The following is a 57671-nucleotide window of genomic DNA, read 5'->3' on the forward strand; positions in this document are numbered from 1 at the left end:
GGGGGTTGGGGCATCGTCGTGCAGAATAGAGCAGGCTAACTGCCATCGCTTTTAGTGCAACTCATTGATTTGATAAACATCCCTCACAAAGCCGCGTTGGCCTGATCCCTGCAACTTTCCCACCACACACATGGCGGGATAGCCAAGGGGGACGCATGACCCCGACAAATCGCAACAAATTGGTGGTCGCACACTCGACGCGCGAAGGTGCGCCATTGCATGAGGTTGAAACCAACCGCGCATTGGCCCGCTGGCTGGCGCAGATATTGGGGCTCAAGTTCGGTGGCAGTTACGACCCCCAGATGCACGCCGGTCGCGAGCTGTACCTGCTACCCACGCAAACTCTGGTCGGTCCCGCCCTGGCGTTGAAGCTTGACGTCAGAGGGCCGGAAGATTTGTGGGGGGGCTATGTCGATCACGATTTCATTTGTACCAAAGCGATCAGCCACGGCCTGTTGAGCCCTGAAGCAAAGGCACCTGAAGGTTGGTCGCCGATCTTCTGCGAGCGCGTACGCGACGTTGTGTTGGATGGCTTGAGTGTGTTCGCCCTGGAAGACGCCAAGCCCGCCGCCGCGCGCTTGCTCTATAGTGGCCCGATCCGTATGAAACCGGTGCACGCCTGTGCTGGACGGGGCCAGGAAGTTATCCACAGTCTCGATGAGTTCGACGCGATAGTGGCGCGTCCTGACGCCGCAAAGTTGTTCAGCGCCGGCGTGGTGCTGGAACAAGACCTGCACGACGTGGTTACCCACAGCGTGGGCCAGAGCTTTATCGGTGAGCACGTATTCAGCTATTGCGGCGAGCAATACCTGACCCGGGACGGGCAGGGCGAGGAGGTCTACGGCGGATCCAACCTGCTGGTCGTGCCCGGCTACTATGAAGACTTGCTGCAATTGGCCCTGCCTGACGATGTGCGGCAAGCCATCGAGCACGCCCGGGTTTTCGATAATGCTGCCGACGAAGCCTACCCGGGGTTCTACGCCTCGCGGCGCAATTACGACATCGCCCAGGGCCTGGACAGTAACGGCCAGCGCCGTAGCGGCGTGCTCGAACAGTCCTGGCGCATGGGCGGGGCCAGCAGCGCGGAAGTCGCGGCGCTGCAGAGTTTCATCAACAACCCGAGCCTCAAGGCCATCCGCGTGTCCTCGGTGGAAACCTACGTGGATCAAGCGCTGCCGGCGGATGCCATTGAGGTGTACCGAGGCCCGGCCGAAAACAGCGACTTTCTTCTCAAGTATGTGACGGTTCAATCTTATGACGGCTAGAAGCGAGAGCATCAGTATCGATGTAGATGATGAACAGATGAGTGGGACATTCCTCAGCCCCAAGTCCAAAGTGCCCGGCGTATTGTTTGTGCACGGTTGGGGCGGCAGCCAGGAGCGCGACCTGGAACGCGCCAAAGGCATCGCGGGGCTGGGTTGTGTATGCCTGACCTTCGACCTGCGGGGGCACGCCGGCACCGGCATTCCCTTATCGCGCGTCACCCGCGAAGACAATCTGCGCGACCTGCTGGCCGCCTACGACCGGCTGCTGTCCCACCCGGCCATCGACACCTCGGCAGTGGCGGTGGTGGGCACCAGCTATGGCGGATACCTGGCGGCAATTCTCACTTCGTTGCGCCCCGTGCGTTGGCTGGCGCTGCGGGTGCCCGCGCTGTACCGCGACCAGGAATGGCTCAAGCCCAAGCGTGAGCTGGATAAAGCCGACCTGATGGATTACCGCGGCACGTTGGTACGTGCCGAAACCAACCGTGCCCTGCACGCCTGCGCGCAATTTACCGGTGATGTGCTGATTGTGGAATCGGAAACCGACGACCATGTGCCCCATGCCACCATCATGAGTTATCGCGCGGCGTGCCAGCAGACTCACTCCCTGACCCACCGCATCATCGACGGCGCGGACCATGCCTTGAGCGACCCGGTGTCGCAACAGGCCTATACCTCGATCCTGGTGGACTGGATTACCGAAATGGTAGTGGGTGAGCGGTTGAGCATTATCCAATCCCGATAGACGTTAAGCGGGTGTCTTCTTCACCCGCAACGCCTTGGCCTTGGCCTCCACCCCCAGGTACATCACCAACGCAATCAGCAATGGGCAAATAAAGTAGATTGCCCGATACGCGATCAACCCGGCCAGCAGACTCCCGCGCGACGCCTCATGCTGCAACAACCCGATAAACACTGCCTCCAACACCCCAAGCCCGGCGGGTATATGGGTGACCACACCGGCAATCGCGCTGATCAGCAATACGCCCAATACCAGCGGGTAATCGAGTTTGGCGGGCAGCAAGGTAAAAATAACCGCTGCCATGAGTGACCAGTTCAAGGCGCCCAGGGCCAGTTGCAGGCAGGCCATGCGCAGCGACGGCAAATTGATCTCGATGCCGCGGATCGACCACGCACGTTTTTTCGAAAACCGGCACGCCGCCAGGTAACCCAGGCTCGCGATCACCAGCAACACGCCCACACCTTGCAGAGCGCCGGTGCTGAGCTTCCAACCCGGTGGCAAGGTGACCAGCCCGCTGCTGAACACTACCCCGGCCAAGGCCATATAGCCGAACCAATTGGTGGCCAGGCTCAGGCCGAGGATCTTGGCGATATTGCTGGTGCTTACCCCCAATCGCGAATACAGCCGGTAACGCATGGCGATGCCGCCGACCCAGGCGCTCAGATTGAGGTTGAACGCATAACTGATAATGCCCACCGGCAGGATCTGCTTCCAGCGCAGAGGCTGGCGAATGTAGGTCCGGCCGATCAGATCGAAGCAGGCGTACACGATAAAACTGCACAGCGTCAGGGCGCCGGCGATCAGCAATGTGCTGACTTTGAAGTCGCTCAACGTCTGCAGCACTTCGCTCCAGTCGATGCGCCGGGCAAGCAGGGTGAAGAGCACGATCAGCAGCAGGAAGAACGCAATGGTCAGGGGCTTCTTCCAGCGCTGGAACCGTGAGCCGTTTTTCTCAGACGTCATGGGCCGGACTCTCAATGGGTTTCAAGCGCGGCTTGTGTGCCGGCAACCAACTCGCCAGCGCGGGAAAGTGGCGCATGACATGGAACACCAGAAACCCCACGGTCAGGCGCCACAACCACAGGCGCGGCTTGCGCTTGGCCGGCATGGTCTGGCAATGGTCTCGTGCCAGGGCTTCCAGGCTCTGGTACAGCTGCTGGTTGAAGGCGCGGTCACGAATCAGCACGTTGGCTTCCAGGTTCAGCGCCAGGCTCAGCGGGTCGAGATTGCTTGAGCCCACGGTGCTCCATTCGTCGTCCACCAGCGCCACTTTGCCGTGCAACGGGCGTTGGCAGTACTCGTGAATCACCACGCCATCCTTGAGCAGATAGTCGTAGAGCATGCGCGCCGCCAGCTTGGCCAGCAGCACGTCGGGCTGGCCTTGCATGATCAACTGCACCTGCACGCCCCGGCGCGCTGCGTTACGAATCTCGCGCAGCAAGCGATAGCCGGGGAAGAAATAGGCATTGGCAATTACCACCCGCTGCCGGGCCTGGCTCAAGGCGTGGATATAGGCTTCTTCGATGTCGTCGCGATGCTGGATATTGTCGCGATAAATCAGGCGCACCATCCCGTCGCCGTGCTCGTCTGCCCATGGCGAAGGCCGTTGCTGGCGTCGGCGCCAACCTCTACGGGCGCGCACCTGGCGGCCACTTTGGGCGAGGGCGAAATGGTGCAAGTCGGCCACTGCCGGGCCGATGATCTGTACCGCGTAATCCTGCTTGGCTTCGGGGCCGAAGTCCCCCAGGTGATCAGCGGAAAAATTGATCCCGCCGATAAACGCCACGCTAGCGTCCACCACCACGATCTTGCGGTGCAGGCGACGAAACCAGTTGGTGCGAATGCCGAGGGTTTTGGATGCCGGGTCAAACATCTGCACGATCACGCCGGCTTCAGCCAGTGCGCGCAGAAAGGCCGGGCTCAGTTCGCCGCAGCCGAAACCGTCAAGGCTGACCACTACCTTGACCCCGCGTTGCGCCGCTTCGATGAGAATGCCTTGCAGCTCATGACCGACCTTGTCTTCAAAGAGGATGAAGGTCTCCAGCAGGATTTCCCGCTGGGCGTCGCGCATGGCCTCGAACACCGCGGGAAAATAGGCCTCGCCATTTTCCAGCAATTGCACACGATTGCCGCTCTGCCAGCCGTAGTCCAGGTCGCGGGCCTTGCTGTCATCCGGCGGCTGGTCGGTGGCGATATGTTCTACCGCAATGCTCATAACTCAATCTCCACCGACAGGGGCACATGGTCTGACAGGTGCGACCACGGCCGCGTAGTGAGCACGCGCGGGTTGTGGATGGTCAGGTTGCGCACATAGATGCGATCCAGCGGCAGTAACGGCAGGCGTGCCGGGAACGTACGCGCAGGCTTGCCGTGGGCGTGGATGAACACCTCCTGCAGGCCGCTTTGACTCAGGTCGGCCTTTTGCCGCCAGTCATTGAAATCGCCGGCGACCACCAGGGGCGCATCCGCCGGGATCTGGCCAATACGCTGCTCAAGCAAGCGCAGTTGCTGTTGGCGATGTACCTCGCGCAAGCCCAGGTGGATGCAGATGGCATGCACCTCGCGTTCGCCGCCCGGCAGGCGCAGTACGCAATGCAGCAGGCCGCGGTTCTCATGGCCGCTTTGGGAGATGTCGAGGTTGTCGTAACGAATGATCTGGAATTTTGACAGCAGCGCGTTGCCATGGTCGCCATGGGGGTAGACCGCATTGCGACCATAGGCAAACTGCGGCCAGATGCTGTCGGCGAGAAATTCGTACTGCGGCATCTTCGGCCAGTCGCTATAGCGCTGGGGATGGCGCTCGTGGGTGCCGTGGATCTCTTGCAGGAACACCATATCGGCACCGACGCTGCGCACCGCTTCGCGCAGTTCGGGCAGGATGAAGCGTCGATTCAGGGCGGTGAAGCCTTTATGGATATTCACCGTCAGCACGGTAAAACGCGTGATGGCGGTGGTGGGGGGCACGGGGATCAGCTCGGGGTGAGTCATGGCAACACTCCCGGTTCCGGCAACTGCCCGGGTGCCGTGAGCAGGTGCTTGTCCAGCCCGAAGCGCTGTAACAAATGGCGCGCATCGAAAGGCGCGCGCACCTTGATGTCATTGTCGAAAAAGCAGAACACGTCACGCTGTTTACGCACGCGGGGTTTGCGTTGCGGGGCGACAAGGTGCGCATCCGCCGGTTGTTTGCCGTGCGCCCAGCGCTCGATACGGTCACCCCAGCGTTTGAGCGCTTCATCGGTATAGCCACTGGCGTAGAGCTGCTTGTCGCCGTGTAATCGTAGGTACATGAAGTTGGCGGTGACGTCTTCGATATAGGGCCACTTGCCGGCGGTGTCAGCCACTACGAGGGCAACACCGTACTTGTCCAGCAGCTGCACAAACTCCGGTACCGCAAAGCTCATGTGGCGAATTTCCACGGCATGGCGCAAGGGTTTTTTGCCATAGGCTTTCATGCTTGCCTTGCCGTTCAGGCGCGGCTCGTGCTGGCGGGCGAGGGCGGCGGCCTGTTGGGTGTTGGTGGGTAAATCGGCCAGGAAGGCTTCGAACAGTGCGACGTCGAATTTGAAGCTGGGCGGGAACTGCCAAAGGATGGGGCCGAGTTTTTCTTTGAGCTCCAGTACCCCGGAGGCGAAGAAATTGGCCATGGGCTTGTGCACCTCGCGCAAGCGCAGGATATGCGTGACATAGCGTGGCGCCTTGACGCTGAACATGAATCCCTCAGGCGTATCGGCGTACCACTGCGCATAGCGCTTGGGGGTTTGCAGCGCATAGAAAGAACCGTTGATTTCAATGCTGCTCACGGCGCGTGACGCAAACTGCAACTCGCGTTTCTGGGTCAGCCCGTCGGGGTAGAAGTCCCCGCGCCAGGGCGTGTAGCGCCAGCCGGAAATGCCGATATGAATCGCCGCCATGGTTGCTCCTGTGGAGGTGGGGTGCGTTATGGGATGACTGCGATATTTGGCTGAAAGTTTCCACGTTCCTACAGACGGTACGGGGTGCGAAATGTGGGAGGGGACTTGCCCCCGATAGCGGTGCATCAGTCATGAAGTTGTTGACTGACAGCCTGCTATCGGGAGCAAGCCCCCTCCCGCAATTTGAATCACATGCCCGCAAACACAGGGAACGATCAAGGCTCAAACCCGTCAGTTCCTTACAGACCCTTCTGAAGGAGCCCGCTGTTTTGCTGAATTTAAAGACTGCATTACTGCTAGGGGCGCTGCTGTTCTGCGGCAGCGGCGCATTGCAAGCTGCTGCCACCGCGCCTGAGTCCGACGCGGCGGCCAAGCCCGAGTTGCTGGTGGAGGGCGGCCTGCTCGGGGCCATCAGTTCCAGCATTGATGATGTGCAGCAGAAGCTCGATCTGAACCAGAACTTTATCGACGAGTGGCGCCTGCGGGCCGACCGGGCCGCGAATGAAGTCGGGCGGCTGGTCGACCAGACCGCCGCACGCTCGCCGTGGAGTGTGGCCGGGGATTTCCTGCTGTTATCCGCCGTTTGGGTGGGTGCTTTTGCGCTGCTGACGTTACTGGGGCGCTTTATCGTGCGGCGCTTGAGCCTGCGCGCCTTTTTTCGCCGGCGGGCACGCTTGCTGGGCGTGCTGGGGTATGTGGTGCCTTACACCATCCCTGCGGTTATCTGCCTGCCATTGACGCTGTATGTCAGCCATTTTCTCGCCTCTTCCGTAGGACGGGCACTGGCGCTGTGTTTTGCCTACGCCACCAGTAGCGGCATCTTTTCCACCTCCATGCTGCTGTGCGTGATCGTCATGTTCAATGTCGGTCACAAGCGCCCGGCGGTGCAGATCATTCGCGACTATTGCCCCAAACCGCTGTTCCTGATCGGCTTTCTTGCCGCCCTCAGCGACGCGCTCACCAGCCCGCAGATCGCCCGGCAGCTGGGCGGCAACATCACCAGCAGCGTTGCGGTGTTTACCGGGCTGTTCGCGACAGTGATCTTCGGTGTGCTGGTGGTTCGCCTGCGTCGCCCGGTGGCGCATTTGATTCGTAACCGGCCGTTGGCGCAGCGCCTTAAGCATCCGGCGTTGCAGCAATCGCTGCGGGTATTTTCCGGGCTGTGGTATTGGCCGATCCTGTTGATGGTACTGGTCTCGGCGATCAACTTGATCGGTGCCGGCGACGATAATCAAAAGGCCCTGCGCTGCGCCTTGTTGACCACCATCCTGCTGATCGGCACGGTATTTCTCAGCACGGTGCTGCAACACTTGTTCAAGTCGCGCAGCCAAGTGGCGATACAGCGCAGCAGTGCCTACAAGGAGCGCTTTCTCAGCCTGTTGCACGCGATATTGCGCATTGTGATGGCCATCGCTTTTATCGAGATACTGGGGCGTATCTGGGGCGTGTCGCTGTTTGAGTTCGCCCAACGCAACTCAGTGGGCCGGGCGATCAGCGATTCGCTCAGCAGTATCGGCCTGATCCTGCTGATGACGTGGCTGTTCTGGGTGGTGCTCGATACGGCGATTCAGGAAGCGCTCAAGCCCCCGGTGAACAAACGCTCCAGCCGCCAGCCCAGTACGCGGGTCAAAACCATCCTGCCGCTGCTGCGTAATGCGGTGAAAATCATTCTGGTGGTTATCTGTGCGATCACCACCATGGCCAATCTGGGTATCAACGTCGCGCCGTTACTCGCGGGTGCGGGGGTGGTCGGCCTGGCGATTGGTTTTGGCTCCCAGCAGTTGGTGCAGGACGTGATCACCGGCCTGTTCATCATCATCGAAGACACGCTCTCCATCGGCGACTGGGTGGTGCTCGATTCCGGCCACGCCGGTACCGTCGAGGGCCTGACCATCCGCACCCTGCGCCTGCGCGACGGCAAGGGCTTTGTGCATTCGGTACCGTTCGGGCAGATCAAGGCGGTCACCAACCAGTCGCGCCAATTCGCCTATGCGTTCTTCTCGGTGCAGTTCACCTACGACACCGACGTGGACAAGGCCGTGGAGCTGATCCGTGAAGCAGGCCAGTCGATTCGTGACGACGTGTTCCTCAAGTACAACCTGCAAGGGCCGCTGGAAGTGTTCGGCGTGGACAAGATAGACCTCAATGGCGTGGTGCTCACGGCGCAATTCCGAACGGTATCGGGTGGGCAATATGCGGTGAGCCGGGCATTCAATCAGCGCTTGAAGAAGCTTGTGGATAACTGTGATGAGGTGCACTTCGCGCAGACTTATCCACAGCAGGTGTTGTTGCCCAAGCGTGTGGCGCAGGAGGATGAGCCAGAGGCCGAGCAAGCCAGGCCGCAATGATGAGAGTGGCTGTTCCGGCCCCATCGGGAGCAAGCCCCCTCCCACATTTGAATGTGTTCACACATCAAAATGTGGGAGGGGGCTTGCTCCCGATGAGGGCCTAAAGGTCAGCGCCTGATCAACTTCTCCTGCACTGCCTGCTGATCCATCTCCAGCAACACCTGCTGCTTGCCGGCGACCATCACCGCCGCCGGCAGCCCATCGCGATATACAATCCGATTACCGCTCACCGCCGGCACTTTGGCCCCCGGTAGCAGCGTGCCCACAAGGTTCAATGGATCCGCCCCGCACACCGCGATCAAGCTCCCGTCATGTGCCCGCCGCCGCACCTCGCGCAGCAAGGGTATCGCCTCCGGCAACGCAAACTGTTCGCCCGCCAACCCACTGACAAACCGCCCGCCACGAATCTCCCCGCGTGCCTCCAGCCGATGGAAGGTGCGCAGCAATTCACGCCAGCTCGGCAACCAATCCGCCTCGCGCTCCAGCAAGCGCCAGAACACCACGCCGTAACGGCGCAGCAGGGTCATCGCCACATGCTCCAGGGTTTCGGCCGAATGCGCGCCGGCGGCGGTCGAGGAACGGCGGACCAAGGCCCAGCGACCGGCATCATCCATGCCGCCGACAAACGCCCCGCGCCCACGTCGACTGCTGCGGGCCTGGCGTTTGCTGGCGGGCGTGGTCAGGGCGCGCAGCCCGGCGAAGCTGTCGGCATTCACCAGGCCGGCGCCTACCAGTTCCTGCAAGGCTGTCTCCAGCTCGCTGCGCAGCAGGTGGGCCTCGTGCACCAGTTCATCAAAAAACAAGGCGCCGTGTTCGCGCAGGGCCGAGTGGACTTTCTGCGCCTTGGGCGACAGCGTGGTGCTGTCGGTGGGCTCGGTCAGCCCGCTCCACAACGCTACCTGGCTACGGGGGAGCAAAACCACCGGGGTGCTGCGCAACGCCATGGCGCTGGCCTTGTTGCTTAAGCGCGTCCATACCAGCTTGCCGCTGCGGCACAGGTCATCGAGCCAGGTCGATGAATAATCCTTGATGCGCGCGCTGAGCAGGTCAGTGTCCCAGGCCGACGTGGCGGCGGCATAACCTTCGAGTTGGCTGACTATCTGCGGCAATACGGCGCTGCCCTGGCCACGGGTGCTGTCGGACAGGTGCTGCCAATCGAACAGAAAGCGCATGAAATCCTGCAATGCCACCGGCTCGATCTCTCGGCGCAGGCGCTTGACCGTGTAGCGATGAATGCGTGCCAGCAAGTGACGTTCGCACCATTGTTCCTGCGTGGCACCGGGGCTGAAGTGCCCGCGCAGCACGTAGCCTTCCTGCTCCAGGCGCGACAGGGCCTGAGTGATTGCCGCCACGGGCAGCGCCAGGGGGGCAGCGATTTCGACCAGGTTCAACGGGCCAAAACCACTGAGGCGCGCACGCAGTACTTCTAACAGTGCTTCGTCAAATTCCCAGGGCTCGTCGAACCCGGGCAGCAGTGGCAAATCGTTAGGGTAGAGCGCTTGCAAGCAACTCAAGCGCTCCACGGCGACCCACATGCCGTTGTGCAACTGACAGGCTCGCCCGGCCTTGGCCAAGGCGTGCAGCCATGCGGCCCATTGCGGCGCAACTTCAGGGGCTGCGATGCACGCCAGGCTCATCAGCGCTTCATGCATTTCATCTACGCCATTGGGCGCGGGCCAGGCTTCTTCGCGAACGCCGGCGATAGCCTCGGCATCCAGTGCGCCCAGGTCATCGGTGCTCTGCGGGTCGCTCCAGCGTCGGTTGAGCACGGCCTGGGTGCGGCGCTCTTCCAGCGGGGCGTCGTCGAGAAAGGTGTAGGGCTTGGCGCTGAGAATTTCCGCAGCCATGGGCGAAGGGGCGGGCAGGTCGCGGCTGATCAATCGGACTTCCCCGCGTTCCATGCGCCGCAGCAGTGCCAGCCAGGCTTCACTGTCCATGGCTTCATGCAAGCAATCGTCGAGGGTTTGTTCCACCAGTGGGTGATGGGGGATTTCGCGCTCGCCGGCGAGGTTTTCCAGGCAGGCGATCTGGTCTGGAAAGACGCTGGCGATCAGGTCTTCGCTCTTCATGCGCTGGATCTGCGGCGCCACCTTGCGCCCACCGGTGTAGCGCGGCAACGCCAGGGCCACGCCGGCATTCCAGCGCCAGCGCACGCCGAACAGCGGCGCATCCAGCACGGCCTGGATCAGGAGGTGTTCAGCACTGTTGCTGTTGAGGTAACGCCACACCTCATCCAAGGCAAAACTGTGGCTGGTAGACAGCGACAGCACGATGGCGTTTTCGCTGGCCGCCGCTTGCAGCTCGAAGTTGAAGGTGCGGCAGAAGCGCTTGCGCAACGCCAGGCCCCAGGCGCGGTTGATGCGGCTGCCAAACGGCGTGTGGATGATCAACTGGGTGCCGCCGGACGCGTCGAAAAACCGCTCCATGATCAACGTGTCCCGGGAGGGCAGGGCGCTCAGGGCCTGGCGCGACCGGGCCAGGTAATCCAGCAGTTGTTCGGCGCTGGCGCGATGCAGGCCCAGGGTGCCGGTTAGCCAGTCGAGGGCCGGTTGCAGGTCGCCGGGCGTGGCACCCAGCAAGCTGTCGATTTGCCCTTGCAAGCGCGCCACGGCCACCGACAACTCGTTGCTGCGCCCGGGTGCTTCGCCCAGCCAGAACGGGATGGTCGGCGGTTGGCCATGGGCATCCTCGACACGCACCTTGCCCGCTTCGACCCGCAGGATGCGGTAAGAGGTATTGCCGAGTTGGAAGATGTCGCCGGCGATGCTTTCCACCGCGAAGTCTTCGTTGACGCTGCCGATGTTCAGGCTCTGAGGCTCCAGCAACACGCTGTAGTCGGCGTTGTCCGGGATGGTGCCACCGCTGGTGACGGCGGTGAGCCTGGCACCGCGGCGGCCGCGCAGGGTGTGGGTCACGGCGTCACGGTGCAGGTAGGCGCTGCGGATACCCTGGCGGCCGTTGTAGCCCTCGCTGAGCATCTGCAACAGGGCCTGGTAGTGGCGCTCATCCAGCTCGGCGTAGGGCGCAGCACGGTGGACAAGCGCCAGCAGCGCCTGTTCCGGCCATTCACGGGCGCTGACTTCGGCAATGATCTGCTGGGCCAGCACGTCCAGCGGCGCCACTGGAATATGCAAGGTATCCAGCTCGCCACGGCGTACGCAGTCGAGCAACGCGGCGCATTCGATCAAGTCGTCACGGGTGGTGGCAAACAAGCGCCCTTTGGGCGTACCGCCGACCTGGTGCCCGGAGCGGCCGACGCGTTGCAAAAAGCCATTGATCGAGCCGGGTGAGCCGATCTGGCAGACCAGATCCACCTCGCCAATATCGATGCCCAGCTCCAGGGACGCGGTGGCGATCAGCACTTGCAGTTCGCCGGCCTTGAGCCGTTGCTCGGCGTCCAGGCGCAGTTCCTTGGCCAGGCTGCCATGGTGGGCGGCCACGGCGGTCTTGCCCAGCCGCTCGCTCAGATGCCGGGCCAGGCGTTCGGCCAGGCGCCGGGTGTTGACGAAAATCAGCGTGGTGCGGTGTTCGCGGGCCAATTGCGCGAGGCGGTCGTAGACCAGGGCCCACACATCGTTGGCCATCACCGCCGAGAGCGGCACTGGCGGCACTTCGATATCCAGGTCCCGTGGGCGCGCATGGCCGATGTCGACGATGGCACACTCACGGTCGGTGCCGACTAAAAACCGCGAGACCGCTTCGATGGGTTTTTGCGTGGCTGACAGGCCGATACGGGTCAATGGCTTGGCGCACAGCGCTTGCAGGCGCTCCAGGCTCAAGGCCAGGTGGCTGCCGCGCTTGCCGGCGGCGATGGCATGGATCTCATCGACGATCACCGTACGCGTGCTGGCGAGCATGTGTCGGCCGGAATCCGAACCCAGCAGCACATACAGAGATTCGGGCGTGGTCACCAGGATATGCGGCGCGCGCTTGCGCATCTGTGCGCGGTCTTTTTGCGGGGTGTCGCCGGTGCGCACGGCGGTGCGGATCACCAGCGGCGGCAGGCCCAGGCTTTGAAGCTGCTCGGTAATGCCGGCCAGCGGGTTTTGCAGGTTGATCTGGATGTCGTTGGACAGCGCCTTGAGCGGTGACACATACACCACCAGGGTCTCGTCCGGCAGTTGCCCGCCGTTGGCCAGGCCTTGGTGGACCAAATCGTCGAGTACCGCCAAAAAGGCCGTCAAGGTCTTGCCCGAGCCGGTGGGCGCGGCGATCAGCGTTGACCGCCGCTGGCGGATCAGCGGCCACGCCTGGGCCTGGGCGTCGGTCACCGAGGGGAAGGTCCTGCAAAACCAGGCACTGACGGCGGGGTGAAAACCATCCAGTGGGCTGGTCGTTGATTCGGGAAGGTTCATGAAGTGATTGATGCCACCTGCTCCAACAAGTTGCAAACACGTACTTTATCCGTGACGGTTGCGCTACAAACCCGCAAAATGCAACGATTCTGGCAACTACCTACGGCAAGGCGCACACGCCTGTCGATAATAACCATCGTTCCAAACAGACCGGGCCTGCTCAATCTATGCGAATGCGCCTTATGTTACTGGGCGGCGGGAATGCCCTCGGGCAGGCGCTGATTCGCCTCGGTGCAGAGGAAGACATCGGTTTCCTCGCCCCCAAACCGCCCCAAGACGGCTGGGATGCCGCGAGCCTTACCCAATTGCTCGACGACACCCGTCCCGATGCATTGATCAACCTCGCCTACTATTTCGACTGGTTCCAGGCCGAAACCGTGAGCGAAACCCGCTTGGCCGCTCAGGAGTTCGCCATCGAACGCCTGGCTGAATTGTGCCAGCACCACAGCATCACGCTGCTGCAACCGTCCAGCTACCGGGTGTTCGATGGCTCGCGCGCCACCGCCTACAGCGAAAAAGACGAGCCGGTGCCCCTGGGCCTGCGCGGCCAGGCGTTGTGGCGTATCGAACAGAGCGTGCGCGCCACTTGCCCACAACATGTGCTGCTGCGATTTGGCTGGTTGCTCGATGACAGTGTCGACGGCACGCTCGGGCGGTTCCTGGCCCGGGCCGAAAAACCTGATGAGCTGTTGATGGCCGACGACCGTCGTGGCAACCCGACGCCGGTGGACGATGCCGCACGGGTGATTATCTCGGTGCTCAAGCAGCTTGATTGCGCGGCGCCGCTGTGGGGCACCTATCATTACGCCGGGCATGAGGCGACTACGCCGTTGGCCCTGGGCCAGGCGATCCTGACCGAGGCGCGCAACTTCCACGCGCTGGCCATTGAATCCCCCACTGCCCAGGCCCACGCGGCTCGGCCGGATGCGGCGGATGAACCGCAGCACGCGGTGCTGGCCTGCAAGAAGATCCTGCATACCTTTGGCATCAAGCCAAGGGCATGGCGGGCGGGGCTTCCGGCGTTGCTGGACCGGTTCTACCGCCACAGCTGACACGCTACAAAACCAAATGTGGGAGGGGCGGTGCGACGATTCGACTTGCTCCCGATAGCGATGGGTCAGTCCATGAATCTGTTGACTGACACTCTGCTATCGGGAGCAAGCCCCCTCCCACATGGGTTATGCAGTGTTGCTTAGAACTTGTAGCCAATACCCACCATGTAAACCATCGGATCAACGTCCACATTGACCTTGGCCCGAGTGCCCTGGCCCAGCGCATTGTTATCCACAGTCGCCTTGGTGCTGATGTCGATGTAGCGCGCCTGGGCGTTGATCATCCAGTTGTCGTTGATCATGTAGTCGGCGCCGATCTGTGCGGCCCAGCCCCAGGAGTTTTCGGCCTTGAAGTTGCTGAAGCCGGCTTGTTGAGCGCGACCGCCGACGTGTTCGTCGTAGATCCAGGTGTAGTTGATACCGGCGCCCACGTACGGCTGGAATGCCGACTTGTTGTCCAGCGGGTAGTACACGACGCTCAGAGTCGGCGGCAGGTGCTTGAGCGAACCGAGCTTGCCGTTGGCGGCGCCCAGTGCGGTGTTCTTGAGTTTCACGTCATGCTCGAATGGCGTGGCGGCCAGCAATTCGATACCGACGTGGTCGGTGATCATGTAGGCGAAGTTCAAGCCCAGTTGGGTGTCGCTGCTCATAGTCGCCTTGCCGCCCAGGTTGGTGCCGGCCAGCGGGCCCTGGTCAACCTTGACTTTGCCGCTGTCGGCCTCCGGGTTGACGGTGATTGCACCGGCACGCACCAGGATATCGCCCGCCTGGTGAGCGTGTGCGACCGGGGCGACGAGGGCGAGCGCGAAGAGGGACGCGCCGAGCAGAGACTTGTTCATGGGAGCTCCAAAGGACGTTTAAAAGTTGTACGTCCAATGGTAAAGATCGTTCCGTTCGGTCTTTTGACTCAGCTCAATGAAAGGGTGATCAGCGCTACTCCTGCAGCTCGTACATGTAAATCTTCTGGGCATCCATCTGGTAACCGGCGTCGGCCAGTTCACTCGTCGACGGCTTGACCTGCATCGCGCCTTCGATCCAGTACGGCTGGTACAGCTCATCGAGCTTCACGCCGACTTCGCTTTTGACATGCACGATCTGGTTCGACGGCGGTGGCGGCACATGGATGCACGCGCCGAAATACGGCACCAGCAGAAACTCGGTAGTGCGGCCTTCTTCACTGACTTCCAGTGGCACGATATACCCCGGCAGGCGGATGTGCTGGCCGTCGAGGCTCCGCACCACCGGCGCGTTGGGCAGATCCTGCTTGGCCGCCGGCGCCGCCTCGACGGACAAGGCATCGGCCATGTTCGACAGGTCGTGCAGCGGCTTCATATTAGGCACTTCCGGTGGCGCATCCGGCGGGATCATTTCCTGCCAGGACAGGTCCTTGGGCTGTTCATCCGCCCACACGGGCACGGCCGTCAGCAGCAACAGGGCAAACAGGGCACGACGCATCGAAGCCTTCCTCATACACGGATGGACAGGCCATCGGCCAAAGATTGTCGATAGGCGCGCCACGCGGGCACGCTGCCCATCAACAGCGCTGCCGCGAGGATACCCGCCAGCAGGGTCCATTCATATTCGCTCGGCCAGGACATCGGCAGGTCCAGCCCGTAGTTGGCCTGCAAGTAACCACGGGAGGCGGCGATGCAGACATACAGCAGGCCCACGCCTGCTACCACACCGGACAAGGCCAGGGCGAAGGCTTCGAAGATCAGCAGGCTCGCGATATGCCATGGGCGCGCGCCCACCGAACGCAGAATCGCCATCTCGCGGCGGCGCTCGTTGAGGCTGGTGAGGATCGCCGTGAGCATGCCGATCAAGCCGGTCAGCACCACGAACAGCGAGATCACGAACAAGGCTTTCTCGGCGGTGCTCATCATGCTCCACAGCTCTTGCAGGGCCACGCCCGGCAGGATCGCCAGCATCGGCTCGCCACGGAACTCATTGATCTGCCTTTGCAACGCGAAGGTGGAAATCTTGTTGTTCAGGCCGAGCATGAACGCGGTGATGGCTTGCGGCGTCAGGTCCATATTGCGCGCCTGGTCGGCGCTGATGCGGCCTTTGCCCTGGGCCGGCACACCGTTGTGCCAGTCGACATGGATCGCCTCCATGCCACCCAGGCTGATGTGCAACGTGCGATCTACCGGCGTACCGGTACGCTTGAGGATGCCGACCACAGTGAAGGGTTTGTCGTCGTGCTTGACCAGGCTGACCACCGCTACACCGTGGGCCAGCACCAGCTTGTCGCCGAGTTTGTAATGCAGGGCGTCGGCGACTTCGGCGCCGAGCACCACTTCAAACGGGTCGGTAGCGAAGGCGCGGCCGCTGGCCAGTTCGAGGTTTTGCTTGCGCCCGTACTGGTAATGCTCGAAGTAGGATTCGTTGGTGCCCATCACGCGGTAACCGCGATGGGAGTCGCCGAGGGAAATCGGAATGGCCCATTTCACCTGGGGGCTGGCGGCGAAATGCTCAAAGCTGTCCCAGCGGATGTTGTTGGTGGCGTTGCCGATGCGAAACACCGAATACAGCAGCAGGTTGACCGAGCCCGAACGTGCCCCGACGATCAGGTCGGTACCGCTGATGGTGCTGGCAAAACTGTTGCGCGCCTCGACACGCACGCGCTCCACCGCCAGCAACAAGCACACGGAAAGCGCGATGGCGAAGGCAGTGAGGATCGCAGTAAAGCGGCGGTTAGCCAGGCTGGCCATGGCTAGACGAAACAGATACATCTCAAACCTCTGCGGGCGTGGCGGCGCGATTGAGTTCGGCCAGTGACAGGTTGCGGTCGAACAGTGACGCCAGGCTCTGGTCATGGCTGACAAACAACAGGCTGGCGCCAGCTTCACGGCATTCAGCGAACAGCAACTGGATGAACGCTTCGCGGGCGTCATAGTCCAGGGCTGAGGTGGGCTCGTCGGCGATCACCAGTTCCGGTTGGCCGATCAACGCACGGGCGGCAGCCACCCGTTGTTGCTGGCCGATGGACAGCGAGTCGGCGCGGCGCTCCAGCAAGTCCTTGTCCTTCAAGCCCAGGTGCGCGAGCAAGGTCGCAGCCGCCTGGTCGACACTGCCGTGGCGCTGTTTGGCCCGTTGTGCGCGCAACCTGGAAAAATGGCAAGGCAACTCGACGTTTTCGCGCACCGATAGAAACGGCAGCAGGTTGAACTGCTGGAAGATGTAGCCGGTGTGGTCCACACGGAAACGATCACGGGCGCCGGCCGAGAGTTCGGTCAACTCCTGCCCAAGCAGGCGGATGCTGCCCTGGCAGGGTTTCTGCACGCCCCCCAACAGCCCCAGCAGCGTGGTCTTGCCACTGCCGCTCGGGCCCTTGAGGAACAGGGTTTCCCCGGGTTCCAGGCGGAACGCGGGGATGTCCAGCAACTGCGGGTGACCGGGCCAGTTGAAGCCCAGGTCGGACAGTTCGATTAACGCTTGAGTCATGGGAAGTCAGTGTCGCCTGGTAGTCGAAAATGGCGCCGATCCACTGTGGGAGCTGGCTTGCCTGCGATGGCATCGCTACGGTGTGCCTGCTGCACCGCGTCGCCAGTATCGCAGGCAAGCCAGCTCCCACATGGACTGTGCTTTCAAGTCAGAACTTCAGGGTGGCGGCGGTGGCCGTCGCGTCAACACCTTGCTGACCGCTCGGGCCGATCAGTTGTACCTGAATTTTCTTGGTGGCGGGGAAGGTCTTGAACACTTGGCTCAAGTCCAGGTTGCCCAAGGCCGTCGGCGTGGCGCAGGTGAATTGGTAGTGGGCGTGGATTTCGCTGTGGTCGTGATGGTGCTCGTGAGCGGCGGCGCCTTTGCCGTCGGTGGCGTGGTCATCGTCGTCATGGTCGGCTTCTGGTTTGTCACCGAACAGCGGGCTATTGAGCTCCTGGCTGCTGACCACACACCCTGCGGCCTTGGGCAGGTTGAACAGGGCCAACGGGTTCTCCAGTTGTTTACGTACACCGGCGACCTTGGCTTTATCGGCGGCGCTGGTCGCTACATGCTCGAAACCCACCAGGTTCATGGCCGGGCTGTCCAGTTCAAGCTCAAGGGCCTTGTCATCCAGCACGGCATTGAGACGGCCGACCCCATGTTCATGGGCGCCGAGGCTGCCGTGCTCGTGGTCATGCTCTTCGTGAGCGTGGGCAACAGCCAGTGGCAGCAGGGCGAACGGCAAAGCAAGCAGCAAACGGCGCATGGGAGGGCTCCAGGATGAAAGTTTTGTTATGTGATCTTATAACAATAGAGCCGAGAGTTTGACCGCCTGCTTGGTGTTGCGCAAGCTGCATGGGAGCATGACGGTCAGAAAAATGCAGGAGTACAGCGATGTTGCGAATTCGTGGAACCATCGGCGACCTGCCGGTGGACTTGACCCTGGAACTGGACGACGGCGATTGGGCGCGCTTGGGCGCACAGCTTCAGGCCGCCCCAACGCCCAGTGCGCCAACCGCGGCGCCGGTCAAACAAAACGACGACCTATGGCAGAGCGCCCAGGAGGTGCTGCGCAAGGCAGGGCAGCTCAACGGTCTGGAATTACTCGATCAACTGGAAGGGTTGGCAGGCGATGCGGGCGCGGGCAAGCGCCTGTTGGTGCGCCTGCGCCATAGCGCCAAAGTCAAGGTGAGCAGCGGCGGGGATACGCCGCTGTACCGTTGGATCGGTGATTAGTACAACGCGGCAAACAATTTGCGGCGGTACACCGTGACCAGCGGGTGCTCATTGCCCAGCAATTCGAACACCTGCAGCAACGTCTTGTGCGGCAAGCCTTCGCTGTAGCTGCGGTTGCGGGTAAACAACTTGAGCAAACCTTCCAGTGCCGCATCGTACTGCTGGCGCGCCAGCTGCTGGATCGCCAACTGATAGGCCGCCTCGTCGTCCTGCGGGTTCTGTGCCAGACGGCTCTTCAGATCGGCGGTGTCCGGCAAGTCTGCGGCCTGGCGCAGGAAGGTGATCTGCGCCTTGGCCCCGGCCAGGGCGGCCTTGTGCTCGTCGCTTTTGACTGCGTCAAGCACGGCCTGGGCTTCGCCCAATTCGCCGCGTTCGGCCAGGCAGCGTGCGTACAGGATCAACGCGGGGGCGTTAGTGTTGTCTTCGCCCAACAGCGCCACCAGCAGCCCTTCAGCTTCACTGATGCGTCCTTCGCTGAACAGCGCCTGGGCCTGTTCCAGCGGATCCGCCGCAGCCGGTGGTGGCATCTGCACATGTGGCTCCAGCATCGCCCGTACTGCCGACTCCGGCTGCGCACCGGCAAAGCCGTCCACCGGCTGGCCATCCTTGAACAACACCACCGTCGGCAGGCTTTGAATGCCGAAACGCGCGACGATGTCCTGTTCGGCCTCGCAATCGACCTTGGCCAACAGCAACTCGCCGCGATAGCTCTCGGCAATCTGCGCCAGCATCGGCATCAGCGCCTTGCATGGCGCACACCATTCGGCCCAGAAGTCCACCAGCACAGGTTTTTCAAAAGAATTCTGAATCACCGCCTGGTCGAAGTTGGCGGTGGTGACGTCGAAGATGTACGGCGTGGGCTCACTCATGGGGCGTCTCGAATAAAGCGGGAATGGGGGCAACTATAAGGGCTGGCGCCGCGAATGGTACAGACTCACCTTGCGAAACTCCCAAGGCTCGGCCAGGTCCGGCAGGGTCAACGCGTCCAGAACCTCCAGCCGTTGATAACGCGGGTGTTGGAAGTCCCGCACCCGCGAATCGGCCACCAGCGCTTCGCGGCCACGGGTGAGGAATTGATCCAGCAGCGGCAGGTTGGCGCGGTCGTAAAGCACGTCGGCCACCAGGATCAAGTCAAAACGGTCGGCTTCGGCGAAGAAGTCGGCGCAATAGCCCAGCTCCACCGCATTGAGTTCGGCGTTGGCGCGGCAAGACGCCAGGGCCAGCGGGTCCAGGTCACAAGCCACTACTTCCAGGGCCCCCGCCTTTACGGCGGCGATCCCGGCTACGCCCGAACCGGCGCCGAAATCCAGCACGCGTTTGCCGGCGACCCACTCGGGATGCGCCGCCAGGTAGCGCGCCAACGCCAGGCCGCTGGCCCAGCAAAAGCTCCAGTAGGGCGGCTCATGCAGGATGCGCCGGGTTTCTTCCTGGCTGAAGGCGCGGTCCATATTGTCGGCATCGAGCAGCCATAGCGATAATTCGGTGCCCGGTAGCGGGCAGGGCACCAATTGCGCGTCGCCGATCAACTCGCTCAAGGCGCGCTGCAGGTGCAGCGGTGGCGTCATGGCGCCTTGACGAGTTGCAGGGGGCCGGTGCTCTGGGTGATCGCTTGGGTGACGCGCACGGCGGGCAAGTGCAGGATCAACTGGCCGGACTGGCTGGCGCGGCCACGCAATTCAACGCGTGCACCGGCCGGGAAGGCTTCAGGGTTGAAGCGCAGGCGGAAGGCCAGGGGCTTGCCATTGCCGCTCAGCACGCTGCTGGCGAGCAGTTGCTGCGGGCGCGAACGGTCGTCGATCACCAGCAGAGCCATCTCGACTTCGGCGCCGGCGGGCACATTGGTCAGGCTGCCGCTGATTTCCCGTTGATAGGCGGGCAGGGGGCCGAGGTCTTCAATACCCGGGACTTTTTTCTCTTGTGCCGGTGTCGGTTGAGGCGCGGCCGGTTTGGGGGCTTCGCTGCTGCAGGCGACCAGAAAACTGAACAGCGTGAGTAGAACGAGTGGTCGTAACTGCATGTACGGCTCCAGAAAGGACAAAATCCGTGGCTTAAAAAATATCAAACATATAAGCCTGCCTATATACCGTAAAGGCTATGGCTTGTCTTGCGACGGGGATGCGCTACCATGGCCCTCCCATTTTTTGTTGCCTGCCAACCATGCACTGTCCCTTCTGCGGTGCCAACGACACCAAGGTCATTGACTCGCGTCTGGTCGCCGAGGGCGATCAAGTGCGTCGCCGGCGCGAATGCCTGGCCTGTGGTGAACGTTTCACCACCTTCGAAACCGCCGAACTGGTATTGCCCCGTCTGATCAAGTCCGACGGCAGCCGCCAGCCTTTCGACGAAGAAAAACTGCGCGCCGGTATGCAGCGCGCCCTGGAAAAACGCCCGGTGAGTGTCGAGCGCCTGGAAGCGGCGCTGGTGCATATCAAGCACAAGCTGCGGGCGACCGGCGAGCGCGAGGTCAAGAGCCTGGTGGTTGGAGAGCTGGTGATGGGCGAGCTGCAAAAGCTCGACGAAGTCGCCTATATCCGTTTCGCCTCGGTGTATCGACGCTTCCAGGACCTCAATGAGTTCCGCGAAGAAATCGACCGCCTGGCCCGTGAGCCTTCCAAACAATGACGTCTGAACAGGCAGTCCTCGACGCCCATTACATGGCGCGTGCCCTCGAATTGGCGCGCAAGGGCCTGTACACCACCCACCCCAACCCACGGGTGGGCTGCGTGATCGTGCGTGACGGGCAGATTGTCGGCGAAGGCTGGCATGAGCGCACCGGCGAGCCCCATGCCGAGCCGAATGCCCTGCGCGCCGCCGGTGAAAAGGCCCGTGGCGCGACGGTGTACGTGACGCTGGAGCCGTGCAGCCACCATGGCCGTACGCCGCCGTGCGCCGATGCACTGGTGAGCGCCGGTGTGGCGCGGGTGGTGGCAGGTATGCAGGACCCGAACCCGGAAGTGGCCGGGCGTGGCATGCAGCGTCTGGCCCAGGCGGGTATCGAGGTGCGCAGTGGTGTCCTGGAAGCTGAGGCGCGGGCGCTTAACCCGGGGTTCCTCAAGCGCATGGAGCACGGTTTGCCGTTCGTGCGGGTCAAGCTGGCCATGAGCCTGGACGGCCGCACGGCGATGGCCAGCGGCGAAAGCCAATGGATCACCGGCCCCGCTGCCCGCGCCGCCGTCCAACGTCTGCGTGCCGAGGCGAGTGTGGTGTTGACCGGTGCCGATACGGTGCTGGCCGACGGCGCCCGCTTGACTGTGCGCGCCGCTGAGTTGGGCCTGGATGAACAAACCACCGCCCTGGCCATGTCGCGCCCGCCGCTGCGCGTGTTGATCGACGGCCGCTTGCGCGTGCCGCTCAATGCACCCTTCTTCAAGGCAGGCCCGGCACTGGTCATCACCTGCGTAACCCCGGAGAACCAGTTCCCCCGTGGCCCAGAGTGCCTGGTGGTACCAGGCGTGGAGGGCCAGGTCGACCTGCGCTCGGCGCTGGTGGCATTGGCCGCCCGTGGCGTCAACGACGTGCTGGTGGAAGCGGGCCCGAGCCTGGCGGGCGCGTTTGCCCAGCAAGGCCTGGTGGATGAGTACGTCATATTCATCGCCGGCAAGTTCCTCGGCTCCGCTGCCCGGCCGTTGCTGGACTGGCCGCTTGAGAAGCTGGTCGACGCGCCCCAACTCAAGATCACTGACATGCGCGCTGTAGGCGACGACTGGCGAGTCACTGCCATTCCCGTCCCGACAGCGAGCGTATAATTCCCGGCCTGCGCTTAAGCGTCAGCCCCTCGTTTTCAGGAGAGCGAAATGTTCACCGGCATTATCGAATCCATCGGCAGCATCCGTGCAATGACCCCCAAAGGCGGCGACGTGCGCCTGCTGGTTGAAACCGGCAAGCTGGACCTCGGCGACGTCAAGCTGGGTGACAGTATCGCCGTCAGCGGCGTGTGCCTGACCGTTATTGAGCTGCCGGGCAACGGCTTTGCCGCCGACGTCAGCCGGGAAACCCTGGACTGCACCGCGATGAACGACCTCAAGGCCGGCAGCCCGGTCAACCTGGAAAAAGCCCTGACGCCGACCACGCGCCTGGGCGGTCACCTGGTCAGCGGCCATGTCGACGGTGTCGGCGAAGTGGTGGCCCGCAGTGAAAACGCACGCGCCGTGGAATTCCGCATCCGTGCGCCCAAAGAGCTGGCCAAGTACATTGCCCACAAGGGTTCGATCACCGTTGATGGCACCAGCCTGACCGTGAACGCCGTCAATGGCGCCGAATTTGAACTGACCATCATTCCCCACACCCTCAGCGAAACCATCATGGCCTCCTACCAGCCTGGGCGCCGGGTGAACCTGGAAGTGGACTTGCTTGCCCGTTACCTGGAGCGCCTGTTGCTGGGCGAAAAGGCCGCAGAGCCTGCATCAGGCAACATCACCGAAAGTTTTCTGGCCGCTAACGGCTACCTGAAATCCTGACCAAGGGGGTGCCGCGTGGCGCTCAATAGCATCGAAGAACTGGTTGAAGACATCCGCCAAGGCAAGATGGTCATCCTTATGGATGACGAAGATCGCGAGAACGAAGGCGACATCATCATGGCTGCCGAGGCGTGCAAGCCTGAGCACATCAACTTCATGGCCAAGCACGCCCGTGGTCTGATCTGCATGCCCATGAGCCGCGAACGCTGCGAGTTGCTCAAGCTGCCGTTGATGGCGCCGCGCAATGGGTCGGGTTTTGGCACCAAGTTCACGGTATCGATTGAAGCCACCACTGGCGTCACCACCGGTATCTCCGCCGCTGACCGCGCGCGTACCGTGCAAGCCGCCGCCGCCAAAGATGCCAAGGCCGAAGACATCGTCAGCCCCGGTCACATTTTCCCGCTGATGGCTCAACCGGGTGGCACCCTGGCTCGCGCCGGTCACACCGAAGCCGCCTGCGATCTGGCGCGCATGGCCGGTTTCGAGCCGAGTGGGGTGATCTGCGAAGTGATGAACGACGACGGCACCATGGCCCGTCGCACCGAACTGGAAGCCTTTGCCGCCGAACACAACCTCAAGATCGGCACCATTGCCGACCTGATCCACTACCGCATGATCCACGAACGTACCGTTCAGCGGATTGCCGAGCAGCCGCTGGACAGCGAACTGGGCCAATTCAATTTGGTGACCTACCGTGATTCAGTGGAAGGCGACGTGCATATGGCCCTGACCCTGGGCAACATTTGCGCCGAAGAGCCGACCCTGGTGCGGGTGCACAACATGGACCCTCTGCGCGACCTGTTGATGGTCAAGCAACCCGGCCGCTGGAGCCTGCGCGCCGCCATGGCCGCGGTTTCCGAGGCTGGCAGCGGTGTGGTGCTGTTGCTCGGTCACCCGCTGGACGGCGACGTATTGCTGGCGCACATCCGCGAAACCGCCGACGCCGTGCCGGTGAAAAAACCGACCACCTACAGCATCGTCGGTGCCGGTTCGCAGATCCTGCGCGACCTGGGCGTGCGCAAAATGCGCCTGATGAGCGCACCGATGAAATTTAATGCGATATCCGGATTCGACCTGGAAGTTGTAGAATACGTGCCCTCCGAATAAAGGCCGGCGATTTTTGCCCCTTGTTCGCGGTTAAATCATCACTGAGGGACGCACTTTTCGCGTCCCGGCTCTTTAAGAGATTTGTCGAATGACCCTGAAGACCATCGAAGGTACCTTCATCGCCCCCAAAGGCCGCTATGCCCTGGTGGTTGGCCGCTTCAACAGCTTCGTGGTTGAAAGCCTGGTAAGCGGTGCGGTTGACGCCCTGGTTCGCCACGGTGTGAGCGAGAGCGATATCACCCTTATCCGCGCCCCTGGCGCCTTCGAAATTCCACTGGTTGCGCAAAAAGTTGCTCAGCAGGGTGAATACGCGGCGATCATCGCCCTGGGCGCGGTCATTCGTGGCGGCACCCCGCACTTCGAATACGTAGCCGGCGAATGCACCAAGGGCCTGTCCCAGGTGTCCATGGAGTTCGGCGTGCCAGTCGCTTTCGGCGTGCTGACCGTTGATTCCATCGAGCAAGCCATCGAGCGTTCCGGCACCAAAGCCGGTAACAAGGGCGCTGAAGCTGCCTTGTCCGCGCTGGAAATGGTCAGCCTGCTGTCGCAGTTGGAGGCCAAGTGATTTCCGACGAAAGCGATCGTTTCAACCCGCGTGACGAGCGTCCAGCCGATGCCGGCAAGCCTTCGAAAAGCGAAAAGCGCCGTGCGGCCCGTCAGCTCGCCACCCAGGCGCTGTACCAGCGTCATATGGCTGGCACTTCGCTGAACGAGATCGAAGCGCAATTTCGCGTCGATAACGACTTCACCTTTGCTGACCAGAGCTACTTCCACGACATCCTGCACGGTGTTCCGGCCAACATGACCGAGATCGATGCTGCGCTGACGCCATGCCTGGACCTGACCCTCGAAGAGCTGGACCCGGTTGAGCTGGCGGTACTGCGCCTGTCCACCTGGGAGCTGCTCAAGCGCGTTGACGTACCGTACCGCGTGGTGATCAACGAAGGCATCGAACTGGCGAAGGTCTACGGTTCGACCGACGGTCACAAGTTCGTCAACGGCGTGCTCGACAAGCTGGCCCCGCGCCTGCGTGAAGCCGAAGTAAAGGAACACAAGCGCTAGTCTGCGCTTGAGTCCCGCATGGGCGAGTTCGAGCTGATCCGCAAGTACTTCGCCGCCGCGCCTTGTGCGCAAGGCGGCGATGGCATTGCCCTGGGGATCGGCGACGACTGTGCCTTGCTGGCGCTGCCCGCCGGAGAGCAACTGGCGGTCTCTACCGATACGCTGGTGGCCGGCGTGCATTTTGCCGACCCCTGTGACCCGTACCTGCTCGGCCAGCGCTCGCTGGCCGTGGCGGTGAGCGACCTGGCCGCCATGGGCGCCGACCCCCTCGCGTTTACCCTTGCCCTGACCACGCCGACCGTGGATGCCGATTGGCTGCAACGCTATGCCCAAGGCCTGAACGCCATGGCGCAACGTTGCGGCGTGGGCTTGGTGGGCGGCGATACCACCCGAGGGCCACTGAGCCTGACCCTGACCGTATTTGGCCGCGTACCGGCCGGGCAGGCGTTGACGCGCAGTGGTGCGCAGCCGGGTGACCTGCTGTGTGTGGGCGGCGAACTGGGCGATGCCGCTGGTGCTTTGCCATTGGTCTTGGGCCAACGCACGGCGGATGCGGCAGTTGCCGAGCCGCTGCTGGCACATTACTGGTCGCCGCAACCGCAGTTGGCCCTGGGGCTGACGTTGCGGGGCAAGGCGAGCGCGGCCATGGATATCTCCGACGGGCTGCTGGCCGATTGTGGGCATATCGCCAAGGCTTCGGCGGTCAGCCTGGTGATCGAACGTCACAGGTTGCCGTTATCTACCGCCTTGCTGACATTTGTCGGCGAGGATCAGGCCCGCGTCGCGGCGTTGAGCGGGGGCGATGACTACGTGCTGGCATTTACCTTGCCGATATCCGCGTTGGCACCTTTGCGAGCGGGCGGCTGGCCGATTCACGTGATCGGTCGGGTCGAAGCGGGGCAGGGCGTGACCCTGCTCGATGCCCATGGTCAGGACATTACACCGGCCGTGCGCGGCTATCAGCATTTTCGCGAGACGCCGTAGCCAGCGTCCTGCGCTACCCTTTATCTGATGATTACCACGTAGGAAGCCGTCACTATGGTCGTGCGCTGCTGGCTGCTGATCGCTCTGTGTGCCTTTACCTCTGTACTTCAGGCGGATGAGGCGTCGGTGCCCGGCAAGGTCATGCTGGCCGGCGAAGAGTGGAACGACTACACCAATAAAGATGGCAGCGGCCTGGCCTGGGACGTGGTGCGCCAGATCTTCGAGCCGGTAGGCATCACCCTGCAGACCCGCAGCGAGCCCTACACCCGCTCGGTCGGCCTGGCCCAGCGTGGCGAGGTGGATGGATGCGTCGGCACCTATCGCAATGAAGTCAGCGGGGTGTTGTACCCCCGCTGGAACTTCGACGCCGACCACGTATACGCCCTTGGGCTCGCCACTGCGCCTACGCCGACACAGGCGACGCTGGGCGACTACCGCCTGGCCTGGGTGCGTGGCTACAAGTACGAGCAATACCTGCCCAATGTGCGCCGCTTCAACCAGATCGAACGGCGCGACGGTATCCTGCCAATGCTGCAATACGGTCGCGCCGATTTCTATATCGATGCCCTCACTGAAGCCAAGTATGTACTCAGCCAGGCGCAAGACCCGGCGCTGTTCAAACTTACGCATATCGCCGAGTTGCCGCTCTACATAGCCTTTGCCGATACCGAGCGCGGCAGGGCGTTGATGGCGGTGTATGACCAGCGTTTGGCCGCCCTGGTCAAGACCGGCGAGCTCAAAGCGACTTTTGCGCGCTGGAAACAGCCGTATCCGTTCCCGGGCCCATAGAACTGACGCGAAGGCCAATCGAACCTATTGATCTTTATCAGCGATAATTCAGCTTAAGCGTCTGTAGGAACCTGCTGTTACAATGGCCGCCTCTGTGAAATCTGAAATCAGGAGCACACGGTGCCCGTCGTTTTCGTCGCCGCTTCCAAGCTGCCTACCCCTTTTGCCACGTTCACCATGAACGGCTTTCTCGAAGAAGCCACCGGGCGCGAGCACGTTGTGCTCAGCCTCGGCGACATCACGGATGGCGCGCCGGTGCTGGGGCGCGTGCATTCCGAGTGCCTGACCGGCGATGCGCTGTTCAGCCAGCGCTGTGACTGCGGCTCGCAACTGGAAGCCGCTTTGCAAGCCATCGCCCGTGAAGGCCGTGGCGTGCTGCTGTACTTGCGTCAGGAAGGCCGTGGCATTGGCTTGTTGAACAAGATCCGCGCCTACGAACTGCAAGATGGCGGCGCCGACACCGTGGAAGCCAACGAGCGCCTGGGCTTTGCCGCCGACCAGCGCGACTACGCGATCTGCCTGCCGATGCTTGAGCACCTGGGGGTCAAATCCCTGCGCCTGATGACCAACAACCCGCGCAAGGTCAAAGCCTTGACCGAGATGGGCATCACCGTGGCCGAGCGCGTGCCGCTGCACACCGGGCACAATCCGCACAACAAGCTCTACCTGGCGACCAAAGCCAGCAAGCTCGACCATATGATGGGCAACGAGCACCAGGGCGAGGTCGACCGCGCGTGACTCGCGGCCAGGTGAAACGGCGGTTATCCTTCAACTGGTGGCAGTACCTGGCTTTGGCATTGCTGCCCCTGTTTGTGATCAATCTGCTGTTTGGTCGCGCTGAACCCCTGCTGCCCGTGCTGGCCATGCCGTTCTTCATTGCCGGCGTGGCCTCGATGTTTCTCAGCCTGCGTTATTTTCACGGCTATAAACATGCGCTGATCGCCACTTCCAAAGCCCTCGATACCCCTGAAGAACCTGCTGCTTGGATCACCCTGGCGGCGCGTCGGCGCACGGCTTTGCTGGTAGCCGCGCTACCGGCCTGGATCGGTGCGCTGGCGGTGTTCGTGGGGCTGGAAGCGGTGCCACTGTTCCTGCTGGCAATGTCGACCATGGTGCTGTTTTACCTCTACCGCATTCCGCGTCAACTGGGATGAGCCGCTACTGGCTGGCACTGCTGCTCGTATTGAGTGTTCAGGCGATGGCAGCCGAACGAGTGGTCAGCCTGGCGCCGTCGCTGTCTGAAATCGTCGTTGAGCTGGGCGCAGCCGACCTGTTGGTGGGTGTGCTTGATGGTGGTGAGCGGCCAACAGCACTGGCAACGGTTGCGTCGGTCGGGCATTACGGCCAACTGGATATGGAGCGTCTGCTCAGCCTGAAGCCCGACCTGGTCCTGCTGTGGCCCGGCAGCGTCGGCCCGGCCCAGCGTGAGCAGCTTCAGCGGTTGAATATCCCGGTGTATATCGCCGAGCCCCATAGCCTTGAGCAACTGACTACTCAGGTCCAGGCCATTGCCGAGCAATTGGGCCGAGCTGAGGCAGGGCGCCAGCTCGCTGCACAACTACGCCAGCGCTTGGCCGAGTTGCGCCAGCGCTATCAGCGGGCCGAGCCGTTGCGGGTGTTTTACCAAGTGTGGAACCAACCGCTGTACACCGTGGGTGGTGGGCAGATCATCAGCGATGCGCTCAGTGTGTGCGGGGCGCGTAATGTGTTTGATGATCTGAAGTTGCCGGCGCCGCAGGTCAATATCGAGTCGGTGCTGGCGCGTGATCCCGAGGTGATCCTGGTGGGTGATCAAGCTCAGAGACAAGGGTGGAAGGCATGGCCGATGATGTCTTCGCGGGTGCGATTAGTGCCGGACAAGGGCCTGGAGCGGCCCAGCGGGCAGATGTTGGAGGCGGTGGGGCGGTTGTGTCAGGTTTTATCGCCTAACCTGTGAAACCGCTATCGCAGGCAAGCCAGCTCCCACAGGGGAATGCATTTCAATTGTGGGAGCTGGCTTGCCTGTGATGACGTCGGTGCAGGTCCCTCAGAACTCAGGCGTCCATGTCAGCCCAACCATCCACACCCGACCTTCTTCACGATAATTCTGAGCCTCGCCGAGGTAGCTGTACTTCGCCCGGGCATAGGACCTGTCCAGCACGTTATCCACCTTCAGCGACAACGACACCTCTCGGTTCAACGCCCAACTGCTGCGTAGCCCCAACAAGGCATACCCGCCCAAACGGTTGCGGTTGGCTTCATCATCGTAGCTGCTGCTGATCGCCTGCCAGCTCGCGCCAACGCCCAGCTTGTCGAACTGCCGATCCAGATCCAGGTTCAATGTACGCCGAGCGCGACGTGCCAGGGTGTGGCCGCTGTCACGGTCACGCGGGTCGATAAGCGACAGGCCCAGGTTGCCCTGCCAGCCAAACACTTCCTGCTTGAGCGCCGCTTCAAAGCCGTTGATCCGCGCCGATGCCACGTTTTGCGGCTTGCCGGCGTCAAGGATGATCGCGTCGCTCAGGTCGGTACGATACAGCGAGGCTTCCACCCGTGTGCTGTCGGTCAGTTGGCTGCGCCATTGCAGCTCGTAGCTCTTTGATGTCTCGGGCTGCAGATTGGGGTTGCTGTACTGCGTGTCGGGGTAATAGAGGTCGTTGAAGGTCGGCGCGCGGAAGCCTTCGCTGTAGCTCAAGAGTAGGTCGTTGTCAGGGTTGACCGGTACGGTCAGGGTGCCGCTCCAGCTATTTTGACCGCCGAACTGCTGGTTCTGGTCGCGACGCAGCCCAAGCTCGGTGGAAAACCACTCGCTGTGGAAGCGGTGCTGCACAAAGGCGGCGCGGTTCCAGCGGCTGTTTTCGGTAAAGGTGGTGGAGCCGTGGAAGCGGTCTTCATACCAGTCGCCACCGACGATCAGGTTGTTCTGCTCATTCAGCGTCAGGTCGTTCTGCCAGTTGACCGAGTCGCGGTAGGTATTGAACACGCTGAAATCATCACTGAGCGTATCGCGCTTGGTGTCACGGTTTTCGCTGTGGCCCAACTCCAGGCGCGACTGCCAGGTCTCATTGAGCTTGGCATCGACATAACCGCTGGCGCTGCTGACGGTGTAATCGGTGTAGGGTTTCTGGCCGACGCTCTGCCCGGTGGCGCCGTTGTAGCGGCCATAACTGTTGTCGTACTCCGACTTGCCACGGTTATCCAGCAGATTGAAACCTACCTCCAGCTCATCGCTGAACGAATGGCGGAGGTTCAGGCTGATGGACTGGTTTCGGTAGGCATCATGGTCGCCGTCACTGGGGAACGACGCGTGGCTCGCGTTGATACCTGCGGTTTCATCCAGGCTTGCGCCCAGGTTGAAGCGCGTATGTTCATCGCCGCCCGACAAGCCCAGGCTACGTTCCCACGTCTGGTTACTGCCAAACCCGAGCTTCAAGCGCGGCTGCAAGCCTTGCTCGACATTGCGCCGGGTAAACACCTGGATCACTCCGCCAATCGCGTCGCTGCCGTAAATGACCGAGCGGGAACCGCGCAGCACTTCTACACGCTCAATCTGATCGACGTTCAGATATTGCAGGCCACTATCACCGGTGGTGGTGTTGGCAATGCGCTGGCCGTCCACCAGTACCAGGCTTTGTGCGGCCTTTGTGCCTCGAATGAAGATCCCCGGCAAACTGCCACGCCCACCGGTCGGCGCAACCTGCACACCGGGCACGCGGCTGAGCAGGTCGGTGACGCTGGTGGGTTGCAGGCGGTCGATGTCGGCGCGGGTGAAGACGGTGTTGGCGGCGCTGCTGTCATTACGCGCCTGCACTTGGCGGTTGGCGCTGATGACCACATCGGAGAGCTTCAAGGCCTGGTCGCGGGTGTCGGCGAGCAGATCGGCGGCGGGTAAAAGCAGCAGGGCGAGGCACAGGCGTTTCATGGGCTGTCCATAGCGATTTTGAAGGTGATACAAGTTAAATGTGGGAGGGGCGGTGCGACGATTCGACTTGCTCCCGATTACAGTGTGTCAGTCAGAACATCTGGTACTGATACACCGCGATCGGGAGCAAGTCGAATCGTCCCACCGCCCCTCCCACATTTAGTCCCGGTTTCTACAGGGCCAGAAGCGCCAAACGCTCGCGCACCGAAGCCTCGATGCCGGCCTCGTCCAAGCCACACTCAGCCAGCATCTGCGCCGGCTTGGCGTGCTCGACGTACACATCCGGCAAGCCCAGGTGCAGCACCGATTTGAGGATGTTCTCCCGCGCCAGGAACTCGCTGACTGCCGCGCCGGCGCCGCCCATGATGGCGTTCTCTTCGACGGTCACCAACAACTCATGGCTGGCGGCGATTTCGCGTACCAGCGCCTCATCCAACGGTTTGACGAAACGCATGTCCACCACTGTGGCATCAAGCTTTTCAGCCACTTTCAGCGCTTCGGCCAGTTGTACGCCAAACACCAGGAATGCAGTTTTGCTGCCTTGGCGACGCACGACGCCTTTGCCGATTTCAATCGGCTCCAGGTCTTTCTCGATCACGGCATTCGGGCCATTGCCCCGGGGATACCGCACAGCGGCCGGGCCGTTGTACAGGTGGCCGGTGCTGAGCATCTTGCGCAGTTCGTTTTCGTCGCTGGGCGTCATCACCAGTATGCCGGGGATGCAGCGCAGGTAGGACAGGTCGAAGCTGCCAGCATGGGTCGGGCCGTCTTCGCCCACCAGGCCGGCGCGGTCGATGGCGAACAGCACGTCGAGGTTCTGCACCGCCACATCGTGAACCAACTGGTCATAACCGCGTTGCAGGAAGGTGGAGTAGATCGCCACCACCGGCTTGGCGCCTTCGCAGGCCATGCCGGCGGCGAAGGTGACAGCGTGCTGCTCGGCAATCGCCACGTCGAAGTAACGCAACGGGAAACGCTCGCTGAACGCCACCAGGTCGGAGCCTTCCTTCATCGCCGGAGTAATGCCCACCAGGCGTGGGTCGGCGGCGGCCATGTCGCACAGCCATTCGCCAAACACACCGGAATACTTCGGCCCGCTGGCCTTTTTCGGCGCAGCGGCGGGCGCGTCCAGGGGTTCGAGCTTGGTGATCGCGTGGTAACCAATCGGGTCGACTTCAGCCGGGGCGAAGCCTTTGCCCTTCTTGGTGACGATATGCAGGAACTGCGGGCCCTTGAGGTCGCGCATGTTGCGCAAGGTGGCGATCAGGGTCGGCAGATCGTGGCCATCGATAGGGCCGATGTAGTTCCAGCCCAGCTCTTCGAACAGGGTGCCGGGCACCAGCATGCCCTTGGCATATTCTTCGGTGCGACGGGCGATTTCCCACGCTCCAGGCAGACGTGACAGTACTTTCTTGCTGCCTTCGCGCATGCTGGCGTAGGTGCGGCTGGAGAGGATTTTCGCCAGGTAATTGGACAGGCCACCGACATTGCGCGAGATCGACATGTCGTTGTCGTTGAGGATCACCAACATGTTGGCATCCACTTCTGGCGCATGGTTGAGCGCTTCGAAGGCCATGCCGGCAGTCAGCGCGCCATCCCCGATCACGGCAATCGCCTTGCGATCGCTGTTTTGCAGACGGGCGGCAATCGCCATGCCCAACGCTGCACTGATGGACGTGCTGGAGTGGCCGACGCCAAAGGTGTCGTACTCGCTCTCGGAACGGCGCGGGAAGGCGGCCAGGCCGTCCTTCTGACGCAGGCTGCCCATGCGCTCGCGACGGCCGGTGAGGATTTTATGCGGATATGCCTGATGGCCCACGTCCCACACCAGCCGGTCGTCCGGGGTGTCGAACACGTAATGCAGGGCGATGGTCAGCTCGATCACGCCCAGCCCGGCGCCGAAATGCCCACCGGTCTGGCCGACCGTGTAGAGCAATTCCAGGCGCAACTCATCGGCCAGGGTTTCCAGCTCGGCTTCACCCAGTCGACGCAGGCCGTCCGGCGTGGCAGCGCGGTCGAGCAGGGGCGTGGACGGGCGTTTGCGGGGAATCTCTTGAAACGTCGTGGGCATCAGGCGAATCGTTATAGGTATAGAAGAGGCGGCAGTTTACCTCAAGCGGTGCAAACTGCCCACGCAGGGCGCCGAACTTGGCCGATATGCGGCGCAAATGGCCGGGGCTGTCAGTGGCGGCGCTCGACGATATACCGCGCCAGGTCACGCAGCGGCTCGGCCGCCGCGTCGAAAGGTCGCAGGGCATCCAGGGCCTGGTCACGCAGCTCAATGGCGTATGCCTTGGCGGCTTCCAGCCCCAGCAGAGCCGGATACGTCGGCTTGTCCCGTGCAATATCGGCGCCTTGGCGTTTGCCGAGGGTGGCGGTATCGCTTTCCACGTCGAGAATATCGTCCTGCACCTGGAAGGCCAGGCCGATCGCGCGGGAATAAGTCTGCAGGGCCGCCAGTTGCTCGGCGTCGGCGCGGCCGCTGGCCAGGGCGCCCAGGTGCACGGCGGCTTCGATCAACGCGCCGGTCTTGTGGCGATGCATGTATTCAAGGGCTTCTTGATCCAGCTTGAGGCTGACCGAACCCATGTCGATGGCTTGGCCGCCGACCATTCCGGCCGGGCCAGCAGCGTGGGCCAGAGCAGTAACCATGCGCAGGCGGATCTCGGCGTTGACGCTGCTTAGCGCCGGGTCCAGCAACGCGCTGAACGCCAGGCTCTGCAAGCCATCCCCGGCCAGGATCGCGTAAGCCTCATCGAAGGCTTTGTGGGTCGTGGGCTGGCCGCGACGCAGATCGTCGTCATCCATCGCCGGCAGGTCGTCGTGTACCAGGGAGTAAGCGTGGATCAACTCCACCGCACACGCTGCGCCATTGGCCTCGACCGCCGGCGCGCCCAGGGCTTCGCAGGCCGCATAGGCCAGCAACGGGCGCACCCGCTTGCCGCCATTCATCACGCTGTAGCGCATGGCTTCATAGAGGCGCGTCAATTCCGGGCTTGGCGCAGCAAACAAGGGCTCCAGCGCCGCATTCACCCGGGCTTGGCTACTGGCCTGATACGCGCTGATCATTCCGGCTGTTCCGCATCGAAAGGCTCTTGCGCCAACTCCCCGTCGCGCTCCAGCAGCACCTGGACCTTCTGCTCCGCCTGCGCCAACGCGCTCTGACAGTCGCGGGTCAGGCCAATGCCTTGCTCAAATGCCGTCAACGAGTCTTCCAGCGACAACTCGCCGTTCTCCAGACGCTCGACCAGGGTTTGCAGGTCGGCGAGGGATTGTTCGAAATCCAGTGCAACTTTTTTGCGGGCCATGGCGGCAATTCCGGTAGACGGTAAACCGGCGCGACACTAGCAGACATGGGGGATTGGGGCAAATGAGTGGGGCTGTTACTGCTGGGCGGGATTGATCTGATAACGCGTGCTGCGGCCGCCTCCGGGGAGGCGTGTCAGGTAGTTTTTTCCAGTAGGTCGGCCAGGTGGCGTGTTGTTGATTCATAAGGGGACGCCTGGGGGCGTGTGAGCCGAATAGAGAGAGTATTCGGCTCATTTTGTGAGCTGATTGTGCTTTGTATTCGGCTCATCGTCGAGGCGCTACTGGGCCACAGAGTGCGTTCTCAGGGGGGCGTTTGATATTCAACGGAAGCTGACGTCGATTCTGTCGACTTTTAGTTTTATGAAGCGCTCGTTACATTCAGGATGGTCGTAGTGAATGTCCTCATCGTTTAATGAGACGAAGCTGTGAAATTGTGTGTCGCGTAGGTTTCCATAAAGTAGGTAAGCATATCCGGGATTTGTCTTTTCAATCAGTGGTGTTCTCGGTTCAACCCTTTCAATCTCGTAATCGTCAGATAGATTCATTGTCAGCTCGACGTCATACGTCTTTCCGACTTCTATCTCATGTGGGGAATAGCTGACGAAGCAATTAATGATGACTCCCTCGATGAGCAGTATTACGTCCTCTTCTATATGGATACTGGTTTCTATAACTCGTGCTTTCTTTAATTTCACGTCTAGTGCCTAGAAGTAGAAAAAAACACCGGTTTTTCTATCGATAGCTAACTGGGTTAAATGGATTATTTTTTCTAATAGTTCGGGGTTTTCAGGCAAGGATTTTTTTTTTAAAATTCTTAGCATTTCGGTGAGCTCTTCGGAAGTGTTAATGTGTTCGTCCTCATAGTCATCGATGATCTTTTTTAAAGAATCATTGATCTCCTCGTATATTCCCGATTTCAAGAGTTGTTGGTGCTCTATGCTTGTGAGGACCACACGCTCCATCTGGTCGTTTGGGCACGCATTTAGGTCTAGCAAAAACATGGCTTCGCCAGTCAAGGGCGTACAAATCAATTTCATCGAGAATTTCCTTTTTTAAAATGTGTGACTTCATTGTATTCGCTTTGTGTTCTTCCCATCTGTTTGCCAGAAGAGGAGGTTTTGTTGTTGGGGATTGCTCCGGCTAAACTAAGATAACGCCTGGATCCCGGCAAGGACGGGTCGTGAATTCTAAAGTAATTACCATTAAGGTCCTCCACTATTTCAATCCCGCTCTGAGGGTTTTTGTATATTTTCTTTCCTTTATCTGTAGTTATTACTATCGGGTCAGGTCCAGCAAATTTAACGATATTTTCGTTCAGGTCAGCGGTCTGCCAATTGGCCGAGTACCGGGCTGCTCGCTGTGCTCCTCCTGCTTTTGGTAGCTCTGGTTGACCCTCATTAACTCGAACTGCCTGGGCTGATTCACGCGCTTCAATCTCGGGCTTACAGCCATCTTCACCGGGGCATGCATTTAGACCTAGTGGATCCACCCATCCCGTCGGATTGGGTACATACCGGTACCCATTGACCCCACCCGCCAACTTCACCGGATCCGGCGTCAGGTAACGACCAATATCTGGATTGTAGTAGCGATGGCGGTTGTAGTGCAGCCCGCTTTCTTGGTCGAAATACTGTCCTTGGAAACGCAGCGGATTTTCGATTTTACCCACGTCGAGGCGGGCGATCTGGCCGTAGGCGCGGTAGTGGGCGGACCAGACGATTTCGCCCTCGGGGCTGGTCAGTTCCTGCGGTGTGCCGAGGTGGTCGAGTTGGTAGTGGTAGGGTGTTGTGGCTTGTGGTCCGTAGCCTTCCAGCAGTGCCAGCGGGCGGAAGCTGTTGGGCTCGTAGATATAACTGTGATGACAGTCCCCATGGTGCTCGGCAATCAGCTTGTCGCCTTGCCAGAAAAACTCCGTGGTTATGTCATCCACGGTCTTGCTGACACGCCGGCCAAACGGGTCATAGCGATAACTAGCGGTTTCGCCGTTCGGCTTTGTGATGGTGATTAACCGATGCTGGCAGTCGTAGCGATATTCGGTGACGAGTTGATGGCCTTTGCCGCGCCGTTCGCGGATCAGGTTGCCGAAGGCGTCGTAGTCGTAATGGCGGTCGCCCTGGATCATCAGGCGGTTGCCGGCAACGATGTCCGGGCCGGGGCGGTCTTGCATCAGCAGGTTGCCCGCCGGGTCGTGGGCAAAGCGCTCCTGGACGTCTTGGGAATGATCGGCGCGGGTCAGACGATTCAGTGGGTCGTAGCGGTAAAGGTGTTCGCCTTTTCGGCTGTCGAGCAGGCGGGTGAGGGTGCCGCTTTTGTCGTAGTCGTATTGGCGTTGGTAGAGGTAGTTTTGCTGCTGCGTAACGGCGTGGGCGTGTAGGCGGTTTTGCTCGTCGTAGTGATAGTGGCTGAGCAGTTGACCTTGTTGGCGTTGGTGTTCGCGGCCGCTCTTGAATAAATGTGCAGTGAGCACCTCACCATTGAGCTCGACCGTAGCGAGATGGCCTCCCTTGTCATGGTTGAAGGTGAGGCGGTTGTTGTCGGGCAGGCGCAGTTTTTGTAGTTGGCCGCAGGCGTCGTAACCGTAGCGCAAGGTGCCCCAGCCTTGGTGTTCGGCGGTCAGGCGGTTTTGGCGGTCGTATTCGTAGGCCAACGCCCAGTGGCCGTCTTCGACGCTGAGGAGATTGCCTTGGCGGTCGTAGGCATAGTCGACAACGCTGGCATCAGGCAGGGTTTTTCGTACGAGGCGACCGGCGTGGTCGCGCTCGTAACGGGTCACTAGCTGACTGCCGTCGTCGCCGTGTTCGGTCTTTTCCAGCAGGTTGCCGTTGAGGTCGTAGACGTAGGCGGTGCGTTGGCCGTCGAAGCCGGTTTCCTGTTGGATCAGGCCGTTGGGGTGGTAGTCGAGTTGGTAGGTTTCGCCGACTTCGTTTTCGATTTCGGTCAGCAGCAGCCGAACATTGTCGTAGCGATACTTGACCTGGGTGCCGTCGGCGTTGATGCGGCGGCTGATCAGGTGCAGGCCATTGGCATATTCGTAGCGGGTGACGTGGCCGAGCTCATCGCGTTCGGCGATGATTTTTCCGTAGGGGTTGTAGCTGAACTCTCGTGTGGCGCCGCCTGGCAAGGCGAGGCGAATCAACCTACCGACGCTGTCCCATTCATAGACTGTCTGCGCGCCGTGTGCATCCTCACGGGCAATCTGTCGGCCTAAATCGTCATAGCGATAACGCTTGATCCCGCCATTGGGCAATTGCTCTTCCAGCAACTGCCCACGCTCATTCCACACCAGCCGATGGCAACTGTGATCCGGGTACCAAACTCCGGTCAGTTGCCCGTGTTTGTTGTAGCTGTAATCGGTAACCTCGCCGTCAGGATCGATCCTACGCGTAACATCGCCTTGCTCATTACGCTCGTATTTCCAGACAGCCTCGCCGCGCCTTACAACCCGTACGAAGCCGTTGTCATGTTCGTAGGAGGTCGGCTCATCATCCCCGGGAAACAACGCCACCAAGCGTCCGGCTTCGTCGTACTGATACGCCGTCACCGCGCCCAGCGGATCCTGCTCGACGGTCAGCCGCCCCTTGGCATCGTAGGATTTGAAATGCTGCGCGCCGTCCGGATCGATGCGCTTAACCAACCGCGCCCGGTCGTCGTGGACATACACTTCCTGGCTGCCGTCGGCGTTATGCACGGTGACACGGCCGTCATCCCCCCAGGCATAGCGCGTGTCCATCTGCGAAAAACTTGCCCAATGCCGGACACAGCGTGCCGCCTTGCCGGCGCCTCTCCACTCCCAAAAGAAACTCGCCCCACCGGCCAACTGCCGCTCAACAATGACGTGCTGATCGTCGTATCGATAACGCTCGCTTTCCCCGACAGCATTGGTCGCGCAAACCAGTCGTCCGTCTTCGTCATAGGCGTAGGAAACAACGTTCTGCTCGGTTTCCCAGACGTAGGGCTCACGCCCTTTGGCGCGATGCACCTGGTAGTCCACCGCCACGATTCGATCCAGCTCATAACGCAGCAGCAGCGAGCGACCAGCACCGTTATCCAGCCGCTCGATCCGCCCGGAAGGATCACGGCAAATGCGCAGGCGGTTGTCATACGCATCGCTGATCGCAGTCAGTACACCGTCGCGAAAGTGATAGAACCGCGACGCCTGGGCCAGCACTAACTCATCAGGAGCCGAGCCCAAGTAGATCGCCGCTTCCGCCAGGCTGTTGGTAATCGCAGGCCGAGCAGAAGTCGGCAAGGGCAGGGTGGTCGAGCGGTTCTCATGGTCGGTCCACACCACCGAATCGCCCGACACACAAAGCCTGTGCGCCAGCGCATGACTCCAGCCAAACCCCAACCCGCAATCCACATCCACCGCACTGGTGCGATACAGCCGCGTCCACTCAAACGGCAAGATCCCGTCCAGCGCACCATCGGTAAGAGTGAGCAATTCTTCCCCGGTGACCATCGACACTGGGCAGCCGTTGGTGACCGTCTTGTCCGCTGGCGTCGCCGCGTCTCCCTTCGGATTCGACGCCATGACCGGCACATCATCCACACGCTCTTTTTGCGTCAGCACCGCGTTCTGCCGCGCCCGCCAGCGCATCTGCATCGTGCCTTGTTTCACCCAGCCGACCACACCGCGAACCGCCACCGCTTTATAATGGTCGACCGCTTGCATGAACTTGGTGAGAATTGCCAGCACCCCCTTCACGAAGCCCACGGCAGCCTTAAGAATTTGTGCGCCATGCTTGACCAGGCGAACGCTCAAATACGCCACGCCCGCTGCCGGCAACGCGATGGTCAACACCGCGCCAATCACCAGGTCAATCAGCAACGACACCATAAAACCTGCGGCCGCTTGCGCAACTTCACGGGGCGGTAACGCGTCCAGCCAGATCATGGCGGTGCGCAGTAACAGGTACAGCGCCGCCTCGTCACTGGCGAGCAACATCGCCTGTTCCATGACCTTGGGCGCATCGGTGGCGATCTGCGCCAACTTGGCCGCCTCGCTACCCAGTTGCTCGACGTACTTCAGCGGGTCTTCAAGCATCGCCTGCACCAGCTTGATGCTGTCCCACACATCCGTGATCGCCGCCCAACTGCCCGCCAGCACGCCGCTGCCAATCGCGCTGGCAGTAGAGCGTTCCCAGTGGGGTTTGAAGTCTTTCCACTGTGACCGAAGCCACTGTTCCAAGTCCGCCGTCAGCCCTGCATAGGAGGTAAACAAGGCCTCCACTTGCTGCGCTGAAACACCGCCCTGAACCCGCACCTCATAGCGCCCGCCAGCGGCGCAGTAGTGCGAACCCTTGCCGTGTTCATCGAGCATCACCCGCGTGGAACTGCCGTCATCCAGGCCGATCACCTCAACCGGGATGTCGCCAATTGGTACGTCATACGCTGATTCGAATTTGCTCTCGATCTCCAGCACGCCACCCACCGGGCAACGGGCCACGGTGGAGAAATCTGCATCGGTAATGCTCACCGAACGCTGCGAATCCCCAACCCGCAACACTCGGTCCATGCCCAGCAACGACGGCATATCCGTTGCATGGCTTACTGAATCCAGCGCACGCGAATACCAGGCACCCATCTGCTGGCGGTACTCCACCAGGCTCTGATGGAAGCCATCCAGCTCATGTTCGATAGAGGCGATGTGGGAGGCGTGAGTCATCCATGACGTCTCGGCAGAAGGCAAGGCGTCGGAGTCTGCCGCAGCGAAAAGCGGCTGGATGAACGGTTTGGAAAATCAGATTGCCCTTACACGGGGCTCGCAAAAGTCAGCGGCAACTCATGCGTAAGGGCTACTTCAAATGGCGACACTACTGATTGACGAGCAGTGCCCTTGGGCATCTTTCAGTTGGGTTTCAAACTTAATCAAGCCCGCCTGCATCCGTTGCAACACGGTGATTTGCGCGGCCAGCGCTTGCTTCTTGTTGGTGATGGCTTGGTCCGCCCTGTCCCAGGGAAAGGCGTCACCGTCGTACCCCAGCAAAATCTCCTGCAACTCCTTGAGTTTGAACCCGAGCTGCTGGGCGCATTTGATAAAGGTCAGTCGCTCTACGCTCTGCGCCGTATAAACTCGATAGCCACCAAGGCGTTGCGGCTCGGGCATCAATCCAATCGCCTCATAGTGACGAATCGCCTTGATGGTCGTGCCGGACAACTGCGCGGTTTTGCCGATGTACATGAAAATTCCCTTTCTCAAATAATGCGCCGGCCTGTTTCAGCCACCGGGCCCGCTGCGTCAACGTAGAGCCCAGCACGGGGCCAAACAGCAGCGTCTTGCTCGGTGTGATGCCGCACAGCGCCAGCGTGGTGCGACGCATCTGGTGGATGGCCGGCATGCGGTAGACCCAGCGGTAATACCACGCCGGCGTGTCCAGGGTCACTAACAAGTGCGCGCTTCGGCCCTTGAGCAGCTTGTCAGGGAATGCCTTGCCTGCGCGGTATTTGAAGGCGAAGCCGGGTAGGAAAACTCGGTCGATAAAGCCTTTCATCAGTGCCGGGATACCACCCCACCAAACAGGGAAAACCCATGTGAGGTGCTCGGCCCAAAGGATGTCGGCTTGGGCGCTGAGCAAGTCGGGTTCCAGTGTTTGGGCCTCGGTATAACCGTGGTGAAGAATCGGGTCGAATGTGAGGTTGCCCAGGTGCAGGATGCGTACTTCGTGACCTGCCGTTTTCGCAGCGTGGATATAGGTCTGCGCCATGGCTGAACAAAAACTATCGGTGGACGGATGGCCGAGAATGACCAGGATGCGCTGACTCATGCTGAAGGCTCCTGAAATGGGCGTTCAGGGTAGGGGGTGCCGTATAGGGGAGAGTCAAGGGCCACAGCCAGTGCCAGCAGGACCTTTCTGCAGGGTACGCAGGACGCGTCCGAGAGTACTCATGAGCGCTTGTGACGGCACAGCGGGCTAACTAGCCTGCTGAAAACACAAGAGTAAAAAGGCATGAGCGAGACCTCCATCGGGTTGACGGCACCTCCAGAGGGCTACAGTGATTGGCTGACAGACCTCAAGGGCCGTATCCATAACGCACAGCAGCGTGCGTCAATCGCGGTCAATCGTGAACTGGTGCTGCTCTACTGGCAGATCGGTCGCGATATTTTGACCCGTCAGAACGATCAAGGCTGGGGTAGCAAAGTGATCGACCGCCTTGCGCAGGATCTGCGGGCGGCCTTTCCAGACATCAAGGGTTTTTCGCCGCGCAATCTGAAGTACATGCGTGCTTTTGCCGAGGCGTGGCCGGATTCGGAGTTTGTGCAAGGGGTGCTTGCACAATTACCTTGGTACCATCAAATCGCGCTATTGGACAAACTTCCCGGTCCCGAAACGCGACGTTGGTACGTCTCCCAAACGATCAAGCACAACTGGTCACGCAACACGCTGGTGATGCACATTGAAAACCGTTTGCTGGAACGCAGTGGCAAGGCCGTCAGTAACTTTGAAAGCCATCTGCCCAAAGCCCAATCCGATCTGGCGCGTGAAACCCTCAAGGACCCATATCGCTTTGATTTCCTCAGCCTGGGCCTGAACGCGCAAGAGCGTGATATTGAAAACGCCCTGATCAAGCATGTCACCGACTTCTTATTGGAATTGGGCGCAGGCTTTGCCTTCGTAGGCCGGCAAGTGCTGCTGAATGTGGGCGGTGATGAATTCTTCGTCGACCTGCTGTTCTATCACTTGAAGCTGCGTTGCTACGTGGTGATCGAACTCAAGGCTGGCAAGTTCAAGCCCGAACATCTGGGCAAACTGAGCTTCTACCTCGCAGCTGTGGATGCCGAGATAAAGCACCCACAGGATGGCCCGACGATTGGTCTGTTGTTGTGCAAAGGTAAAAATGAGGTGGTGGCTGAATATGCACTGCGCGATAACAACCGACCTATCGGCGTGGCGGAATATCAATTGGTGGAATCTTTGCCCGCAGAATTGCAAACCAGTTTGCCGAGTATTGAGCAGATCGAACGGGAGTTGGCGGGCTAGGGGCGGGCAAGCAATGGAAAAAGCCTGCTTTTCAGGGCAGGCTTATCACGCTGGGTTTGCTTATTTCTGATGAGCTGTCAGCGCCGCGTAACCGTTCATCAAGTTGCGATAGTTGGGAATCCGCTGGGACAACAGGTTACCCAGGCCTTCGATATCGTTGCGCCAGTCGCGGTGCAGCTCACACGCCACCGAGAACCAGTTCATCAACTGCGCACCGGCCTGCGTCATCCGGCTCCACGCCGCCTGCTGCACCGTGGTGTTGAACGTGCCGGACGCATCCGTCACCACAAACACCTCAAAGCCTTCCGCCAGCGCCGACAAGGTCGGGAACGCCACGCACACATCCGTCACCACACCGGCAATGATGATCTGCTTGCGCCCGGTGGCCTTGATCGCCTTGACGAAGTCTTCGTTGTCCCAGGCATTGATCTGACCAGGGCGAGCGATATACGGCGCTTCCGGGAACATTTCCTTCAACTCTGGCACCAGCGGGCCATTGGGGCCTTGCTCGAAGCTGGTGGTGAGGATGGTCGGCAGGTTGAAGAACTTGGCCAGGTCAGCTAAGGCCAACACGTTGTTCTTGAACTCGTTGGGCGAGAAGTCCTGCACCAGGGAAATCAAGCCGGTTTGGTGATCGACCAGCAGAACGATAGCGTCGTCTTTGTTCAAGCGGTTGTAGGTGGGAGCGCTCATGGTTGAATCCTTTTTTGTTTAGGTTGGTTGGGCGTTGCGTTCAACATGGGCACAGATTAATGGGTGGGTGGCGGGGGATAAATCGGGTGTGACGAGTCTTACTGTCAACTTAAAGGAGACAAAGAGCGAGCGATTGGGGGCGCCGTACTAATGCGCATAACGCGAATGAATTGCCTGATTTTGAGTAGCCAGCAGGTACGATCCCTTTCATTTGCAGGACGTTTCCGAGAGAATCCCAACCGCTTGCGCCAGTGGAATTGGGTGACTAGGCTGCTGACCGTCACTGCTAATTCAGTGATCGGGTTTAGTCGCCCGGACCTCGCTAGGCGCACGCGCCATCCCAAAGACAGGTGTCTTCTCGCCTGCACTTTATGGTGGCTGTGCGCAGGGCACCCTCGGGTGCGCCGGTGCCTAGCGGCCGGTCGACTAACCTGCGTACAGCCGCCACCTCTGCTCGTTTAGTCGCGAAAGGACGGTGGTAGTCACTTACTGCTAGGAGTTTTGCTATGGATAACGTTCGTTCAGATACGCTGTCGTCACACCCGACCAACTCATTCACGGTCAATGAAGATCTGAGCTTTGAGGATGCCTGGGTGCAGGTGGCTGAGCTGCTGCATTGTGCGCTGGCTACGTCACGGGTGATCGGCGAGTCAGTGGCTGCGCCGCAGAGGGCGGTGATGCATCTGGTGGAGATGGCGAAGATGGTGGCGGATAGGGCTGTGGAGTGTTTGCAGCCTAAATAACGCCTATTGAAGGATGGGTAGGATACCTGCCCGCCTTTGTTGACGATTCAATTGTCCAGCAGCTGCTGGAGAATTGAACTGTATTCTTACAGGCATTAAAAAGCCGGCTTGTGGTTAGCTTTTTATTGATATAGGTATTTGAAAATCAATAATTTGTCGTTTTTATGAAACCATCTTTTCCCCCCTCTGTTCCCCCACTTTTTGTTATTTTTACCTGGTTTTTTTCCGGCAAAAAGCCGGCTTTTTTGGTCGGTTTTTGCTAGTTGAATTGAGCCTTCGTCGTGTGTTGTAAAAACGGTCGAGTAGGTTCAATGGAGTGACGTATTTTCGTGCTCAACTTAAGCTTTGCGCTTCTCCTCTGACGACGCGGCAAGATCAGATTGTTGGAAATTAGGAATCAACCTGAGCTAGAGCTTTTCAATAGTGTAGGTGGATTTGCTGACCAATCGTCGAGTAGGCGGGGATTTGTGCGGCGTCAAGGCACTTTGCCTTTACCTTGCTCCTTGTGCTGGATATTGTGACATCCATCAAATTCCAAGCAGGCCGCTGTTTCCCAAGGATGGCATCTCGAGCGCACCGAGAAATCGGCAGCGCCCCTACAAAGCCTCTCTTGTTATCGCGGCCAGCTGAAGCTGAGCATCGGCATTGCCATGCCCAGAAAAAATCATTAGGCAGTTGCCCCGAAAAATTAGCGGTGATCGACGTGAACTCAGGCCCTGAATCATTGGCTATCCAACGATATGAACTTGTTCTGCAATGGATACTAGAACTGGTCCCCGCAGACGGGACGGCCGTTGGCAACAAGTCACTCAGGGACCGGATCGATCGGCGAGCTGAGCTTCAGAATTTTGCCGTCTCTGAGGAAGAGTACTGGAGCCTGCGCGACGAGCTCATTACCAAGGGACTGCTCAATAAAGGCGGCGGCCGGGGTGGGTCGGTTTATCGGTTCGATACCGAGTCCAATGGGCGTTCAAAGTCCATTGATTCAGCGTCTCTTACCGATTGGGATGACCTTGATACACCCCCAAGCGAGATACCGGAAAGCCTGGAGAAGCTGAGAAGCAGGCTTCTCGACCTCAGCGCCCGCAATCGGCTGCTGAACTTTTCACATGCGCGCTCCAAACGTTTCGTACGGATTATTGATGAGTTGCCGGATCACCTGTTCGATACCTTGGCAGATGAAAAATCCATGCGGTTTGCTGCTGTGCCTGAACCAACGGAAAGGCAGCTTCTTACCCATGGCTTTTTAAAGCTGGACGAAAAGACAGGCACAGTTGTTGAGTTAAAGAAACAGCCTACGGCAGACGTCTGGGCGCAGATCCTGGGTATGGCGACCAGCTATGAGCTACCACTGCCTCCTGCAAGCGGGCAAACCGGTAAGCATTCTGACGACGCGATTCAGACGCTCTATTACCCCGCGGAGATGGAGTCGCGGCTACAGATTTTGTATACCCAGTCACGATCGGCTCTCGAGGAAACGGGCGCGAACATTCTTTATCTTGCGCTCGGGTTCCTGGAGTGGGATGACTCGGTCGCAGGTAAAGACAGCCGCCGCCTGGCGCCGCTGATGTTGGTGCCAGTAAACCTGGAGAAAGGTAAGCTCAATCCTCAAACCGCGACATTCGAATACCGCGTACATCCTACTGGAGAAGACATTCTTACCAACCTGTCATTGCGGGAAAAGCTTCGTGTTGATTTTGGTATCGCACTTCCGCGGATCACCGACGACAGCACGCCTGAGGAATACTTCGAACGCATTGTTGAAACGGTGCTGAAGGTCAAGCCTGACTGGAAAGTTCATCGTTATGCCTCGCTTGGCTTGTTCGAGTTTGGCAAGTTGATGATGTATCTCGACCTTGATCCAGGCCGTTGGAAAGACCAATCATTGCTGGATCATGGTCTGGTTAAACGGCTTACGGGAATGGACGGTTTGCCGGCCGATTCGTCAGGAAAACAAGGCGCATTTTGTGTCGAGCATTCAATCGACGACATTGATCAGGTTCACCTGCAGTTTCCTCTAATAGATGACGCTGACAGTTCTCAGCACAGCGCATTGATAGACGTGATTCGCGGGGATGACCTTGTGATCGAGGGGCCGCCCGGTACCGGTAAGTCTCAGACCATCACCAACATGATTGCTGCGGCGCTGGCCCAAGGCAAAAAAGTGTTGTTCGTTGCGGAGAAGCGCGCAGCGCTTGAGGTGGTCAAGACTCGACTGACAAGAGCAGGTTTGGGCGATTTTTGTCTGGAGTTGCATAGCCATAAGAGTCAAAAGAGCGCTGTTATCGACAGCATCCGGCAGCGGATTCAGAACAGCGGTGGCTTTCGCTCGCCCAAGCAGCTGACGGATCTGATTGCCAACTATGAGCGATTGAAGCAGCAACTCAACAAGCACGTGCATCACTTGCATGCCCAGTTCGAAGAGTCGGGGATGAGTGTTCACGAGGTGCTAATGCAGGCAACCCGTTTGCGTGAGGCATTGTCGATTAAACCTGCCGATCTGCATCCGCAGTCGGAGGCGCGAATCGATAAAACGCATTTGCAGGAGCAGGCCGGCTTTTATGCACACATCTATCGCAAGACGGCTGAGGAAGCTGGTCACACTGGCAAACTTGAAACGCACCCGTGGTTTGGTAGCACAAAAACTCGCGTGACTGGTGCTGAGCGCTCCGCACTTCTAGAAAATCTCTCTCTGGCTCAGCAGGCGCTGAATCGTCTCGCTGCTCTTCGTCCTCAATTAGCAGAACAGCTACAGGTATCTGTTCTGGAAACCTACAGCCCAGATCAGTTGCGAGGCTTAGCAGCTTCAATTCCGGTACTTGCATTACCTAAAGGTGATGAGGACTGGGATCTGTTGGGACGACTGGATATCGAGTCCTGTGAGGCACTGAAATTGTGGCTGCAAGGTATGGACTCCTTGTTGGACGAGCAAGGCGTACTAGCTCGATCGTTGCGCGCGGATGTTATTGGCTCTGGGCAAGCGATAGCCTCTATCAAAAAAGCCTGCGCGGCCATACGTCTGCATAACGGTGATGAGGCCCTATCCCTCAACGCCTTGCTGGATGTGATCGAAGAGGCTGAGGAGTTACTGGAACTGGCCCCACGTGTTCAAGTGCTAATTCGGCTGTTAGCGGAAGGGGCTGCGGTTCAAGGCTTACGAAGCGATTTTATCGGTATTGAGCAAGTTGTGCTCTTTCTGCAAATGCTCGCGGCGATGCCTGAGGATTTGGCATCTCTTCGCCATAAACGCTTCGAAGACGAGACCTTGGACAGTTTGCTCGTAGAGTTGGACAACGACATTCCGGTCATCAGGCAGTTGCAGGAGCAGGCTGCGAACCATTTCACTCTGGATCGATTGCCTAGTCTTACGCGACTGGAAGACTTGAATCGGGTTTTGGCAGATAAATCACTTTTTCGCTGGTTCAAGGGACAATGGCGCTCTGCTAAAGCCGAGATCTTGGCTATGGCGCGACCAGGGCTCAAGCTGAACCAGCTTCTGGCGGTCTTGCCAGATGTCATAGCTTATCTGAAAAGACACAGTGAACTGAGTGAAAGCAAAGTGCTCACCGAGAAGCTGGGTGAACACTTCCAAGGGCTTGATACTCCGATCGACGCACTCAAGCGCTTGCGGGGTTGGTACAAGTTCCTGCGTACAGAATGCGGACGTGGATTCGGTGCAAAAGTATGGGTTGCGGAGTACCTGCTTAAGACAGATGGGGCGCTACTGGCCGGCATTTCGAGCGATAGCGCAGAGCTCGAGCCCTACCTATTGGATGTTCTGGAGCATCGACTGGACCTGGAAGAGCTGTTGCCCTTTGACAGTCATGATTTGCGTTCGGAAGATTTGCTCGCTCCAGAGGGTCTGTATGCTCGCCTTATCAACGACATCGGAACCGCGCTGCGCTCGTTGTTACCCGTAATCAGCGAAGAGAAGCCCACGATGGGGCAAATACTGCTGCTGATTCAGTCGGTGGAAAGCTGGCAAGCCCGTTCGGCAGCACTGCAAAGCGACTCCGTGCTACAAACCTGCTTGCTGGGTGAAGAGCTTCCTCGAATAGACAATCTTTCAGCGGCCCGACCTCGTTTGACGACCTGGCGGCATACCGTTGCCTTCGTTCAGCCCATTTTGGCGTTGCCGATTCGGGATATTCTTATTCCACAGTTGACGGCGTGCATGCCCAAAGAAGCCGAGTCGCTGATTCTCCATTGGCATCAACAAGGTGCTGTACTCGCTCTAGCTGTAGAGGCCTGGGAGCAGTCCTTGGAAGCGTTTTTCCAAGGTGCTGCGGTTATTTCCGGTCAGTGGTGGCAGTCCATTGAGAAAGCAGATTTCGAGCCCATGGCCAGCCGTCTGACCTGGGCCGCTCAGAACCCCGATCTGCTCGACCATTGGTTCGAGTACCGCCGTTTGCGTTCGCACTTGGTTGAGCTGGGGTTCGAAACTGTCGTCGAAGCAATCGAAACGCAGAACCTGGTTTCTGAACGCTGCATCGATGCCTGTCTGCTCGGGCTTCTTGACAGCTGGGCCTTGCAAATCCTTGAGCTTGATCCCGCGCTGGGGCAGTTTTCGGGCAAAGAGCAGGAGGCCATTCGCGCTCGGTTCGCTGATATCGATGAGCAGCTCAAGCATCTTCAACGTGAGCAAGTTTCTTCACGTATCAGTCAGAACAAAATTCCTGTTGGAAATAGTCATGGTGCGGTCAGAGACTTTACACAATTGGCCTTGCTGCAGCGCGAGGCTGAGAAAAAGACACGGCATGTCCCGATCCGTAGCCTGATGAACCGTGCAGCCGAAGCGCTGCAAGGCCTCAAACCCTGCTTCATGATGTCGCCAATGGCTGTCGCTCAATACTTGCCGGCAGGGCACGTCGAGTTCGATTTGGTCGTAATGGATGAAGCATCCCAAATGCGCCCGGAAGAAGCATTGGGTAGCATCGCACGGGGTAAACAGCTAGTGGTCGTGGGTGACCCGAAACAGCTGCCGCCGACGAACTTCTTTTCCCGCAATGGTGGCGATTCGGATACCGATGAAGCTGATGTTTCATTGGCCGAGGACTCGGAAAGCATTTTGGAAGCAGCCATGCCGCTGTTCAAGCTGCGACGTCTACGTTGGCACTACCGTTCCCGTCACGAGAGCCTGATTGCTTTCTCCAACAAAGCCTTCTATGAAAGCAATTTGGTGGTGTACCCATCACCGCACCGTGAATCAACCGAATTTGGCGTCAAGTTTGTCAGAGTGCCTCGCGGGCGTTTTGTCGAGCAACGCAATATCGAAGAGGCCGAGGTTGTCGCCAAAGCCATCGAGCACCACGTTATTCACCGCCCTGATGAGTCGCTAGGTGTGGTGGCCATGAACGTCAAACAGGCTGATCAAATCGAGCGGATACTTGAGCATCTGGCCAAACAAAGCCCGCAACTGCAAATCGCATTGGACCGTAATCAAAGTCAGGATGAGCCACTGTTTATCAAGAACCTGGAAAACGTCCAGGGTGATGAGCGAGATGTTATTTACATCTCCGGCACCTACGGCCCTATGGAGGTAGGCGGTACCGTCCCTCAGCGTTTTGGCCCGATTAACGGTGCCAGCGGATGGCGACGTTTGAACGTGCTGTATACCCGCTCCAAGAAGCGCATGCAGGTGTTCTCCTCGTTTAGCTCGACCGATGTAGTGGTGACCGGTACTTCCAGCAGAGGCGTGCAGGCACTGCGTGATTTTCTGCATTTCGCTGAGTCCGGCCGCATGCCGCACGTCAAAGAGTCTGAACGTGCTCCCGACAGTGATTTCGAAGTGGCTGTCATTGAGATGCTGTCTCGTCATGGCTATCAATGCGAGCCCCAGGTTGGTGTTGCTGGTTTCTTCATTGATCTGGCGGTACGTGATCCAGGGCAGCCCGGTCGCTACCTGATGGGGATTGAATGCGACGGTGCGGCATATCATTCGGCCAAGTCAGCGCGTGACCGTGATCGTCTGCGTCAAAGCGTGTTGGAGCAATTGGGCTGGAATATTCGCCGCATTTGGTCGGTGGACTGGTTCCGTAATGCCCGTGTGCAAATCGAACCCATCCTTCAGGAGCTTGCGCGGTTGCGAACCGAGCCAGCTGTAGAGGTCGAGGGGGGGAGTACGGAATCTGAAGAGGTTTCGATCCAGCAAGTGGCAGATGAGCAGAGCGAGCACGCTGAGCGTATTACCCTTGAGGGTAACTACAGCCTGCGAGAGAAGTTGGTCTGGCTTGAAGAGAATGTGATCCGGCCGAATTTGCCAGAGATTCCTGTTAACCAGCGGCTATTGAGGCCAGCGATGTTGGAAGCATTGCTTGAGTTTCTTCCTGCAGACCGTATTGAATTTCAGCAGATGATTCCTGGGTATTTGCGTAATGGTACCCATGGTGCGGAAGGGCGGTATATCGACGATGTATTGCTTGTGATTGGCGAGCAGTGAGTCAGCGCCTAACAGTGGATGTTCAAGCTGTATCAAGGAATGTTAATGGGATTCTATATTCGTAAGAGCGTCAGAGTAGGGCTGTTTCGTTTCAATCTGTCCCAGCAGGGTGTGGGCGTTTCGGTGGGATTGAAAGGCCTACGCATCGGGACCGGACCTCGAGGCAATTACGTTCATATGGGGCGGGGAGGCCTGTACTACCGGGCTACCGTACCAAGGACCAACGATAAGCCGCCTTTTTTGCCTCACATTGAAACTACGGTAATACCTGAGGGCACTCACGCCCCTTTAGTCGAGATCGAGTCCGCGGATGCTTCGCAAATCGTGGATTCATCCTCACGTGATTTGCTCGATGAAATGAATGCGAAGCAGGCAAGATGGCTGCTTTGGCCATGGGTTGGTGTCCTAGGAATCCTCGTAGTATTTCTTGGCCTGCGTAATGGTTGGTCCATTGGGACTATGTGGGGTGCGCTTATCCTCGGTTCAGTCCTAACAATTGCCTCTGCAGTACGCGATACGATGGCTAAGACGGTTGTACTGTTTTACGATTTTGACGCCGAGATGGAAGAAGCTTACGAAGCACTGCACAGCAGTGGCCAGCAGGTTTCGGCAGCAGGTGCGGCCTGGCATATCGAGGCCGAAGGCGCCGTTCATGATCGTAAGTATCACGTTGGTGCGAGCAATCTTGTACGTCGGAAAAAAACGACTATTGCTCGGTCTTCACCACCTTATGTAAAAACCAATATAGAAACCATCTCCATGGTTGTTGGGCGCCAAACGCTGCATTTCTTCCCTGATCGTGTATTGATTTATGACGAGAAAAGTGTGGGCGCGGTTAGCTATCGAGAGCTGCAGTTGCAGGTCAATGCGAAGCGGTTTATTGAGAGTGCTTCGCCTCCCAGGGATGCCATGGTAGTCGACAGGACGTGGCAATTTGAATCGCCCTCTGTTCCCCCACTTGTTCCCCCACTTACGTGTGGAACGCCTCGGATCAAAACGGAAGTCACGGGAAAGAAAATAGGCTGAAACCCTTAATCTAGCAAGGTTGTAGCGGCTTTCAGTAGATAGGAATGGTTTTCAAAAAGGCATTAAAAAGCCGGCTTGTGGCCGGCTTCTCGGGGACTGCCTCAGCTTGTTTTTGACAAACCTCACCAGCCTTCAAATCGCTCAGCCCACATGGCGTCGGGCTGAATAGTAGGGGCATCCGCGGGAACTCCTCCGCATCGCCTGACAGGGCAGATAGCTAAGCCATCCCCCTGCCAAATGTGCGGCGCATGATACCCACATTCACTTCAGTTGCCCACCTCCGGTTCCGATTTAGAGCCTTCCCAGCCCAATAGATGTTCATCCAGCGGCACGGGCGGCCGGCGGTTGTTGAGGGTGGACCACCAGAATACCCAGCCGACGATCTTGAAGCTTTGTTCGAAGCGTTCTTCGTGGTTGAGGTATTCGTCCGGGTGTTCGGCGGCGTTGTGGCTGCGCAGGCGCAACCCACCACCAGGTCGGTTGTAGAGGTATTTGATGCGCAGCATCCCGTCGTGCTCTACCGCATAAATTTCGCCGTCGATGATTTGGGTGCGGCCTCGGTCGATGGCAAGGGTGGCGCCTTGTTGGATGATGTCGGTCATGCTGTTGTCGACCATGTAAGCGCCTACCGCGCGGTCGGGATGGACGTTGAGGGTTTGCAGGCTGTGCCGGGAGACGCGGATGCGTTCGCTTGAGGTGAATGTGGGGTGGAGGGGGATCTCCACGTCGGTTGTTTCCGGACGGCAGGCGGGGCCTGTGAGGTATTTGCCGGTGTCTTCGCGGGTGGGCAGTAGTTTCCTTGTGTCGGGGCCTTCCAGCAGGTAGTTGGCGGGCGGGTGTTTGGGGCCTCGGCCGTCGCTTAACCAGCGACTTGAGACGCACAGCAGTTCTGCTATCTCGTTGAGTCGGCCCATGGGAACGCCGCGTTTGAACCAGTTGTTCACGTGTTGAGGCGTGACACCGCGGTTCTTGGCGAAGTCGGAGGCGGAAAGATTAACTTCCCGGAGTAGCGCTTTTAAACGATCACCTGATGTATTCATAAACGCAGAGTTTACTGGCGGGAAAAACCAATCAAATAAACCATGCGTTGAATTGCATATGTAGGATTTGGCTTAGTTGTGGCTCGATCTTTCAGGTGTGCAACTTAGATAAACAGCATAAAATAAACATTGAACTTGATGTTTAATTTTGCCCATAAAAAAGCCCCGAACTAACGGGGCTTTCTTATTTGCCGAAGCAATCAGGCGCGGGTATCAGCCTTTGTAGGCGGCAACCGACTTCATGATCTCGGCGCGGGCGGCTTCTGCGTTGCCCCAACCGTCGATCTTCACCCATTTGCCTTTTTCGAGGTCTTTGTAGTTCTCGAAGAAGTGCTTGATCTGTTCCAGCAGCAGTGGCGGCAGGTCGGTGTATTCCTTCACGTCCACGTACAGCTGGGACAGCTTGTCGTGTGGCACTGCGATGACTTTGGCATCGCCGCCGCCGTCGTCGGTCATGTTCAGGATGCCGACTGGACGGGCGCGGATAACCGAGCCTGGGGTAACCGGGTAAGGGGTCACGACCAGCACGTCGAGGGGGTCGCCGTCGTCAGCCAGGGTGTTGGGGATGAAACCGTAGTTGGCCGGGTAGAACATCGGGGTGGCCATGAAACGGTCAACGAACAGGCAGTCGCTGTCTTTGTCGATTTCGTATTTGATCGGCGCGTGGTTGGCCGGAATTTCGATGGCGACGTAGATGTCGTTCGGCAGGTCTTTGCCAGCCGGAATCTTGCTGTAGCTCATTGGGCGTTGCCCCCGTTAGTTGGCCATATGACATGGCCGGATTGGCCTAAAAGTGGCGGCGATTATAGGCATATTCTGACGCCGATGCCATGCGCCAAGCGTCGTACGGTCATTCGCCCTGCGGCTGATAACGTGGGTCGCCGGCTTGCAGTTGGGTCAGGCGCGCCAGTGGGTCCTGGCGGTAGAAGCGGCTGAGTTGGGCGTACACCTGTGGATAACGGTTGACCAGTAAATCCGGTGCGCTGAAAAAGTACTCGCTGGTGACGGCAAAGAATTCGGCTGGGTTTTCCGCAGCGTATGGGTCGATCTCGGTGTCGGCCTCCGGGTTGGCGTCCAGTTGGCGATTGAGGTCGTCGAAGGCGCTTTGCATCACGCTGGCCCATTCCTGCACGCGCATGTCGTGGTGCAGCGGTGGCAGGCCGTTGGCGTCGCCGTTGAGCATGTCGAGTTTGTGCGCCAGTTCATGGATGACCAGGTTGTAGCCTTCCCATTGGCCACTGGCGAGCACCCCAGGCCAGGCGAGGATCACCGGGCCTTGTTGCCAGGCTTCGCCGCTGTGTTCGCCGTCCCACTCGTGCTCCACGCCGCTGGCATCGCGATGGCGCTGCGGGCTGAGGAAGTCGTCGGGGTACAGCACGATTTCATGAAAGCCCTGATACCAGTCGAGGTCGCCCAGGTTCATCAGCGGCAATTGCGCCTGGGCGGCGAGCAGCAGGCGTTGTTCCTGGTGCAGGTCGACGCCGGGCAGGGCGGTGAGGTGTTTTTCGGCGAGGAAGATCACGCAGGCTTCGCGCAGCCACTGGTCTTGCTCGGCGCTGATGCCGTCGAGGAAGGTCAGGTGGTGGCGCACCCGTTGCCAGGTGTCATCGGCAATCGGGTGCTTGGCCAGCAGGCGCCGGCGACGCCAGGCGCTTAGGGACCACATGGGCAATCAGTGTGGGTTGGCTTCGGAGGACGTGCGGCCAAAGCGGCTGCGCACTACGCCAATGATCATCGGCACCAGCGACAACAGGATGATGAACACCACTAGCAGCGACAGGTTTTTCTTGATGAAGGGCACGTTGCCGAAGAAGTAGCCCAGGGTCACCAGGCCACCGACCCAGAGGATGGTGCCGAGTACGCTGAACCCGAAGAAGCGCGGGTAGGGCATTTTGGCCACGCCGGCGACGAACGGCGCGAAAGTGCGCAGGATCGGCAGAAAGCGCGCCAGGGTCACGGTCTTGCCACCGTGCTTGTCGTAGAAGTCGTGGGTCTTTTGCAGGTAGTCGCGGCGGAAGATCTTCGAGTTGGGGTTGCTGAACAAGCGTTCGCCAGCCGTTCGTCCTATGACGTAGTTGGTGCTGTCGCCGAGGATCGCCGCCAGCATCAGCAGGCCGGCCAGCAGCACTGGGTCCATACCGCCGCCAGCTGCTACGGCGCCAGCGATAAACAGCAACGAATCACCCGGCAGGAATGGCATGACCACCAGGCCGGTCTCGCAAAAAATCACCAGGAACAGAATGGCGTAGATCCACGGACCGTAGTTGGTTACCAGCATGTCGAGGTAAACGTCGAGATGCAGGATAAGGTCAAGCGGGTTGAAATCCATGGATGGCACCTGTGTGAATGGCCCGGCTCAGCGGGCCAGTGCGGGGACGACGGGTAATAAGGCTACAAGTGTATGTCGTGGTTCTTACAACCTTGAGAGGTCCGCATTATACGGATTGAATGGTGAAAAGCGTGTGGCTTTTGTAGCGGGGAGTGTCGTGAAAGTGTGAAGCGGTTGGCTTGGTTTTTTGTGGGAGGGGGCTTGCTCCCGATTGCGGTGGGTCAGGGACAAATTCGTTAACTGACACCCCGCCATCGGGAGCAAGCCCCCTCCCACAAGAGATCTACAGTGTTTGGGGGATTAGAGGTCAGTCTTCGTTGATCGGCAGCACGTAGTTCTTGAACTCGGTGTCTTCACGAAAGCCTATGGACTCATAGGTCTTCTGCGCCACTTCATTGTCGCTGCTGGTGGATACCCGCAATCGTACGGCCTGGGTTTCCTTGGCCATCTTCTTGGCCGTGCGCATCAGGTTGTCCGCCACCAGTTGCCGGCGGGCATCCTCGGCTACATAGATATCATTGAGGATCCACACCCGTTTCAGCGACAACGAGGAAAAGCTCGGATACAGCTGGCAAAAGCCCAGCAGCCGCTTGTCATCATCGTCGGCCAGGGCCAGGTAGATCACCGATTCCTTGCGTCGCAGGCGCTTTTCCAGGAAGGCCCGGGATGAGTCAGGGAATGGCAGGGCCCCGTAGAACTCGCGGTATTTGACGAACAACGGGGTCAACAGGTCCAGGTGTTCCAGGGTCGCTTGAGTAATCCGCATGCCAGGCCTCAACTTCCAAATGGGGTATGACCACGCGAGCGGCCGTGACTTGATGCTGCCTAATGCGGCAAAAAAGCGCAATCGTGCCGCTATCGGTCACTCGGTGGGCTGAGCAGGAAATTGCCCTTCATCAAGTCCGGGTCGTCGGATTCAAGCGTCTGAACCTGTGCCTCATCCTTGAGGTTGACCCCCGACAGTTGCCGGCGACACGCCTCGCGCATCAAGTACAACAGGCGATGGGCCGCCATGCCATAGCTCAAGCCTTCCAGCCGCACATTGGAGATGCAATTGCGATACGCATCGGTGAGGCCCACCTTGGGGTTGTAGGTGAAATACAGGCCCAGGCTGTCCGGCGAGCTGAGCCCCGGCCGTTCGCCGATCAGGATCACCACCATTTTGGCGCCGAGTAATTGCCCGATTTCATCGGCCACTGCCACGCGGCCTTGTTCCACCAGTATCACCGGTGACAAGGACCAGCCTTCGGCGTGGGTCTGTTCCTCCAGGCGCGTCAGAAACGGAGCCGTATGCTTATGCACCGCCAATGCCGACAGGCCATCGGCCACCACGATGGCCAAATCCACGCCACCCGGGTACGCCGAAGCGTAGTCGCGCAAGGTTTGGGCCGACTCATCGCTCAAGCGTCGCCCAAGGTCCGGGCGTTGCAGGTACATATGCCGGTCCGTGGCGGCGCTGCGCAGCAACAGGCTGTCGCGGCCACGTTCGGCCAATTGGCCGCTGAGCGCGGCATGGTCGAAGGGCAGGTGCACCGCATCCCGCGCCTGGGCGTGGGCAAACTGGAAGTCCAGCTGGGCACTGGTAGGAATGCTGGTGCCGGTGCGGCCCAGGGCGATGCGCGCCGGGGTCAGGCGGCGTAATTCCAGCCACGGGTTGTCAGGCAATTCTGGTTGCACGGTCGGCTCCTTCATCCCAGTTGCGCCAGAGCGTGGCGAAACGCCGGTGGCAGGCTGTTGCCGAAGTGCACTTTGCCGCCTTCTTGCGTGAAGATGCCCATTTTCGCCAGCCACTGTTCAAACTCCGGCGCCGGTTTTAAACCCAATGTTTGCCGGGCGTACAAGGCGTCGTGGAACGAGGTGGTCTGGTAGTTGAGCATGATGTCGTCGGAGCCGGGGATGCCCATGATGAAGTTGATGCCGGCAACGCCGAGCAGGGTCAACAGTGTGTCCATGTCGTCCTGGTCGGCTTCGGCGTGGTTGGTGTAGCAGATATCACAACCCATGGGTACGCCGAGCAGCTTGCCGCAGAAGTGGTCTTCCAGACCGGCGCGGATGATCTGCTTGCCGTTGTACAGGTACTCCGGGCCGATAAAACCGACCACGGTGTTGACCAGGAACGGCTTGAAGTGCCGGGCCACGGCGTAGGCACGGGTTTCACAGGTTTGCTGGTCGACCCCAAAGTGCGCATTGGCCGACAGCGCACTGCCCTGGCCGGTTTCGAAATACATCAGGTTTTGCCCCAGGGTGCCGCGCTTGAGGCTCAGGCCGGCTTCGTAACCTTCCTGCAGCACGCTCAGGCTGATGCCGAAACTGGCGTTGGCGGCCTCGGTGCCGGCGATCGACTGGAACACCAGGTCCAGCGGCACGCCACGGTTGATCGCCTCGATGGAGGTGGTGACGTGGGTGAGTACGCAGGCCTGGGTGGGGATTTCGTAGCGCTGGATGATCGCGTCGAGCATCTCCAGCATGGCGCAGATCGAGGCGATGCTGTCGGTGGCCGGGTTGATGCCGATCATGGCGTCGCCGTTGCCGTAGAGCAGGCCGTCGAGAATACTCGCGGCAATGCCTGCTGGTTCGTCGGTGGGGTGGTTAGGCTGCAAGCGCGTGGACAAGCGCCCGCGCAGGCCCATGGTGCCGCGAAACTGGGTGACCACGCGGATCTTCTGTGCCACCAGCACCAGGTCCTGTACGCGCATGATTTTGGACACGGCTGCCGCCATTTCCGGTGTCAGCCCCGGCGCCAGTGCGCGTAGGGATTGTTCATCAGCCGCGTCACTGAGCAGCCAGTCGCGCAGGCCACCGACGGTGAGATGGCTCACCGTGGCAAAGGCCTGTTTGTCGTGGGTGTCGATGATCAGCCGGGTGACTTCGTCGCTTTCATAGGGAATCAGCACTTCTTCCAGGAAGTGCTTCAGGGGTGTATTTGCCAGCGCCATCTGGGCGGCGACCCGTTCGCCATCATTTTGCGCAGCGACACCGGCCAGGAAGTCGCCGGAGCGCGCCGGGCTGGCTTTGGCCATCAGATCCTTGAGGCTGTCGAAGCGATAGGTGTGTGCACCCACCGCGTGGGAAAAACTTGCCATACAGTGTCTCCTTGACGACGCGAGCAGGCGCCCGCGCCGAGGTTTACGGCACTTAGTGCAGGGCGGCCTCTGCGGCCTGGATCGCCGCGAATTCTTCTTCGGGCGTGCCTGCTACCAAGTGATGCCGGCTGTAGAAAGCAAAGTAAGCAATTAATACTCCATAGATGACCGCCGCGCCAATCACCACGCGTGGGTCAACCAAAAAGCCTGCTACCACGGCCACGCAGGCCAGTACCAGCGCCACGCCCGAGGTGAAGATGCCGCCCGGCGTGCGGTACGGGCGCTCCATTTTAGGGCGGCGGATGCGCAGGGTGATGTGCGCAGCCATCATCAGCACGTAGGAAATCGTTGCGCCAAACACCGCCACCAATATCAGCAAATCGCCCTGGCCGCTC

General features: G+C 59.8%; 50 protein-coding genes (1 of these 50 running past the window's edge). 20 read left to right on the top strand and 30 right to left on the bottom strand.

Translation table 11 applies throughout. The features are described 5' to 3' along the window. Positions 1–155 precede the first annotated feature (155 nt). Entirely contained in the window at positions 156–1265 is a 1110-nt protein-coding gene (locus tag J1G33_RS12945; protein ID WP_223018188.1) for a DUF3182 family protein, read from the top strand. Then, positions 1255–2010 (top strand): alpha/beta fold hydrolase, encoded by a 756-nt coding sequence (locus J1G33_RS12950; protein WP_032879226.1) that lies wholly within the window; start codon positions 1255–1257, stop codon positions 2008–2010. The genes J1G33_RS12945 and J1G33_RS12950 overlap by 11 nt, the downstream gene beginning before the upstream one ends. A gap of 3 nt (positions 2011–2013) precedes the next feature. On the opposite strand, the gene J1G33_RS12955 is transcribed toward J1G33_RS12950, so the two are convergent. Genes J1G33_RS12955 through J1G33_RS12970 form a run of 4 tightly spaced genes read right to left on the bottom strand, consistent with a single transcriptional unit; the run spans position 2014 to position 5918 of the window. Further along, complete coding sequence (locus J1G33_RS12955; protein ID WP_005791882.1) at positions 2014–2970, bottom strand: lysylphosphatidylglycerol synthase domain-containing protein; 957 nt, start codon at positions 2968–2970, stop codon at positions 2014–2016. Further along, the gene (clsB, locus tag J1G33_RS12960) at positions 2960–4222 is read right to left on the bottom strand and encodes a cardiolipin synthase ClsB (protein WP_032879228.1); all 1263 of its coding nucleotides are present in this window, start codon (positions 4220–4222) and stop codon (positions 2960–2962) included. The genes J1G33_RS12955 and clsB overlap by 11 nt, the downstream gene beginning before the upstream one ends. Continuing rightward, positions 4219–4995, bottom strand: a complete 777-nt coding sequence (locus J1G33_RS12965; protein WP_032879229.1) for an endonuclease/exonuclease/phosphatase family protein — start codon at positions 4993–4995, stop codon at positions 4219–4221. Before J1G33_RS12965 ends, clsB begins: the two co-directional genes overlap by 4 nt. Next, on the bottom strand, positions 4992–5918 hold the full coding sequence (locus tag J1G33_RS12970; RefSeq protein ID WP_032879230.1) for a DUF72 domain-containing protein: 927 nt from the start codon (positions 5916–5918) through the stop codon (positions 4992–4994). Before J1G33_RS12970 ends, J1G33_RS12965 begins: the two co-directional genes overlap by 4 nt. A 269-nt stretch (positions 5919–6187) precedes the next feature. On the opposite strand from J1G33_RS12970, the gene J1G33_RS12975 reads away from it, so the two are divergent. Next, positions 6188–8266 carry a mechanosensitive ion channel family protein gene (locus J1G33_RS12975; RefSeq protein WP_223018189.1) on the top strand — a complete coding sequence of 693 codons (2079 nt, stop codon included), beginning with the start codon at positions 6188–6190 and terminating at the stop codon, positions 8264–8266. A 107-nt stretch (positions 8267–8373) separates the two neighbouring features. Here J1G33_RS12975 and J1G33_RS12980 read toward each other — a convergent pair whose 3' ends face one another. Beyond that, positions 8374–12621 (bottom strand): DEAD/DEAH box helicase, encoded by a 4248-nt coding sequence (locus J1G33_RS12980; protein WP_223018190.1) that lies wholly within the window; start codon positions 12619–12621, stop codon positions 8374–8376. Between the two features lie 167 nt (positions 12622–12788). Here J1G33_RS12980 and J1G33_RS12985 point away from each other — a divergent pair, with 167 nt between their 5' ends. Beyond that, positions 12789–13673: a sugar nucleotide-binding protein gene (locus J1G33_RS12985; RefSeq protein WP_032879234.1), complete on the top strand. Its 885-nt coding sequence runs from the start codon at positions 12789–12791 to the stop codon at positions 13671–13673. 140 nt (positions 13674–13813) lie between these two features. Here the strand turns inward: J1G33_RS12985 and J1G33_RS12990 are convergent, their stop codons facing one another. From J1G33_RS12990 to J1G33_RS13010, 5 genes are all read right to left on the bottom strand, one after another. Beyond that, positions 13814–14512, bottom strand: coding sequence for an OmpW family outer membrane protein (locus tag J1G33_RS12990; RefSeq protein WP_005791869.1), 699 nt, complete (start codon positions 14510–14512; stop codon positions 13814–13816). A 94-nt stretch (positions 14513–14606) separates the two neighbouring features. Next, the gene (locus tag J1G33_RS12995) at positions 14607–15128 is read right to left on the bottom strand and encodes a DUF3299 domain-containing protein (RefSeq protein ID WP_223018191.1); all 522 of its coding nucleotides are present in this window, start codon (positions 15126–15128) and stop codon (positions 14607–14609) included. Positions 15129–15139: 11 nt separating this feature from the next. Then, positions 15140–16405 (bottom strand): ABC transporter permease, encoded by a 1266-nt coding sequence (locus tag J1G33_RS13000; RefSeq protein WP_148853985.1) that lies wholly within the window; start codon positions 16403–16405, stop codon positions 15140–15142. A gap of 1 nt (position 16406) precedes the next feature. After that, positions 16407–17117, bottom strand: a complete 711-nt coding sequence (locus J1G33_RS13005) for an ABC transporter ATP-binding protein (protein ID WP_032879239.1) — start codon at positions 17115–17117, stop codon at positions 16407–16409. A gap of 148 nt (positions 17118–17265) precedes the next feature. Beyond that, positions 17266–17865: a DUF2796 domain-containing protein gene (locus J1G33_RS13010; RefSeq protein WP_103735399.1), complete on the bottom strand. Its 600-nt coding sequence runs from the start codon at positions 17863–17865 to the stop codon at positions 17266–17268. 128 nt (positions 17866–17993) lie between these two features. Here J1G33_RS13010 and J1G33_RS13015 point away from each other — a divergent pair, with 128 nt between their 5' ends. After that, on the top strand, positions 17994–18335 hold the full coding sequence (locus tag J1G33_RS13015) for a hypothetical protein (protein WP_032879241.1): 342 nt from the start codon (positions 17994–17996) through the stop codon (positions 18333–18335). On the opposite strand, the gene trxA is transcribed toward J1G33_RS13015, so the two are convergent. From trxA to J1G33_RS13030, 3 genes are read right to left on the bottom strand one after another with little or no spacing between them, the layout of a single operon-like run. Next, positions 18332–19204, bottom strand: coding sequence for a thioredoxin (gene trxA / locus J1G33_RS13020; protein WP_032879242.1), 873 nt, complete (start codon positions 19202–19204; stop codon positions 18332–18334). The two genes, J1G33_RS13015 and trxA, sit on opposite strands and share 4 nt — an antisense overlap. 33 nt (positions 19205–19237) lie before the next feature. Beyond that, positions 19238–19900: a 50S ribosomal protein L11 methyltransferase gene (locus tag J1G33_RS13025; protein ID WP_032879244.1), complete on the bottom strand. Its 663-nt coding sequence runs from the start codon at positions 19898–19900 to the stop codon at positions 19238–19240. Next, the gene (locus J1G33_RS13030; RefSeq protein WP_005791855.1) at positions 19897–20352 is read right to left on the bottom strand and encodes a YbaY family lipoprotein; all 456 of its coding nucleotides are present in this window, start codon (positions 20350–20352) and stop codon (positions 19897–19899) included. The genes J1G33_RS13025 and J1G33_RS13030 overlap by 4 nt, the downstream gene beginning before the upstream one ends. 140 nt (positions 20353–20492) lie before the next feature. On the opposite strand from J1G33_RS13030, the gene nrdR reads away from it, so the two are divergent. The 11 genes from nrdR (at position 20493) to J1G33_RS13085 (ending at position 28670) form a co-directional block, all read left to right on the top strand. Then, on the top strand, positions 20493–20957 hold the full coding sequence (nrdR, locus tag J1G33_RS13035) for a transcriptional regulator NrdR (RefSeq protein ID WP_019818855.1): 465 nt from the start codon (positions 20493–20495) through the stop codon (positions 20955–20957). Beyond that, the gene (gene ribD / locus J1G33_RS13040) at positions 20954–22081 is read left to right on the top strand and encodes a bifunctional diaminohydroxyphosphoribosylaminopyrimidine deaminase/5-amino-6-(5-phosphoribosylamino)uracil reductase RibD (protein ID WP_078822445.1); all 1128 of its coding nucleotides are present in this window, start codon (positions 20954–20956) and stop codon (positions 22079–22081) included. The genes nrdR and ribD overlap by 4 nt, the downstream gene beginning before the upstream one ends. Before the next feature lie 48 nt (positions 22082–22129). After that, entirely contained in the window at positions 22130–22792 is a 663-nt protein-coding gene (locus J1G33_RS13045; RefSeq protein ID WP_005791849.1) for a riboflavin synthase, read from the top strand. Between the two features lie 15 nt (positions 22793–22807). Next, complete coding sequence (gene ribBA, locus J1G33_RS13050; protein ID WP_003194579.1) at positions 22808–23899, top strand: bifunctional 3,4-dihydroxy-2-butanone-4-phosphate synthase/GTP cyclohydrolase II; 1092 nt, start codon at positions 22808–22810, stop codon at positions 23897–23899. Between the two features lie 88 nt (positions 23900–23987). After that, a complete protein-coding gene (ribE, locus tag J1G33_RS13055) occupies positions 23988–24464 on the top strand; it encodes a 6,7-dimethyl-8-ribityllumazine synthase (protein ID WP_078822443.1) in 477 nt (158 codons plus the stop codon). After that, positions 24461–24961 carry a transcription antitermination factor NusB gene (nusB, locus tag J1G33_RS13060; RefSeq protein WP_032879249.1) on the top strand — a complete coding sequence of 167 codons (501 nt, stop codon included), beginning with the start codon at positions 24461–24463 and terminating at the stop codon, positions 24959–24961. Before ribE ends, nusB begins: the two co-directional genes overlap by 4 nt. Positions 24962–24979: 18 nt before the next feature. Further along, the gene (gene thiL, locus J1G33_RS13065) at positions 24980–25945 is read left to right on the top strand and encodes a thiamine-phosphate kinase (protein WP_078822442.1); all 966 of its coding nucleotides are present in this window, start codon (positions 24980–24982) and stop codon (positions 25943–25945) included. Between the two features lie 54 nt (positions 25946–25999). Continuing rightward, positions 26000–26734 carry a transporter substrate-binding domain-containing protein gene (locus tag J1G33_RS13070; protein ID WP_032879252.1) on the top strand — a complete coding sequence of 245 codons (735 nt, stop codon included), beginning with the start codon at positions 26000–26002 and terminating at the stop codon, positions 26732–26734. 120 nt (positions 26735–26854) lie between these two features. Then, positions 26855–27472, top strand: coding sequence for a GTP cyclohydrolase II (ribA, locus tag J1G33_RS13075; RefSeq protein WP_005791841.1), 618 nt, complete (start codon positions 26855–26857; stop codon positions 27470–27472). Next, positions 27469–27888, top strand: coding sequence for a nuclear FMR1 interacting 1 family protein (locus tag J1G33_RS13080; protein WP_032879254.1), 420 nt, complete (start codon positions 27469–27471; stop codon positions 27886–27888). Before ribA ends, J1G33_RS13080 begins: the two co-directional genes overlap by 4 nt. Beyond that, entirely contained in the window at positions 27885–28670 is a 786-nt protein-coding gene (locus J1G33_RS13085; protein ID WP_223018192.1) for a cobalamin-binding protein, read from the top strand. Before J1G33_RS13080 ends, J1G33_RS13085 begins: the two co-directional genes overlap by 4 nt. Positions 28671–28760: 90 nt before the next feature. Here J1G33_RS13085 and J1G33_RS13090 read toward each other — a convergent pair whose 3' ends face one another. The 8 genes from J1G33_RS13090 to J1G33_RS13125 all read right to left on the bottom strand — a co-directional run bounded on the left by J1G33_RS13090 (position 28761) and on the right by J1G33_RS13125 (position 40708). Next, the gene (locus J1G33_RS13090) at positions 28761–30635 is read right to left on the bottom strand and encodes a TonB-dependent receptor (protein ID WP_223018193.1); all 1875 of its coding nucleotides are present in this window, start codon (positions 30633–30635) and stop codon (positions 28761–28763) included. Positions 30636–30807: 172 nt separating this feature from the next. After that, positions 30808–32706, bottom strand: coding sequence for a 1-deoxy-D-xylulose-5-phosphate synthase (gene dxs, locus J1G33_RS13095; protein WP_005791833.1), 1899 nt, complete (start codon positions 32704–32706; stop codon positions 30808–30810). A 110-nt stretch (positions 32707–32816) separates the two neighbouring features. Then, the gene (ispA, locus tag J1G33_RS13100; RefSeq protein WP_223018194.1) at positions 32817–33704 is read right to left on the bottom strand and encodes a (2E,6E)-farnesyl diphosphate synthase; all 888 of its coding nucleotides are present in this window, start codon (positions 33702–33704) and stop codon (positions 32817–32819) included. Then, a complete protein-coding gene (locus J1G33_RS13105; protein WP_005791829.1) occupies positions 33701–33943 on the bottom strand; it encodes an exodeoxyribonuclease VII small subunit in 243 nt (80 codons plus the stop codon). Before J1G33_RS13105 ends, ispA begins: the two co-directional genes overlap by 4 nt. 705 nt (positions 33944–34648) lie before the next feature. Next, positions 34649–34981, bottom strand: a complete 333-nt coding sequence (locus J1G33_RS13110; RefSeq protein WP_223018195.1) for a hypothetical protein — start codon at positions 34979–34981, stop codon at positions 34649–34651. Then, positions 34978–39609, bottom strand: coding sequence for an RHS repeat-associated core domain-containing protein (locus J1G33_RS13115; protein ID WP_223018196.1), 4632 nt, complete (start codon positions 39607–39609; stop codon positions 34978–34980). The genes J1G33_RS13110 and J1G33_RS13115 overlap by 4 nt, the downstream gene beginning before the upstream one ends. 135 nt (positions 39610–39744) lie before the next feature. Beyond that, the gene (locus tag J1G33_RS13120; protein ID WP_148853991.1) at positions 39745–40125 is read right to left on the bottom strand and encodes a MerR family transcriptional regulator; all 381 of its coding nucleotides are present in this window, start codon (positions 40123–40125) and stop codon (positions 39745–39747) included. After that, a complete protein-coding gene (locus J1G33_RS13125) occupies positions 40064–40708 on the bottom strand; it encodes an NAD(P)H-dependent oxidoreductase (RefSeq protein ID WP_223018197.1) in 645 nt (214 codons plus the stop codon). The genes J1G33_RS13120 and J1G33_RS13125 overlap by 62 nt, the downstream gene beginning before the upstream one ends. 183 nt (positions 40709–40891) lie before the next feature. On the opposite strand from J1G33_RS13125, the gene J1G33_RS13130 reads away from it, so the two are divergent. Then, on the top strand, positions 40892–41923 hold the full coding sequence (locus J1G33_RS13130) for a PDDEXK nuclease domain-containing protein (protein ID WP_032879268.1): 1032 nt from the start codon (positions 40892–40894) through the stop codon (positions 41921–41923). Between the two features lie 60 nt (positions 41924–41983). On the opposite strand, the gene ycaC is transcribed toward J1G33_RS13130, so the two are convergent. Further along, the gene (gene ycaC / locus J1G33_RS13135) at positions 41984–42616 is read right to left on the bottom strand and encodes an isochorismate family cysteine hydrolase YcaC (RefSeq protein ID WP_032879270.1); all 633 of its coding nucleotides are present in this window, start codon (positions 42614–42616) and stop codon (positions 41984–41986) included. A gap of 506 nt (positions 42617–43122) precedes the next feature. Between ycaC and J1G33_RS13140 the strand changes: the two genes are divergently transcribed. From J1G33_RS13140 to J1G33_RS13150, 3 genes are all read left to right on the top strand, one after another. After that, positions 43123–43359 (top strand): hypothetical protein, encoded by a 237-nt coding sequence (locus J1G33_RS13140; protein WP_032879272.1) that lies wholly within the window; start codon positions 43123–43125, stop codon positions 43357–43359. Between the two features lie 694 nt (positions 43360–44053). Beyond that, complete coding sequence (hhe, locus tag J1G33_RS13145) at positions 44054–49798, top strand: DUF4011 domain-containing anti-phage protein Hhe (protein ID WP_347709536.1); 5745 nt, start codon at positions 44054–44056, stop codon at positions 49796–49798. Positions 49799–49843: 45 nt separating this feature from the next. Further along, positions 49844–50824: a DUF4236 domain-containing protein gene (locus tag J1G33_RS13150; RefSeq protein ID WP_223018198.1), complete on the top strand. Its 981-nt coding sequence runs from the start codon at positions 49844–49846 to the stop codon at positions 50822–50824. A gap of 266 nt (positions 50825–51090) precedes the next feature. On the opposite strand, the gene J1G33_RS13155 is transcribed toward J1G33_RS13150, so the two are convergent. From J1G33_RS13155 to eat, 8 genes are all read right to left on the bottom strand, one after another. Then, positions 51091–51864 (bottom strand): helix-turn-helix transcriptional regulator, encoded by a 774-nt coding sequence (locus tag J1G33_RS13155; protein WP_032879273.1) that lies wholly within the window; start codon positions 51862–51864, stop codon positions 51091–51093. A 213-nt stretch (positions 51865–52077) separates the two neighbouring features. Further along, a complete protein-coding gene (gene ppa, locus J1G33_RS13160) occupies positions 52078–52605 on the bottom strand; it encodes an inorganic diphosphatase (RefSeq protein WP_005791810.1) in 528 nt (175 codons plus the stop codon). Positions 52606–52714: 109 nt separating this feature from the next. Next, positions 52715–53530 carry a M90 family metallopeptidase gene (locus tag J1G33_RS13165; RefSeq protein WP_005791808.1) on the bottom strand — a complete coding sequence of 272 codons (816 nt, stop codon included), beginning with the start codon at positions 53528–53530 and terminating at the stop codon, positions 52715–52717. Positions 53531–53536: 6 nt separating this feature from the next. After that, positions 53537–54193 carry a DedA family protein gene (locus J1G33_RS13170; protein ID WP_003194521.1) on the bottom strand — a complete coding sequence of 219 codons (657 nt, stop codon included), beginning with the start codon at positions 54191–54193 and terminating at the stop codon, positions 53537–53539. Positions 54194–54500: 307 nt separating this feature from the next. Beyond that, positions 54501–54959: a GNAT family N-acetyltransferase gene (locus J1G33_RS13175; RefSeq protein ID WP_005791806.1), complete on the bottom strand. Its 459-nt coding sequence runs from the start codon at positions 54957–54959 to the stop codon at positions 54501–54503. Between the two features lie 89 nt (positions 54960–55048). Beyond that, positions 55049–55885, bottom strand: a complete 837-nt coding sequence (gene eutC / locus J1G33_RS13180; protein ID WP_078822425.1) for an ethanolamine ammonia-lyase subunit EutC — start codon at positions 55883–55885, stop codon at positions 55049–55051. Continuing rightward, a complete protein-coding gene (locus tag J1G33_RS13185) occupies positions 55882–57276 on the bottom strand; it encodes an ethanolamine ammonia-lyase subunit EutB (protein ID WP_032879276.1) in 1395 nt (464 codons plus the stop codon). Before J1G33_RS13185 ends, eutC begins: the two co-directional genes overlap by 4 nt. 52 nt (positions 57277–57328) lie before the next feature. After that, positions 57329–57671: the 3' end of an ethanolamine permease gene (gene eat, locus J1G33_RS13190; RefSeq protein WP_223018199.1), read on the bottom strand. 1091 nt of this gene lie beyond the right edge of the window; only the last 343 of its 1434 coding nucleotides appear in the window; the start codon falls outside the window, past its right edge; the stop codon is at positions 57329–57331.

Origin of the sequence: Pseudomonas sp. P867 (assembly GCF_019891455.1) — a bacterium.
In the GTDB taxonomy this organism is placed as follows: Bacteria; Pseudomonadota; Gammaproteobacteria; order Pseudomonadales; family Pseudomonadaceae; genus Aquipseudomonas; species Aquipseudomonas synxantha_A.

Coding starts and splice junctions, on each gene's coding strand:
- ribD (WP_078822445.1), top strand. CDS start 20,954: ATGACGTCTGAACAGGCAGTCCTCGACGCCCATTACATGGCGCGTGCC.
- J1G33_RS12985 (WP_032879234.1), top strand. CDS start 12,789: ATGCGAATGCGCCTTATGTTACTGGGCGGCGGGAATGCCCTCGGGCAG.
- dxs (WP_005791833.1), bottom strand. CDS start 32,706: ATGCCCACGACGTTTCAAGAGATTCCCCGCAAACGCCCGTCCACGCCC.
- ispA (WP_223018194.1), bottom strand. CDS start 33,704: ATGATCAGCGCGTATCAGGCCAGTAGCCAAGCCCGGGTGAATGCGGCG.
- J1G33_RS13000 (WP_148853985.1), bottom strand. CDS start 16,405: ATGTATCTGTTTCGTCTAGCCATGGCCAGCCTGGCTAACCGCCGCTTT.
- J1G33_RS13140 (WP_032879272.1), top strand. CDS start 43,123: ATGGATAACGTTCGTTCAGATACGCTGTCGTCACACCCGACCAACTCA.
- trxA (WP_032879242.1), bottom strand. CDS start 19,204: ATGAGTGAGCCCACGCCGTACATCTTCGACGTCACCACCGCCAACTTC.
- J1G33_RS12980 (WP_223018190.1), bottom strand. CDS start 12,621: ATGAACCTTCCCGAATCAACGACCAGCCCACTGGATGGTTTTCACCCC.
- J1G33_RS12970 (WP_032879230.1), bottom strand. CDS start 5,918: ATGGCGGCGATTCATATCGGCATTTCCGGCTGGCGCTACACGCCCTGG.
- J1G33_RS13025 (WP_032879244.1), bottom strand. CDS start 19,900: ATGACGCCACCGCTGCACCTGCAGCGCGCCTTGAGCGAGTTGATCGGC.
- J1G33_RS13045 (WP_005791849.1), top strand. CDS start 22,130: ATGTTCACCGGCATTATCGAATCCATCGGCAGCATCCGTGCAATGACC.
- J1G33_RS13130 (WP_032879268.1), top strand. CDS start 40,892: ATGAGCGAGACCTCCATCGGGTTGACGGCACCTCCAGAGGGCTACAGT.
- J1G33_RS12950 (WP_032879226.1), top strand. CDS start 1,255: ATGACGGCTAGAAGCGAGAGCATCAGTATCGATGTAGATGATGAACAG.
- J1G33_RS12995 (WP_223018191.1), bottom strand. CDS start 15,128: ATGCGTCGTGCCCTGTTTGCCCTGTTGCTGCTGACGGCCGTGCCCGTG.
- J1G33_RS13150 (WP_223018198.1), top strand. CDS start 49,844: ATGGGATTCTATATTCGTAAGAGCGTCAGAGTAGGGCTGTTTCGTTTC.
- J1G33_RS13165 (WP_005791808.1), bottom strand. CDS start 53,530: ATGTGGTCCCTAAGCGCCTGGCGTCGCCGGCGCCTGCTGGCCAAGCAC.
- J1G33_RS13030 (WP_005791855.1), bottom strand. CDS start 20,352: ATGCAGTTACGACCACTCGTTCTACTCACGCTGTTCAGTTTTCTGGTC.
- eutC (WP_078822425.1), bottom strand. CDS start 55,885: ATGAAGGAGCCGACCGTGCAACCAGAATTGCCTGACAACCCGTGGCTG.
- J1G33_RS13125 (WP_223018197.1), bottom strand. CDS start 40,708: ATGAGTCAGCGCATCCTGGTCATTCTCGGCCATCCGTCCACCGATAGT.
- J1G33_RS13115 (WP_223018196.1), bottom strand. CDS start 39,609: ATGACTCACGCCTCCCACATCGCCTCTATCGAACATGAGCTGGATGGC.
- J1G33_RS12965 (WP_032879229.1), bottom strand. CDS start 4,995: ATGACTCACCCCGAGCTGATCCCCGTGCCCCCCACCACCGCCATCACG.
- J1G33_RS13015 (WP_032879241.1), top strand. CDS start 17,994: ATGTTGCGAATTCGTGGAACCATCGGCGACCTGCCGGTGGACTTGACC.
- J1G33_RS13185 (WP_032879276.1), bottom strand. CDS start 57,276: ATGGCAAGTTTTTCCCACGCGGTGGGTGCACACACCTATCGCTTCGAC.
- ppa (WP_005791810.1), bottom strand. CDS start 52,605: ATGAGCTACAGCAAGATTCCGGCTGGCAAAGACCTGCCGAACGACATC.
- thiL (WP_078822442.1), top strand. CDS start 24,980: ATGGGCGAGTTCGAGCTGATCCGCAAGTACTTCGCCGCCGCGCCTTGT.
- J1G33_RS13110 (WP_223018195.1), bottom strand. CDS start 34,981: ATGAAATTGATTTGTACGCCCTTGACTGGCGAAGCCATGTTTTTGCTA.
- J1G33_RS12945 (WP_223018188.1), top strand. CDS start 156: ATGACCCCGACAAATCGCAACAAATTGGTGGTCGCACACTCGACGCGC.
- clsB (WP_032879228.1), bottom strand. CDS start 4,222: ATGAGCATTGCGGTAGAACATATCGCCACCGACCAGCCGCCGGATGAC.
- J1G33_RS12955 (WP_005791882.1), bottom strand. CDS start 2,970: ATGACGTCTGAGAAAAACGGCTCACGGTTCCAGCGCTGGAAGAAGCCC.
- J1G33_RS13175 (WP_005791806.1), bottom strand. CDS start 54,959: ATGCGGATTACTCAAGCGACCCTGGAACACCTGGACCTGTTGACCCCG.
- J1G33_RS13090 (WP_223018193.1), bottom strand. CDS start 30,635: ATGAAACGCCTGTGCCTCGCCCTGCTGCTTTTACCCGCCGCCGATCTG.
- nrdR (WP_019818855.1), top strand. CDS start 20,493: ATGCACTGTCCCTTCTGCGGTGCCAACGACACCAAGGTCATTGACTCG.
- J1G33_RS13105 (WP_005791829.1), bottom strand. CDS start 33,943: ATGGCCCGCAAAAAAGTTGCACTGGATTTCGAACAATCCCTCGCCGAC.
- J1G33_RS13170 (WP_003194521.1), bottom strand. CDS start 54,193: ATGGATTTCAACCCGCTTGACCTTATCCTGCATCTCGACGTTTACCTC.
- J1G33_RS13120 (WP_148853991.1), bottom strand. CDS start 40,125: ATGTACATCGGCAAAACCGCGCAGTTGTCCGGCACGACCATCAAGGCG.
- J1G33_RS12990 (WP_005791869.1), bottom strand. CDS start 14,512: ATGAACAAGTCTCTGCTCGGCGCGTCCCTCTTCGCGCTCGCCCTCGTC.
- J1G33_RS13155 (WP_032879273.1), bottom strand. CDS start 51,864: ATGAATACATCAGGTGATCGTTTAAAAGCGCTACTCCGGGAAGTTAAT.
- ycaC (WP_032879270.1), bottom strand. CDS start 42,616: ATGAGCGCTCCCACCTACAACCGCTTGAACAAAGACGACGCTATCGTT.
- J1G33_RS13010 (WP_103735399.1), bottom strand. CDS start 17,865: ATGCGCCGTTTGCTGCTTGCTTTGCCGTTCGCCCTGCTGCCACTGGCT.
- J1G33_RS13085 (WP_223018192.1), top strand. CDS start 27,885: ATGAGCCGCTACTGGCTGGCACTGCTGCTCGTATTGAGTGTTCAGGCG.
- ribE (WP_078822443.1), top strand. CDS start 23,988: ATGACCCTGAAGACCATCGAAGGTACCTTCATCGCCCCCAAAGGCCGC.
- J1G33_RS13005 (WP_032879239.1), bottom strand. CDS start 17,117: ATGACTCAAGCGTTAATCGAACTGTCCGACCTGGGCTTCAACTGGCCC.
- J1G33_RS13070 (WP_032879252.1), top strand. CDS start 26,000: ATGGTCGTGCGCTGCTGGCTGCTGATCGCTCTGTGTGCCTTTACCTCT.